Below are 57,671 nucleotides of genomic sequence, written 5' to 3'. Positions count from 1 at the left end.
GTAACGGGCATTACCTTTCTTAAACCTGTTGCTGTTGGCGATGTCGTTTGTTGCTATGCGCGTTGCTTAAAAACAGGTAACTCTTCAATTACTGTGAATATTGAAGTCTGGGTTAAGAAAGTCGCCACAGAGCCTGTTGGTCAACGTTATCGTGCAACAGAGGCAGTATTTACCTACGTTGCCGTTGATGAGAACAATTCTGCGCGTCGCTTGCCTGAAGGTAAAGCTCACTTCACGCTAACAAGTACAATGGAATAAAACACCATTACGACAATTTGATTACGACGAATAGCGTGAAAGCATTAAAAATTGAAACTAAAAAAGGCACTTTAATAAGTGCCTTTTATTTATCTGGTATCAAATTGTGATATCGCTTTGTTTAACTGCCTAATTGATAAAAATTAGCTTGCTGAGATCCCTGTCATTTTGAATTCAATCAGAACCACTTTTCCTTTATAAGGAATTTTTTCATAACGCCATTGGCGCATTGCTCTTTTTACTTCGCGCTCAAACACGTTTTTGGGATCAGCAGAAATAATTTCTACATTATCAACTCTTCCATCAGCATCAACATCAAAACGAACTTTAATTGAACCTTCCATCCCCACAGCTCGTGCGCGTGGTGGGTATATAGGTAAACCTTGGCGTACAGCATTAGGTACTTTACCTTCACCACTGCTTGCCACTGCAACCGGTTTTTCATCGCCTTTATCACTTGGCTTTGCCGTCGGGTTGAGATTTTTGAGATCATTACCTTTATTAACAACTAAAGGTTGTGGTCGCTCAACAGGTGGTTTCGGTTTGTCCACAGGTTTGGGCTTAGGTTTCGGTTTTGGTTCTGGTTTTTTCTCTATTGGTTTTTCAATAATAGGTTTTACATCAGGAATAGGTTCTGGCTCGGGTTCAGGCTCAACAACCGGCTCAGGTTCTGGAGGAGTAACTTCTTCAACCACAGGTTCTGGTTCGCCAGCAGGCTCATCTGCTGCAAATGCCAACATCTGTATAGAGATAGGCTCAGGTGTAACTGGCTTATCTTCTACAACATATAACATCGCAGCCGCAACAAGTGAGGCATGTAGACAAAGTGATATGAGTACCCAAAGCTTCCAACGCATAACTGATCTTATTTCACCTAAAGAAAAAATATGCCCCTAGTTTAAATGCAAATAGCAATCATATTCAATAACGTTTAGTAAAATGATTGATATTAGCCGCTAAAAAGTGAAATTATGAGTTCCATTCTATGTGTTGTACAAATAAAAGTGCTCTATGTTTTCTAGAAGTATCAAGTTTACGTAGTTTATAAATTCGGAAATTACGACGAGATTGCCCTTCTAACCATCGACGTCGTTTACGTATAGCTTGTCTCATCATACGCCAACGAGCTACTTCAGTCCTACTGTGTCTCATGCTATCAGCACCTATTTTTTCGAATAAGTGGACTATTATAAGACGTTCATTTTGTGATCCAAGAGGTGATTTATGATTTGCTTGAATTTCATCCATTATTTGAGCATTTCTCACAAAGAAAAAATGAATAAAGAGTTGTATCTTATTGCTTATTTAATGCTTATCTTTTAAGAAAGAGATTTGACAGAGATAATAATCCTGATTTAATAACAACATTCGGCAAATAACAAAAATAATGAACTATTTTTAGTAAATTGCCTTTAGCTTATCCATGCAATTCATTTTCAACGGAAAATAGCTCTACTATGACAACATTTTATACTGTATTAAGTTGGCTAACCTTTTTCTTCTATTGGCTATTAATTGCGGGGGTCACATTTCGTGTCTTAATGCACCGACGACCTGTTACATCAACAATGACATGGCTATTGATCATCTACATCCTGCCATTAGTCGGGGTTATTGCGTATTTTGCTTTTGGTGAATTACACCTAGGAAAGCGACGTGTTGAACATGCTAAGCAGATGTGGCCTTCTGTTGTTGCGTGGCTTGAAGACTTGAGAAAATGTAAGCATATCTTTGCGACAAGCACGAGCGATGTTGCAACGCCTCTTTTCCAATTAACGGCTAAACGTCAAGGTATTAAAGGTGTTAAAGGTAACAAGATTGAACTTTTAACCACCTGTGAAGATTCGCTCAATTCAATTACACGCGATATTAATAATGCCCGTGACAATATTGAAATGGTTTTCTATATTTGGCAATCAGGTGGTTTAGTCGATGAAGTAACCGACGCCTTAATTAGAGCCGCTAAACGTGGTGTAAAATGCCGAGTCATGGTTGACTCTGCAGGTAGTTGGAATTTCTTCCGTACTAAAGGCCCAGATGTAATGAGAGCCGCCGGTATTGAATTTGTTGAATCACTGCATGTTAATTTATTCCGTTTCTTCTTACGTCGCATGGATTTGCGCCAACATCGAAAAATCGTATTAATTGATAATTATATTTCCTACACAGGAAGTATGAATATGGTTGATCCTCGTTATTTCAAGCAAGATTCCGGTGTAGGTCAATGGATTGATATTATGGTCAGAATGGAAGGCCCTGTCTCGACCACATTAGGTATGATTTATGCCTTTGACTGGGAAATGGAAACCGGTGAACGCCATTTACCACCTCCTCCTGATGATAATATTATGCCTTGTGAACAAGAAAGCGGTCATACAACACAAGTCATCGCCTCAGGACCAGGTTTTCCTGATGAGCTAATTCAACAATCACTTATTACAGCCATTTACTCTGCAAGAAAAGAATTAGTACTGACAACACCTTATTTTGTACCTAGCGATGATCTTGCCCATGCAATCTCAACCGCTGCAATGCGAGGTGTTAATGTGAGTATTATCGTTCCTCGTAGCAATGATTCATTCCTTGTACGTTGGGCAAGCCGTGCATTTTTTACAGAAATGCTCGAAGCAGGTGTAAAAGTCTTTCAGTTTGAAGATGGTTTATTACATACCAAAAGCGTGATGGTTGATGGGCAGCTCAGCATGGTAGGTTCAGTTAACCTTGATATGCGTAGCTTATGGTTAAACTTTGAAATTACTGTTGTCATTGATGATGAAGGCTTTGGTAGTGATTTAAGCATTGTCCAATACGATTATATTGCCCGTTCGACAGAATTAACTATGGATGAATGGGAAAAACGACCATTTTTAAATCGTGTATTAGAGCGTATCTGTTATTTCTTTAGTCCTCTGCTATAACAGAAATGTTATAATCAAAAGACTACTAAAAACTAGCAACAGATAACCGTGCTAAATTAGTAAAAATGCGATACAAATAACGCGATAATTATTGGAACAATAGACAGGCATTACCATGAATGAACCGACCTTAATCAGTGAAGACGATGCTTTAGAACAAGCTTATGATCTATTTTTAGCCCAAGCAGCGGACAATTTGGATGTTGCAGACCAATTATTGTTTAACCTACAATTTGAAGAAAGAGGCGCAGCTGAAGTGGTTCCATTAGGTAATGATTGGCAATTTATTGTTGGTCTGCCTGTCACATCTGCCCGTTTTAGCGAAGTGATTATTGGCCTCGCTCCAGACGATGAATCCGATATAGATGATATTTTTGGTCGAGTCCTAATTAGTCGAGATCCGTTACAACCTATGTTCCATATTATTTGGAAATCATAATCACTTTTATCTTCACCTGCTTATATTTTAGCGGGTGATTTTTTATTTCAGAGAGAAATAAAATGAGTGAAAGTAACTTTATCATTGATGCTATCTTTACCTTAGCTTTCTTTGGTGCATTTTACTGGTATATCTGCGTAGCTATTATTATCGTAATGCTTTACGCCACAATAAAAACACAAAAAACGTTATTTCGTATCTTATTTATACTTATTGCTTTAATTTTTTCTTATTTACCCTTTATGCAATATCTTTGGTAAAAATTCAGCCTAAAAAATTAAAAGCGCTCCATCAGCGCTTTTCTCTTTATCATTATTTAATGATATATAATTTGTGTAGATAGTACTCATTACTGACGCAAACTCACAGCAATACGATTAAAGGCATTCATTAACCCAATTGCCAATGTCAGATCACTCATTTCTGTATCTGTAAAATACGCTTTAACCTGCTGATAAATATTATCATCTGTGCTTTTTGGTGAAATATTACTGACTGCCTCTGCCCATAATAATGCAGCTTGCTCTTTATCAGTAAAACGTTCACTCACTTGCCAACCATTAAGTGCATCTAACTTATTTTGAGCAACACCATGATTACGCAATGAGTTATTATGCATCTCCAAACAAAAAGCGCAGCCATTAATTTGAGACACTCTTAAATAGACAAGCTCAATCAATGTTATATCCAATGAACTATCTTCTAGCGCGGTTTTACATTGAATTAAACCAGCATAAGCTTTAGGACTGAGTTTTGGGTAAGATAAGCGGAGCTTTGACATAATTTCCTCACAATTCACAATAAAGATAAACCCACGATTAACTGTATATAAAAACAGTGATAATATATTCAATTTAAAGAGATCGGTTTATCAATTTTGTGGTATTTGCTTTTTGAGGCAATGATCTTCGGTATAAGTAACTTAATTTACTATTTATTCTTTATTAGATTATAGTCACTTATTAAGTTTAATAACTGCTACTCAAAGCATTTAGATGAATGAGCAATAGTTAAAAACATTGTGCCTTCTCTTGTGAGTGTGCTGTCTTGCTTTATGGGTGGTGATTTGACCATTCTATCTATTTCAGTTGAAGAAAATTTACCACTCGCTTCATTATAAAAACACAAACATTGATCTTTACTCACATTACTATAGACATTTAATGTATCCATACAATATTCAATAACTTTATTTTCTTGTGATTCAGAACAAGCAGGCAGTAAAGATAACGATAAAAATAAAGATAAAATAACAATTAAGTTTTTTTTCATAACCATGCCACTATTGTGTTAAATTTATTTAATTATGAAAAAATTATTTCATTAAAGCAGGGAAATTATTACGATATAAATCAAATTTAAGTGGATATTTATTATTTATATAAGATAAATAGAGAGTTTTTTTACTTTTCTCCCTATTTTGCATCTTTAATATTTCTTTATTTAGTATTTATACTTATTTTTATTTAATTTTAAATGTAGCAACGGGAAAGGATTGCCTTGCCCATCTAATTCAGAACGCCCTATTTGCTCAAACCCAATATAAAAATAAAAGCCAATTGCTTGAGGATTCTGTTCATTTACATCTAATTTATCAACATGCAGGGTATTTATCGCGAAAGTTGTCAGCAATTTACCACACCCATGCCCTCTAGAATTTGCATCTACAAAAAGCATTTCTAACTTATTTTCTGCTGTACCTAAGATCCCGTGAATAACATTATTACCGTCTATCGCAATATAGGTATTAAGCATAGGAAAATACTGTTCTACAATATCTTTTTTAAGCGACAAGATGATATCTTCAGATAGAAATGTATGTGTAGCTCTGACTGACGATTCCCAAACTGCAATCATTTCATCATAGTGCAAAGGCTCTGCTTTTATTATAGTTAGCATTCGTTCCCCTCCATAAAATATGGCATCTTAAAGATCTTTTATTGACAGTCAAGCCAGTCGAATAAAAAACACACATATTGTGTATATTAAATAAGTTTTGATAAGATCAAATCAAAAATATAGCGATAAGTATTTACATTTATATTAAATAAAAAAGGTTGGCAAATATCTCGCCAACCTTTTTAATCAATGCATCAAGCTAAATTACCACTCAAAATTGACACCAGCTCCATACATTAAATCATTTGAATTTGATGTTGATGTCGAAACACTGGCTTTAGCTGCAATATTCTCGTTAAAACGATAACCGCTACCCACCGCTATCGCATTTTCAGAATTATATCCACCAATGGCTGCACTGACGTTAAACTTTCCTACACTATAAGGTTGGAATAAGTTAGCAGTTGCCGCTGACATAGCAAATCCACGTTTCATTTTATCATCAAAATCATTCATACGGCTTTCTAATCTATCAATACGGGCACTATTATGGTTCGCTAAATTCCATGCATTATTTGCAGTTTTGTTCGCAATATTTGCCGTGTTATTCGCGATATTAGCAGTATTATTTGCAATATTAGAAGTGTAGTACGCATTATTAGCCGTAGTATTTGCTGTATTAGCAATAGATTTCGCATCAACAGCCGTTTTGTTTGCATTATCAGCACTCACTTGTGCTTTATCTGCACTTGTTTGTGCCTTATTTGCACTATCTTGAGCCTTATTAGCGGTCGTTAGTGCCGTTCCTGCCGTTGTTTTAGCCTCATTTGCATTTGTTAATGCAGTATTAGCTGTCGTTTTTGCATCTGTTGAATTGGTTAACGCTGTATCCGCCGTGATCTTTACTTCATTTACGGTTGTTTTTAATTCAGTTACTGAAGTAAGCGCCGTATTAGCGGTGGTTTTTGCATCTGTTGCCGTTGTTAATGCTGTATCCGCGGTGACTTTCACTTCATTTACGGTTGTTTTTACTTCATTCACTGAAGTGAGCGCTGTATTGGCTGTATTTTTTGCATCCGTTGCCGTTGTTAACGCCGTAGTGGCTGTGGTTTTTGCATCCGTTGCTGTTGTTAACGCTGTATTCGCTGTATTTTTAGCGTCTGTTGCTGTTGTTAACGCCGTATTCGCTGTATTTTTAGCGTCTGTTGCTGTTGTTAACGCCGTATTCGCTGTATTTTTTGCATCCGTTGCTGTTGTTAACGCTGTATTGGCGGTGTTTTTTGCATCCGTTGCCGTTGTTAGTGCTGTATTGGCGGTGGTTTTTGCATCCGTTGCTGTTGTTAATGCTGTATTGGCGGTGGTTTTTGCATCCGTTGCTGTTGTTAACGCTGTATTGGCGGTGGTTTTAGCTTCATCAGCCGTTGCTTGTGCTGTTATTGCTTTAGTTTTGGCTTCATCAGCCGTTGCCTGAGCTGTAGTTGCTGTAGTTTTAGCTTCATCTGCGGTTGCTTTTGCATCAGTTGCTGTAGTTTTAGCTTCATTTGCGGTTGCTTTCGCATCAACTGCCGTGTCATTAACTGCTTTTAACTGAGCGATATTGACTGCATCTGTATCTTCAGCACCACCGGCAACATTGGTTATACGGCGATAAGTGTCTCTTTCATCAAAATCTGAACTTGCTGCTTTTTGCCCTATTGATAGCTCACCAATATTTTGGCCTGCCCTATCGTCATCTTTCAAAAATAAAGCTTTGTTTTCAGACATTTTACCTGCAACTGAATTGGCGCCTAACGCAATCGAATCTTTAGCATCATTAACAACTCTTGCATCAGTACCAATGGCAACACTGTGGTTAATTAACCATCCACCACCGAATAGATCTTCTCCTTTACCAGCATTAGCATTACTACCAATACTTATGCCGCCATTGCTTTGTTTTGCAGCATCACCAATTGCTATACCACCTAAACCATCTGAAACTGCCTTAGATCCAAAAGCAACAGAGCCTTCACCTTTAGCTACTGCTGCATTACCAAAAGCAATTGCAGGTGCGCCTTGTTGACCATTTCCATCGCTATCAGCATAGGCACTATTGCCAATTGCAATATCAGAGTTATATTTTGCAACAGGAGGTTTAGGTCCATTTTTAGGTAAGAATTTATTGGGATTTTCGATCGGAATATCTTCATCATCCGCCGTATTACCAATAATAATTGAGTTGTTATTTACTGAAGTATCGATAAAACCAGAACCTATTTTGACGCCACCATATTGCTCAACAATAGGTGTCGATACACTTGCAGCAGACATTGGCATCTCAAGGTCATCGTTATTATCTACTGAAGCTGCTTGTGCAAAAAAAGGTGCGAGGGCTAATACGATCAATGATTTTCTAAACATAGATAGAACCTCAATAGTTTAAGCGAAGCAGTTTTGAATATAGCTCTTGTAAATAAATACTTTCGACTGAAGATAAATCACTAAAAGATAACTATTAGCTTTTTATAGTTAAAATCAGAAAAAGAATATCTATATTTTTATTCTTATTTGGAATAACAAAACAACCTGAAAGATATAAAAAATAAGTAAAGCCCACATAAACCAGATAATAAATTTAACTATAATAAAAAACAGAGTTAACGATTGCCTTGCGGATAATAAAAAATCAAAATTTAATTAAAAAAGTTTTAAAAAAATAGTATGAAGCAGATCACTAAAATGAAATTTAATATTAATGAGGTATTTTACATTATCTTCTTTAGATAAAGATTCTATCGCCTCACTTTAAAAATTTGGCTTACTGAAAAACAAAAAAGGCCACATAACGTGACCTCTTAAAAAGATTATTTATTAGCTTAATACTAGAAACGATAACCAACACCTAATACCCAAGTACCAAATTTTACATCATCTATTTTTGAATACTCATAAGATGCATCAATGGCCACATTTGGAATTGGATTGATTTGTAAACCTAATCCATAACTTATAGATACTTTGTTTTCACGATGCTCTTCGGAAATATCTTTATAATTAACATTAAAAACACTGGTGCCGATTAAACCATACGCATTAACATACTCATTAAAGCGATAACTTGGCCCACCTGAGAATAAATAATAATTTACATCACTATGCCCTGTACTTTTACCATCCTCATCATGGCAATTATATTTTTTATTATTATAAACAAATGAACCTATAATACCAAAACCATTATCTATCTTGCGATCATACTTAATATTAAACCCTTTTGGATCTTCATCTACCTTATCACCATCTATTTTTATCTGGGTTTGTGCATAGCCTATAGATAATGTATTTTTCAATGTGGCAGATGCATTAAATGTCGTTATTGATAAAGAGATTGCTGCAATTGGTAACAATAGTTTATTTTTCATTATATATCTCAATATTATCTTTAGTTAATAAAATGAGAAACAGCAAGATAAAATAGTTTAAATTGCAATTAATTCAACACTATAAAAGCACTGTTTCCACTTAGAATAATAAATCAAAGTGAAATTTAGATAAATAATTTAACTTTAATGAAAGAATAATAAAGAGAACTATTCAAATAAAGGCAAATAAATAAGATATTTATTTTAATAATAGGATAAAAACAAATTATAAAATCAAATAAAATGATTTATTTTAATATTATTTAATTTATATTTTAGAGAAAAATAAAAAAGGTCACATAACGTGACCTCTTAAAAAAATTATTTATTAGCTTAATATTAGAAACGATAACCAACACCTAATACCCAAGTGCCAAATTTTGCATTATCAAATTTTGAATATTCATAAGATGCATCAATTGCCACGTTTGGGATTGGATTAATTTGTAAACCTAATCCATAAGCCATAGACGTTTTGCTGTATTCGTCATTACCATAATAATATTTATCTTCTTGGCTAGCATGACCAAGACCAATCAAACCATACGCACTAAAATAGTCATTAAAACGATAGCTAGGCCCAGCAGTTAATGAAACATAATCAATTTCAGTTGAACCAATTTTTCCCCAACGACTATAATAATTATAAGTTAATTTTGTGTACGTCAGTGATCCAATAACACCCCAATCATTATCAAACTCATGATTATATTTAAAGTTAATCCCTTTAGGATTATCGTCGATTTTATCACCACCCACTTTAATTGAGCTTTGAGCATAACCTACTGATAAAGTATTATCTAATGCTGCTTGTGCATTAAAAGAAAGTGTAGAAATAGCTAATAGTGAAGCTGAAATAAATAAATTACGATTCATCTTTATTCTCTATATAAAAGCAAAAGGATAGACAAATGGAACTAAATTAGAATTTAGCTCTCTTGTTAAATTGAGTGCTGCACTCAATAAAATTTATTTATAAATAATACGTTACTATTAATATTTTATAAAGAAAATCTTATGATTAAAGTTATAATTAAAACACCATTTCCCTCAACAACAAACTCACCTTATTTTTTGCTATTATTAAGGAAATATTAAGGCTATAACGTTATGAAAAAAAAGACTGATCTTAATTTTTATCAATTTTAATTATATTTAAACCACTATTGTCGTTCTATTTATTCTTAATCATTAAGATAAAAAAATGCACTAAGTAAAATATACTTATCTTAGTCTATAAAATGTTAATGAATATTTAATCTAAAATTTAAAATAGTATAGAAATAAGTTATTTTATTAATTTTAATACGTATAAAAAAAACACTTATAAAGTGGTTTTCTCTTTTATCCATTATTAGCAAGTTGCATTTTTAACCAAAAACTTTGCTGACATAAATTAAAAAATTCTTTTCTACAAGGAGAGATAGCTTTGTTATTAGATTCGACAATTTCCCAAGTGATCCAATGTTCAGGACATTGAGCGTCATTATCATAGTGTTCTGTTTCTATCTCTTCTGTACATTTCAAAATGACACCATCAGGAAATAACCAAGTATGGGTTGCTCTGGTTATTTCTGTTAAGTTATCTAAAAAATTCTGGGTGCTTAAAATTTGATAGCTATCTTCTTGGTTTACAATTTGAGATATATACTTCGCTAACATCACCTTCTCTCTTGTTTTACTTCTTATTATCTAATGTACTCACCATAAATGAGCCAAGTTTTATTACTTTTGTTTTTCATCAAAAGCATCTGCCATAAGTAAAAATTTAGGCTCTGCTCTTGTATATGCATTAATCATAGGAACTAATCGCTGAAAATGTTCACTAGCACAATGCACATCAAGTGCAGCATGATCAGGCCACCGTTCAATAAAAACAAAGTGACCAGGATCTTTTTCATCAACATATAGATTGTAACTAATGCAAAGAGGCTCTTTCTTAGTCGCTTCAACAAGCTCACGATAAAGAGGTAAAACAATTTCTATCGCTTCTGTTTTAATAAAATCTTCAGCAATCACTTTTAACATCGCATTTCCCTTACCCTAATTGATCGACAAAATACTGTATAAAAACACAGATAAATATAGTCTAGTTAATTTAAGAGATCTACCGTCTTTACATAAAAAAAGCCATAATTTGCCTTTGTAATATTTTATCTTTCTATTTGAAACCCTATCATTTTTTTAATCGTGAACCAATTTTGAAAACAAAGGCAAAACAGTTCAGTAAGCTATTGAAGTGGTAAAGAAGTACTATTTTGACCAGAAAGCAGTAAGCATCAAACATTTATCTTCTATATGAGTAAAAATATGCGTTTAAATAATGTGGATTCTGTTTATATAATAGCAATTCATTAAGTAATACAGAGAAAGTAGGATTGGGGGGTTAACGTGTGGCTTGAACAATTTGGTGTACTCAATATCTGGACATACCTTGCAGGCATGTTTTTTATTATTCTTGTTCCTGGCCCCAATACACTCTATGTACTAAAAACAAGTGCATCAGGCGGTGTTCGCGATGGATATCGTGCCGCATTTGGTGTTTTCTTAGGTGATGCTATTTTAATTTTTCTCGCCTTTATTGGTGTTGCATCGGTAATAAAAGCCTCTCCTTTACTTTTTACTATTGTTCGTTTTTTAGGTGCTTTTTATCTTCTCTATTTGGGAATAAAAATTATCCATGCCACTTTTTTCTCCAAAAAAGTGCATTCAGAACAAACAACAACCGTACAGAAACACGTTTTTAGAAAAGCGCTTACATTAAGTATGACCAATCCTAAAGCGATTTTATTTTATATCTCATTTTTTGTGCAATTTATCGATTTTAATTATGCACATACGGGATTATCTTATTTAATCCTCGCTTCCATGCTTGAAGCCTTTAGTTTTATCTATCTCTCTTTTCTGATATTTGGTGGTGTAGCCCTTGCTCGCTTCTTCGGCTCACGTAAAAATATCGCTAAACTAGGTAATGGTGTTATCGGGCTTTTCTTTATGGGATTTGCGACTAAATTAGCGACATTAACATCATAAGTTTTAATAACAGATACCAATTAAAGAAATGGCAATCTAAATAAGATTGCCGTTTTTCAGCTACGCTTATTTACGTATATTTATAAAATTTTGTTCTTATCATCTTATTAAATACTATTCATTCTCATTTGATTTCAGCTTAAAAAACTATTTTTTATTTTATTGTTATTATTTAACCTTATTTATTCGATATAAATTTGATTAATATTACTAAAACAAGTTGTTCATCGATATATTATAAAGTATATACCCCTATAAATAGGTATTGAGATGAATAGCCAAATTGTTATTGACTCTAAAAAATGTATTGGCTGTAAGACATGTGAAGTTGTTTGTTCAGTCGGTCATACATCAGAAAAAGATGGGAATGATTTTCTCAATAAAAAGAATTTTCATCCAAGGATCCGCATTATTAAATTAATGCATCAATTTACAGCTTCTGTTTGCCATCAATGTGAAGATGCACCTTGTGCCCAAGCTTGCCAGACAAAAGCATTAGTGCGTGGTGAAAACTTTGTCGAAACACACCCTGAAAATTGCATTGGGTGTAGAGCTTGTCTTTTAGCTTGCCCGTTTGGAGCCATTGAGCTTGAGAAAAAAGCGCATTCAGCACCCACTTCTTGTTTAGATCTTGGCCAGCAATTTCAAATTGATATCGTTAAATGTGATTTATGCAATCATAGAGAACAAGGCCCAGCTTGTGTTGAATTTTGTCCTCAAGATGCCTTAATTTTTGTCTCCGACAATGAATTGTCACAATTAACTGCTGAACGTAGAAAAAACTCTATTCTACGTGAACTACCAACGATGCCTTATTAAGACATATACCTATTAATAATCGCTACGTGACACAAAAAATTTAATAGCCTTGTTCAATTTATATAAGGCTATTACTTCTTACTTTTTACCACCTTGAAAGCGCTTAACTGTAGTTATCTATATCGAAACCACCCTACCATCTGGTATCATTGTCGACTTATCAATTTTCTTGCCATAAATAACTTTGTTTTTCACACAACTTATCATTTGAGCCTATAAGATATTTTATATATTTATCATGTTGTTAAGGTATCAAAACAGCGAAGAACAAAGCCTTGGTTAGCAAGTTACAGAATAATCAGCAACGATATAGAACCGTAAAAAATGAGCATCCCAAAAGAGCAGTATAATTTCAACAAACTACAAAAACGCTTACGCCGTGATGTTGGGCAAGCTATCGCTGACTTTAATATGATTGAAGACGGCGACAAAATCATGGTCTGCCTTTCTGGCGGTAAAGATAGCTACACGCTACTTTCTATCTTAATGAATCTGCAAAAAAGTGCGCCAATTAACTTTTCACTTATTGCAGTCAATTTAGACCAAAAACAACCCGGATTCCCTGAGCATATTTTACCTGAGTATTTAAATGAACTTGGTGTGGAATATAAAATTGTTGAAGAGAATACCTATGGGATCGTTAAAGATATTATTCCTGAAGGTAAAACAACCTGCTCTTTATGCTCACGTTTACGTCGTGGTATTTTATATCGCACAGCAACAGAAGTTGGTGCAACTAAAATTGCTTTAGGCCACCATCGTGATGATATTTTAGAAACATTATTTTTAAATATGTTCTATGGTGGCAAGCTTAAAGGTATGCCACCTAAATTAATGAGTGACGATGGCAAACAAATTGTTATTCGTCCTCTTGCTTATGCTCGTGAAAAAGATATTGAGCGTTTCGCACAAGCTAAACAATTCCCAATTATTCCATGCAATCTTTGTGGCTCACAACCTAACCTTCAGCGCCAAGTGATTAAAGAGATGCTAAGAGATTGGGATAAACGTTATCCTGGTCGTATTGAAACTATGTTTAGAGCAACACAAAATATTGTCCCATCACATTTATGTGATACTCAATTATTTGATTTTGTGAATATCAAACATGGTGATGAAGTCATTAATGGTGGCGATTTAGCTTTTGATAAAGACGATATTCCAGCCGTTCCAGTGATGTTCCAAGAAGAAGATGATGAACGTCCTGACTTTAGCCAAAATAAACTCGATATTGTTGAAGTGAAATAATGCACTATCTCCTAAGCCTTGCATTCGGGGCTTAGGATTTTTATGACTAAATAATAGCCAATAATAAATTTAAGCAAAAAAAAACCGATGTTAAGAAACATCGGTGTAATAATGGTCAATTATTCTGTATTAAGAACTCAATATGAGAAAAACTACAATTATGGAGCACAACGTTCATCGCTCAACGTTGTATTCACCTGCGAGAGTTATAATGCCAGATGTTCTATTTTAAAAAATTGATATATCTCAAACAGGGTTAGAGAATTCTTTTTTAAATCCATTTAGTTACGATTAATTTGCTGAAAATTTACAACCATCTACTACGCTTTAACCACCAAGTAACAATCACAATCAAAACAAAGAGAGATAAACAGAAGATGGTAAAACCATAAGGAAATTCATTTCCGGGTATTCCACCTAAATTGACACCAAATAGCCCTGTTAAAAATGTTGTTGGTAAAAATAACATCGCCATTAGTGACATAGTATAAGTACGTCTATTCATCGCATCAGCCATCATTGATGTTATTTCATCAGCAATCACTGCCGTGCGAGAAATACTACTGTCCAAATCCTCTAAACGTCGAGAAAGTCTTTCTGAGATTTCCAACATCGTGACTCTATCACTATCACTCATCCACGGTAGTTTTTCGATAGAAAGTCTTGAAAATACATCTCGTTGCGGAGCCATATAGCGACGTAAAACAATCAATTGTTTTCTTAATAATGCGAGTTCACCTCTTGCGGGTATTTGTTGTTCGAGGATCATATCTTCCAATTCAATTAATTGGTCATGTAAAGTCTCAACAAATTCGCCTATTTCATCGGTCACAGCATCAGCCATAGTAATTAGCCAATCACCACTATTTTCAGGTCCATTACCCAGTTCTAAAGTATGAATAACAGAATCCACCGAATTAACTTGGCGGTGACGGCTTGAAACGATCGTTTGACTGTTAATATAAATTCTAAAAGCAACAAGCTCATCAGGTCTATCATTAGGATTATTATTAATTGTTTGCAAATTGATAATGATACCTTCACCAATACGTTGTGCTTTTGGTCTGACGTTCTCTGCAAGCAATATATCTTTAGCAATAGGTGGAAGTAATTCTGTCTCTTGTATCCATTGAGCACTTTGTGGTTTGCGATAATCTAAATGCACCCAATATGGATTTTCATTTGTTGCAACAGTCTCCGTTGTGATTTCTGTTGCTCCTCCATGCCCATCAAGTTGTGCTGTATAAATAGCATCTGCATCTTGTATAACAGAGTCATTAACTGTTTTCACTTAGCTTCCTCCATAACTTTTGCTTTAAAGGCAATACTTGAATTCAATGCTCAACTGTCAAATATGATTAGTCTACCTTCATTTTATAACGCTATATTTTGAACTGTTATTCTATACTTTTTTTCCAGTTAGCTGTATATCAACGCTACTTTTGTTTAATTCATCCCAAACTTCTATTTATCTTTATCACTTTAGGATTATTACACTAAATTGGATACTAATAGTTACGTTAGGATATTAACACCTAGAATAACAACAGGTAACTTATTTTATTTATAGGAAAAAAAGTTACCTGTTGTAATTTATAATAATTATCTGTCTGGTGTATACTAAATATTCTTTAATACATTTATTGCACCCTAAAAATAAGGTCATCAATATGAAAAAATTTATCGCTATTCCTTTATTTTTACTTTTGGCTGGATGCAATGACTCAACTTCAACTGAAAGTGCAAATACAACTCCGTCTACAGGGACAACAAAAACGCTTCTAGTGGATTCACAACTATATGATTGTGTTGGTGTCGCACCAATGAAGTGTATGAAGGTAAAAGAGTTACCTTCAGGCGAATGGTCTCTGTTCTATCAAAACATTGATGGTTTTGAATATAAAGCAGGCACTGAATACACATTGAAAGTTAATGTTACAGATATTCCTAATCCTCCAGCAGATGCACCAAGTGTGAAATATACACTAATTGAAGTTGTAGATAAGAAATAGAAAGTCACGCCAAAATCTAGCTCACAATAGGTATTAAAACTTATTGTGAGCATTTTCACCTATTACGCTCAATTTCCACTCCCTTTTATTTAAATAATGACCTCTCATTACACCATAATCTAAAATAATTAATAAAATTCATATTAATTAATTATTAGCTATTTATAATAGTTTTATTTTTATTGGGTTTAAGAATAAGCACGCGAACTTTTTTTAAGAGTAATTTCAATCAATTAATATTGAAATCAACATTTATTTTACTAAAAATAACGTTCTACACATCAACATAGAAACTCTACAATGAATAAATTAGCCCTTATTTTAATTACCTTAGCTTTATCTTATTCTTCTACATTACATGCCTATGATAAAACACACACCCTCTCTGCTGGTTATATTTACGGCAAAATAAAAGGCGACACCGCAAAAGGAGAGATAATCAGTTATCGATATGAAACAGAAAATACTTGGGGAATATTAATTTCCCTACTGCATTTAAACACAGATCGTAAAGAATATTTTATTGATCCTCGTTTTACCACACCGTCAACAATAAAATACCGAACAAAAACCACAGGTCTATTAATCGGTCCAACTTATAGAATAACACCTGAAATTTCTGTTTATGCTCAAATGGGTCCTAATAAATTAAAATATCAGGAAGATAAATATCATCCCAAAATAAATACAACAGATTCCCACATTGTAAATTCAACAAGTGTAATTGGTCAAATTGGCATCGATTATAATCCTGTTAGAGATATCTCATTTAGCTTGGGCTATCTTTACTCTGATACCACAGCAAACAAGCGGCATCTTGAATTAAGTGTTGTACAATTATCTCTAGGATTTCATTTTTAAACGGTTTTCTAATAACTACTGATAATCAATAACTTTATTTAACAATAAAGAAAAGCGAACAGATAGTTCTACGTTTAAAGCACTCAAATACCATGATAAATATATTAGTTTTTATTACAATTAAGTATTTATATCTATAAATAAAATAAGACATAATATTTAACATCAAGCACATTGCACAATTGGTCAAAACAATACCATAAAAATGTATTAACATATCACTTGCAATGTTTATTCCTTTTGAGTCTCCTTCTGTTTTTATAACAGAGGGATTTTTTTTGTTATAAATATTTTATTAATCATTGTAACAGTTAGATACAATAAAAAGCGTGCAAAGAAAGCCTTAAAAATATAATTTATATCCAGACGATAAGTCATCCTGCTTTATTTTGCTACGCCCCTTTTTTAAAGGGGTTCTTTTTTATTTATACTCTCTTCTATTTTTTAGACCTCTTTAGTTTTCTTCTTATTGATACATATCAACGTATAAATCATAATTTCTTTACATTTTCTATTTGTAACTAAAATAAAAAATGCCCCAAAGTAGATTTTAACTTTGAGGCATAATTTTAAGGTTTTAATTTAGCTTCTACCTTAATGCTTCAGAATATAAAGCGTATGGCTATATGCAACATCTTCTGGATTTTTAATTGGATAACCTTTTAGCCAAGGCTTTATTAATCGTCCATTTGTATATTGATAAATAGGTGCTATTGGTGCATCTTCAGCAATTATTTGCTCAGCACGGTTATACAAACTATTCCTCTCATTTGCATCAATAGCCATACCAGACAAGGTTAACACTTCATCATATTGCTTATTCTGATATTTAGGGATATTACCAGTATGTTTAGAACCTAATAAGCTTAAAAAAGTAGAAGGCTCATTATAGTCACCAATCCATGATGCCCTTATAACATCAAAATCCCCCGAATTTCGGCTATCAATATATGTTTTCCATTCCTGATTACGTAATTCGACTTTTACTCCTAACTTTTTCTTCCACATAGAAGCAACTGCAATAGCAATTTTCTGATGATTCTCTGAATTATTGTATAGTAATGAGAGTGTTAATGGATTATGAGGACCATATCCAGCAGCCGCTAACAAGATCTTAGCCTGACTATCTAATTCATCTTGATTGTATTCATCATAAATTGTAGGTTCTGGAGTAAAGCCTGCCGTTACATCAGGTGTAAAACGGTTTGCTGATTTCTCCCCTGTTCCTAATACTTTATCAGTGATAATTTTTCTATCTATCGCCATCGCTAACGCTTTACGTACACGAATATCTTTTGTTGGCCCTGATTGAGTATTAAAAGCATAATAATAAGTTCCTAACTGGTCAGGAATATAAACCTCATTAGGAATATCTTTCATTAATTTATGATATAAATTTTTCGGGAACGACTCTGTAATATCAATATCACCAGCTAAATAACGTTTAGTCGCATGTGATTCATGATTAATAGGCACAAAAGTAACTTTAGTCAATACTGTATTTTTATGATCCCAATAATAAGGATTTGGCGTTAATACAATCTTCTCGTTAACCACTCTGTCTTTTAAAATAAAAGCCCCATTTCCGACTAAATTACCAACTTTAACCCACTCAGCACCATATTTTTCAATACTATGATGAGGCACAGGATATAACGAAAAATTAGTCGTCAAATTTGGAAAATAAGAAACTGGGCGTTCTAACGTGACTTTTAGTGTTTTTTCATCAATCGCTTCTACACCTAATGATGTTGGTTTTAATTTTCCATCAATAATCTTTTGTGCATTTTCAATCGATGCAAGTGATGCATACCATGCAAAAGGTGAAAGATTTTTAGGATCAACTAACCTTTGCCAACTATAGACAAAATCTGTTGCTGTTACCTTTTCCCCATTGGACCATTTCGCATTATCACGTAAAGTGAAGATCCACACGCGATTATCTTCTGTGCGCCAACTTTGAGCGACTCCCGGAATGGGGCGTCCATACTCATCTTCTATCGTCAACCCTTCAAACAAATCACGTTGCACTTGAGCTTCTGTTAACCCTACTGCATTAATAGGATCGAGTGATGCAGGTTCATCTTTTAAATGTCGAACCACTTCTTGTTTTTTATCGAGTATCGTTCCTGCGGGGACTACTGCCGCATTTACCTGCGATGTGAGTAATCCTTGAACGACAAGTGCACATGAGATGACGAATATTTTGCGCATGTCTGTTTCGTCCTGTAATCTGTATGAGAATGAACTGCACAATTATAAGAGCCTGATAAAAAGGCACAATCACTGATTACAAATATTTTATAAATTTTTATGTTTTTAGTGGTGAGTATGCCAATAGTGGCAAATTTTAATAATGGTTAAGCATTAACGAGAATTATCGTTAATAATGAGTATTAATAACAGTTAGTCTAACAACTAATAAAGGAGAACAACAATGGCACATCAAGTTACTTTACAAGGAAATGCAGTGGCACTCGCGGGTAATTTCCCAGCAGTAGGTCAAAAAGCTGCAGATTTCTCTCTTGTTGGTAAAGATCTTAATGATGTTTCTTTAGCGAATTTTGCAGGTAAACGTAAAGTTCTAAATATTTTCCCAAGTGTAGATACTGGTGTTTGTGCTGCAAGTGTTCGCCAATTTAATAAAGTTGCAAATGAATTAAATAACACCGTTGTTTTATGTATTTCAGCCGATTTGCCTTTTGCTCAAGCACGTTTTTGTGGTGCGGAAGGCTTAGATAACGTAGTGACATTATCGACAATGCGTGGTGCTGAATTCAAAGAAAACTATGGTGTTTCAATTGCATCAGGTCCATTAGCTGGATTAACGAGCCGTGCAGTGATTGTTTTAGATGAAAATAACACTGTTATCTACACCCAGTTGGTTGATGAAATTACAACTGAACCAAATTATGATGATGCATTAAACGCATTGAAATAATACAGATAAAAAAATAGACGGGCATTATGTTCGTCTATTTTTATTATGCACAAAATCTTACTACTCATCTTACTACTCAATTAATCTTCAGACTTCTCACTCTTTTTATTCGTAAGATTATATTCTCTTAGCTTATTCGCAATAGCAGTATGAGAAATACCTAAGCGTTTTGCTAATTTACGTGTACTAGGATAATCACGGTATAAACGCGTCAAAATCGAAGCTTCAAAGCGTTTTGTCATTTCATCTAACGAGCCTTCTAATAAGTTCTCATCAAATAATGTTTCATCCGTATGCTCAGGTAACGTAATGTCTTGAACGCGCAATGTATTTCCGGTTAATTGAGCCATTGCTTGGTAAACAGTATTCCGTAATTGGCGAATATTACCCGGCCAAGAATATTGCATTAAATAATTTGAAAAGTCGGTAGAAATGGACGGCACCCCCATCTTTTGTTCTTGGCAGTACTGATTAATAAAATGAGTTGCCAATGGAATTATATCGTCCTTTCTTTCTCTTAATGGTGGTAATGTTAGTGTTAATACGTTCAAACGGTAATAGAGATCTTCTCTAAACAATCCCTTTTGTACTAATTCCCATAAGTTTTTTTGAGTTGCACAAATAATACGCACATCGACATTAACTTCTTCTTCTTCGCCCACTCTGCGGAACGTTCCGTCATTTAAAAAACGTAGAAGTTTGATCTGCATTTGCGGTGACATTTCACCGATTTCATCAAGTAAAACAGTGCCACCATTAGCTTGCTCAAAAAAGCCCTTTTTTCCTTCAATAGCATTAGGATAAGCGCCCGCTGCATAGCCAAATAACTCACTTTCAACAACATCATCAGGCATTGACGCGCAATTTAAACCAAGAAATGGATACCTTAAACGGTTACTTAGTAAATGGCAGGCTTTTGCTAATAAATCCTTTCCTGTACCTGTTTCGCCTACTAATAACAATGGATCATTCATTATTGCCATTTTCTTTGCACGAATAATAAGCTGCTTCATTTTAGGTGTTACGGCAATAATTTGGTCAAACCCACTTTGATCATTAGCCACTAATTTAGGATGATCATAAATAATTTCATGATATTTCAGTAAAACAAAAGCTCCAACACAGTGATTATATTGGTTATCATCTGTGAGTTTTATTGGGACTATTTCCATTTCAAAATTCTGTTTTTTCACAGTAATAGGCACCATTTGAATAAAGTGCTCTTTTTGTTCTAAAAAACGATGAATATTAAAATTAGGAATAAATTGATTAAATGTTTTCTCAGAGTGATCATCTGAAGATAAACCAAAAAGCTGTCTCGTCGCAGGGTTAAGTAACTTAACTTTACCTTTGGTATCAATAGAAAAAACAGGAACAGGGACAGATTCTAATAATGTCCAAATCGCACGATGTTCTTGCTCTGATGGCATAAATGCAACTGTACGTACATCAATAACACCATTTATTCGACGTATTTCAGCCATCAATGGTTGAAAAATATCAAAATCAATCTGTGAAAAATTCAGGTAAATAAGACCTATTGGGAATATTTCGATTCCACGTAAATCAATATTTTTTAATACCAGCAGATCTAATAATTCACGGGTTAACCCGATGCGATCTTCACAAGTGACCTCTAAACGCATTATAAACCTTCTTAATACTGAGTGACCCTGAACTAATTCTAGATATTATACATAAATATCAACGAAATAAAGAGGATTGTCAGCAAAGGTTGACACCACTAGCATTTATTTTTACACAACTAAATTAATCTCCTGATTTTTAACCAAGATTATTTATGCTTTAAAAAAGCCGAATAACGAAAATGAAGAGGGTTTTATTATTTTTTTTAGTTCAAAATCGATAAGATATTCGACATCCTTTACTAAAGGGCTTAATTCTCGACGGATCACTTTTTTGATAGTTTTACATCCATTATCAAAACAAAAAAGCAGATACTCTAATGCGTTTATTGCCTTTTCTTTCTTATCCGCCTCAGTCAGATATTCAAAAAATTGAGATGTCTCTTTTATTTGAAATGACTTAGGTTGCTTTTGGTATTGTCTCTTTTTAATCTCGCTAATCGTCTCACTAAGAATAGGGATTAAAATGCTGAGTTGGTTATCGATATTTGAGACATTAAATGCCGAACTCAAATAGAGCTGACGTCTTTGTTTAGAGAGTTTCTTTATTACTGACATTTGTATTTCTTTCATATTTTAACCTAGTTAGAAGGATTATTTATTAACCACTTTTCTATTTTTTATAAATAAAAAACCTCTCTATTTATTAAATAGCAAATCGCTTACAAATTAGACATTTGAAAATATATTGAGAAAATAGCTCTGTGGTACGTTTTCGCGGTGATATTTAACGCTATTTATCATACTAAATTCAAGACTATTTTCTTTCAAAAAAGGAATATTATGATTAAAATTACAAATATTTCACTATATGAGTAGATATTCATCTTGAAATACAATTAGTTACAAAACTCTTTTTTCACCATAAGAACTTACTCTTTTTAAAATTTTTTATCACGATAGTTTCTTATTGAAACAATAATCACATTACCAATAAAATAATAAAAACACTTTATATTATTTAATGCCTTATTTTAAAATAATATCTTATTACTTCCTTCATTATGGTTATTTTATATAAATAATACTTTTGTCAGTTTTTATACAAAAAAACCGCAGAATGTCTTCTGCGGCTTTTATTTAAAATGACTTAAAGGTAAAAATAATAATTTATTCCTTTTTCTTGCCACCAATTGTATTTTTTAATTTTCCTATTAGCTCTTTTCTAAAATCGCCTAACTTAGGTTTATTATCATCAATCCACGGTAAAGGACGGCATAATTCCATTGCTTTTATTCCTAAACGTGCCGTTAATAAACCGGCTCCAATACCTTGTGCTGCTCTTGTTGATAATCGTGCGGCAAGATCTTGTGAAAGCCAGTCCATTCCAACTTCTCTAACGAGTTCTGTCGCACCCGCAAATGCAATATTAACCAGAACAAGGCGAAAGAGTTTTAAACGACTATAGTAGCCTAATTCAATACCATAAATTTCCGCTATGCGATTAATTAAACGAATATTACGCCAACCAATAAAAGCCATATCAACCATCGCTAGCGGACTAACTGCGATCATTAAAGTTGATTCAGCAGCAGAACGGCTAATTTCAGCTCTTGCTTGTTTATCTAAAATAGGTTGAACAAGTTGGCTATAAAGTTCTAATACCTCTTTATCATTATGAGTGTCATGTAATGCACTTTGCCAACGAATTAATGCCGGATGTTGAGAGCCAATACCCGCTTGTTTAGCAAGTTTTTCGCAAAATGGTCGGCCGTTCCCCATTGCATGGCTATAAAGTAATTCTTTTGCTTTATCTCTTTCATCTGCGCGTTGACGTAAACGATAAATACGACGCCACTCTGTTATAACTGAGCCTATTCCAGCAACAACAATTAACCCTCCTGCACTGGCTGCACCCAACGCAATCCAGTCAGAATTTATCCATGAGTCATAAATCCATTGCCCAGTTTGAGCAATAACACTAATCCCTAAAATAGTACTCGCAATCGTTAATAACCGCTTCCAGACACTTTTTTTCGGTTTTAAAATTGATTGAACATCACCTTCTAATTGCCCTTCATTCTCTTCATCTAATTGTGGATCAATAGGCAAAAATTGCTCATTTTCATTAAAGCCAACACCTTTTTTCAAGATGACTTCGTCTTGAAGTATGGGCTCTTTAAAATCAATTCGTGATTTTAATGGCTCATTCATTTTAATTTATCCCCTAACAAAAATTCCATTGCACTATCCATACGAATATGAGGAACCGCACTATCTCTTGATATTTGCTGTGGTCTAAAAGATTCGAAACTAAACCCTTGTTTTTCCCAAAATGCTTTTTCAGGTAATCGCTTAGGAACTTCACCAGGGAAATACACCAACGGTTTGTTATCGCTTAAACGGAAACCTTTTAATGCTGGAATTTTTTCACCATGATGATCAACAATCCCACTTTCAGTCGCTGCAATAGAAGCAAGCCCCATGCAATCAATGCTGATCCCTTCAAAAATGGCATTTTGTTTGGCATCTTGGATAAGCTGTTGGAGCAATGACACTAAATTTTCATGTTGATCAACAGTGATATGGTCAGCTTTTGTGGCTGCAAATAGAAGTTTATCGATACAAGGTGAAAATAAACGTCTAAGTAAGGTTCTTTTTCCATAATGAAAACTGCGCATTAATTGTGTTAATGCTTGGCGCATATCATTAAAAACATCTGCACCTTGATTTAAAGGTTGTAAGCAATCAACCAAAACAATTTGTCTATCAAATCCTTGGAAATGATCACGATAAAAGCCTTTTACAACATGCTGTCCATAATATTCATAACGCTGTTTTAACATACCAATATTAGTACGCTTATCAGCGTTCTTTAATTTAGCGATATCGTATTTTTGTAAATCAGCCCAAGGGAAAAACTGCAAAACAGGGGCTCCCGCTAATTCACCCGGCAATACAAAACGTCCTGGTTGAATAAAATGAAGCCCTTCTTTTTTACATGCTAATAAATAGTCAGTGTAAGCAGAGGCAATATCGGCTAATAACGTTTCATCAGCTGGCGCAAAGGGATCACACTTTTTAAGAAGTAATTGCCAATTTTGTTCTGGTGATGTTCTTTGGCGATTAACCTTATTTATTTGCTCTGACCATTCAAAATAGTCTTGTTCGAGCATAGGTAAATCTAATAACCACTCACCGGGATAATCAACAATTTCTAAATAAAGTGAAGATGTCTCTTTTATAAAACGTGTTAAAGATTCATTAGAACGATAACGAAGCTGTAAACGAATTTCGCTAACCCCTTTTGTAGGAACAGGCCAACTAGGAGGCGTATGATAAAGAGATTCCATTCCCTCATCATAGGTAAAACGAGGAATGTTTAAATTGTGTTGAGGAATACGTTTTACACCTAGTAGTTGCTTATTTCGTGCAGCCGAAAACAGTGGTAAACGCGCACCTGTGTGCACGTTAATAAGTTGATTAACTAACGAGGTAATAAATGCTGTTTTGCCACTTCGGCTTAATCCTGTTACGGCTAAACGAAGATGTCTATCAACACCACGATTAATAAAAGCTGTAAGTTCATTTTGTAGGCGTTTCATGTTTCTCCCAAGACACTTGACGCGATAGCTTATTAAAGCCTGCTTTGATAATAGGTTCAGCTATCAATAGAACCAGCCAACGTAACGGTTTGCTACTTACTCGTTTTAATATACCGCCTGTAATTGCTGCTGGCCCAAATAAAGTGAATAACATTAACCCAAATGTTAACCCTTTTTTGGCTAATTGGGCGAGTTTATTTGTTTTTAAGGAAATAAATACTTGATTGGAATTCACAATATGCTCCTCAATCAGAAATTTTACTCTCTCACAATACAAGCGTTGAAAAGATAAACAGATTGAAAGAAAGACGCTCCTAAAATGGAGCGTCTTATCAGATTAAATGGCAAAAATATTACAAATCTCGAAAGCGTTTATTTAACTGATAAGTAGAAGAGGTAATATAACGTTCCATTTGTTGTAAACGTTTTTCACCTTGCATCAATTGATTATCTACTCCGCTTAGAATTTCTTTTAAGCTCTCTTGCTGATCTTCACCTTGCAGGTAATTAGCAGGAGCAGGCTCCATAAAGAAACTTAAGACAAGATAAGCAATAATAGTTAAACCAAAAAAGCCAGCAAACAGCGCAATCACCGCAATAACCCTGACAAGTAAAACAGGAATATTAAAATAATGGGCTAGGCCTGCGCATACGCCACGGATCACGCCCTCTTGTGGCAAGCGATACAATTGTTTGCTCTGCATCGTCATTATGATTGCCTCCAGTTAGGATGTTCTGCATCAAGTATTTGTTCTAATGTCTTAATGCGCTCCTGCATTTGCTGAGCCTTATCCACCAGCGCGCTCAGTCGCTGCATTTCTTGTTGGGTTAGCTGAACATTGCCTCCACCTTTCTGGCTGTTGTAATGCAACCACAGCCAAATAGGGAGAATAAACAAAATAAAAATGGTCAGTGGTATTCCCAGAAATATATAGCCCATTACATATCCTTTATAAGATGGTTATTACGCTTGCTGTTACTCTTTGTTGATATTGATTTTAGCTTTTAATGCCGCTAATTGCGCGCTAATTTCGTCATCCGCTTTTAATTCAGCAAACTGTTGGTCTAATGATTTCTCTTTACCTAACCCGTAACTTTGAGCTTCACCTTCCATATGATCAATACGGCGTTCAAACTGCTCAAAACGCGCCATTGCTGCATCCATTTTGCCACTGTCTAATTGACGACGAACTTGGCGAGATGAGTTTGCTGCTTGATGACGCACAACTAAAGACTGCTGTTTTGCGCGTGTTTCAGTCAGTTTGTTTTCTAACTCGCTAATTTCACCTTTTAAACGAGTTAGCGTTTCATCAATAATAATTAGTTCGTGTTTCAATGTGTCATTAACTGATGCTACACGTTGTTTTTCGATTAATGCCGCACGAGCTAAGTCTTCTTTTTCCTTAATAAGAGCCAGCTCTGCTTTATCCTGCCAATCTTTCATCTGTTTTTCAGCTTGTTCGATACGGCGTTCTAATCCTTTCTTTTCAGCTAAAGTACGTGCTGAGGTTGTACGGATCTCAACTAACATATCTTCCATTTCTTGGATCATTAAGCGGATCATTTTTTCAGGATCTTCCGCTTTATCTAATAAAGAAGCGATATTGGCATTAATAATGTCAGCAAAACGTGAAAATATACCCATGATGTTATCCTTAATAGCTATGCTAATTAGTGACGTAAAGTTATTTCAATAATGGCGTACTGTCGTAACGCCTGCATACTTTAGTTAATACAATTTGCGTGCCAACTTTTAGAATTCACTTAACCTATTAATAATTGGTGATTTATATTATTCGCCTATTTTTCGAACACCTGATAAACTGGCAAAAAATACCTCAATATGGTGAATTTAACCAATGAATGAGAATTTAGAGACAATAATCGGTATTGATAGTCAATTTATTGATGTATTAGAACAAACCTCAGCGCTTGCTCAATTAAAAAAGCCTGTATTAATTATTGGTGAAAGAGGTACAGGTAAAGAGTTGATCGCTCATCGATTACACTACCTTGCTCCTTGGTGGCAAGGGCCTTTTATTTCAATCAACTGCTCTGCACTTAATGATAATTTACTTGATTCTGAACTGTTTGGTCATGAAGCAGGTGCTTTTACGGGCGCTAAAAATCGTCATCAAGGGCGCTTTGAGCGTGCCGATGGAGGTTCTCTTTTTCTTGATGAACTGGCGACAGCACCTATGCTTGTACAAGAAAAGCTCTTGCGTGTTATTGAGTATGGCCATTTAGAGCGAGTTGGAGGCAGTCAATCTCTACATGTTGATGTGAGGCTTATATGCGCGACAAATGCCGATTTACCCGCAATGGCGGAAGAAGGTAAATTTCGTGCTGATTTACTTGATAGGTTAGCGTTTGATGTGATTAGGCTTCCCCCATTAAGAGAACGGCGTGCCGATATTATGTTGCTTGCTGAAAATTTCGCTATCTCAATGTGCCAAGAGTTAGGTTTACCCTTCTTTCCTGGCTTTAGTGATAGTGCGCGCCAAGTGCTTTTAGATTATTCGTGGCCCGGTAATATTCGTGAGCTAAAAAATGTTGTTGAGCGCTCAGTTTATCGTCATGGAACCAGTGATAGTGTACTTAATAATATTATTATTGATCCCTTTGCTGGCCTTCAAACACCCAAAACGCCCATATTAAAAAAATCATCTAAAGAAAATTTTTCAATGCCTACATTACCGTTGGATTTACGCCAATGGCAAAATGATGTAGAAAAAAAATTAGTTAATGATGCATTAAAAGAGAGTTTATATAACCAGAAAGAGGCGGCTGAAAAATTATCACTAAGCTACGATCAATTTAGAGGGCTAATTAAAAAACATCAAATAATAACTTAATATATTGATAAATTTAGTTTTTTAATCGCTAGAGAATTTTGTAAACAATAGACAAAAAAAAGCCAGCACCCGAGCTGGCTAGTAAAAAAATACTGGAAGCAATGTGAGCAATGTCGTGCCCTCTGCGGAAAACCTCTTACCGCCGAAGGACAATACGGATGATAATCTTTATCATTAGCATTTGTAAAGCATTTTATTGAGAATTTTTCTCACTTTGTTTTTTTGACTATTTGGGGATAGAAAGTTTTTTAAGTTACAATAGCAAAATCGTTTCTCTAAAAGACATTATTTATGCGCCCTATTTTATTTATTGGTACTTTGCTACTCACCTTTACAAGTGCAACTTGTATCGCGGATGTAGCACCCAAAACACAAGCGCCATCTGTAACGCTTGAGCCAACTCCAATTAATCAAAATGGCTTTGTTTATTGTGTTGATGGCAGTGTAAATACCTTTAATCCACAATTATCAAGTAGTGGATTAATTATTGATCCTCTGGCTGCACAGCTTTACGACCGTCTTTTAGATGTTGACCCTTACACTTATCGCTTGATCCCTGAAATCGCAGCTCGATGGGAAACATTAGATAATGGCGCAACCTACCGCTTTTATTTACGTAAAAATGTCTCTTTTCAACAAACATCTTGGTTTACACCCACACGAAAACTTACCGCTGATGATGTTATTTTTAGTTTTGAAAGGATGATTAATCCACAAAATCCTTTCAATCAAGTTAATGGCGGTAAATATCCCTATTTTGACAGCTTAAGTTTTGCCAATAATATCCAATCGATAAAAAGACTAGGCCAATACACAGTAGAATTTAGCTTAAAAGAGCCTGACGCCTCTTTTCTATGGCATTTAGCAACACATTACGCCCCTATTCTTTCTGCTGAATACGCACAGAATTTAGAAAAATCAGGCGATCAAACACTACTTGATTGGAAACCAGTAGGAACAGGCCCTTTCTTTCTAGATGAATATCAACCGGGACAATTTGTTCGTTTATTTAGAAATAAAGATTACTGGAAAGGCCAACCAAAGATGCAACAGGTTGTTATTGATATGGGTGCAGGTGGTACGGGTCGTATATCTAAATTACTCACTGGTGAATGCGATGTTCTAGCCTATCCGGCAGCAAGCCAATTAAAAGTCTTACGTGACGATCCGCGACTAAGGTTAACCTTGCGTTCTGGTATGAATATCGCTTATTTAGCCTTTAACACCAGTAAACCACCACTCAATGATCTTAAAGTTCGTCAAGCTATTGCTTATGCCATTAATAATGAGCGTTTAATGGAATCTATTTATTATGGTACGGCGGAAACAGCGGCATCCGTGCTTCCTCGCGCATCTTGGGCTTATGATAATCGAGCAAAAATTACAGAGTATAATCCTGAGAAATCAAAACAAATTCTTAAAGAGCTAGGGCTTGATGGACTGAAATTAAATCTCTGGGTACCTAGCGCTTCACAATCTTATAACCCAAGCCCATTAAAGATGGCTGAACTTATTCAAGCAGACTTAGCGCAAGTCGGCATTCAAATGAATATTCGACCTATTGAAGGTCGATATCAAGAAACGAGTATGATGGATCGCACCCATGATATGACCCTATCTGGTTGGTCAACTGACAGTAACGATCCCGATAGTTTTTTCCGTCCTCTTTTTAGCTGTGCGGCAATTGGCTCACAAACTAACTTGAGTCATTGGTGTTTACCTAGTTTTGATGATATTTTAAAAAAAGCGCTTTATAGTCAGCAACTTGCTTCAAGAATGGATTATTATCATGAAGCTCAGGATGTTCTTGCTCAAGAGTTACCGGTGTTACCTTTAGCTAACTCTTTACGTATGCAAGCATATCGTTATGATATTAAAGGGTTGGTATTAAGTACCTTTGGTAATGCGTCTTTTGCTGGTGTTTATCGAGAGGCAGAAGTAGACGAACAAAATCACAAGAAAGAGGCTATAAAATAATCCATGATTATTTATTCAATACGTCGATTACTTTTATTACTTGTGACACTGTTCTTCTTGTCGCTAGTGAGCTTCAGCCTAAGCTATTACACGCCCAATGCCCCATTAAGTGGCGCATCACTCACTGACGCCTACTTTTTTTATGCCCATAATATGATCCACTTTGATTTTGGTATTTCCTCTATCAATGGTGAGCCCATCAAAGCACAATTAGTGGAAGCACTTCCAGCAACCATGGAGCTTTGTACATTAGCCTTTCTTTTTGCCCTTATTGTAGGTATTCCTGCTGGTATTATTGCGGGGGTTTGGCGTAATAAATCCGCTGATATTATTATCAGTAACTTCGCGCTCTTAGGTTTTTCTGTCCCTGTATTTGGACTTGCATTGCTGTTAACTCTTTTCTTCTCATTAAAATTAGGTTGGCTGCCTGTTTCAGGTCGTATTGATTTGCTTTATAACTTGCAACCTATTACTGGTATTGCATTAGTGGATGCATGGTTATCTGATTCACCTTATCGCCAACAAATGATCATTAACGTATTACAACATCTAATTTTACCCGTAATAACTCTGGCTATTGCACCAACCACTGAAGTTATTCGATTAATGCGAAACAGTACGGAAGAAATTATGTCAGAGAACTACGTGAAGGCAGCCGCAACTCGAGGTCTCTCACGTTTTACAATTATTCGTCGCCATATTCTTCATAATGCTTTACCCCCTATCATCCCTAAATTAGGCTTACAGTTTTCCACCATGCTTACACTCACTATGGTGACAGAAATTGTATTTAACTGGCCAGGACTAGGTCGTTGGTTAGTCACAGCTATCCGCCAACAAGATTACTCTGCTATTTCAGCTGGCGTAATGTTGGTGGGTTCAATGGTCATTATCGTCAACGTCTTATCCGATATTGTGGGCGCAATGAGCAACCCAATGAAACACAAGGTGGGATATGCCTTTAGATAGCCAATTTTATAAAGAGAAAAAAACACCCACACCCGCAGCGGTGATTTGGCAATGTTTTTCTAAAGACGTTATCTCAATGGTAGGGTTTTATGGCGTTCTTTTTCTCTTAGCGCTCAGTATTATAGGCCCTTATATTGCACCTTATGCGCTCGACCAACAGTTTTTTGGTCATCAACTAACGCCACCGTCTTGGTATCAAAACGGCAATGTCTCCTATTTCTTTGGCACAGATGATTTAGGACGCGATGTATTTAGCCGAATTTTAATTGGTACAAGCATGACCTTTGGTGGTGCGTTTATTGTCACTTTTGCAGCAACACTGATGGGATTAATAATCGGCTGTTTTGCAGGCATGACGCATGGCTTAAAATCCGCCGTTCTTAATCATATATTAGACACTTTGTTATCAATTCCATCCTTGCTACTCGCTATTATTGTTGTGGCTTTTGTAGGAACAAGCCTTGGTCATGCCATGATAGCAATTTGGTTGGCGTTGTTACCTCGTTTAGTCAGGATGATTTACTCCGCTGTTAATGATGAATTAAACAAAGAGTATGTTATTGCTTCTCGACTTGATGGTGCATCGAATATTTCCATTTTATGGTACACCGTACTGCCTAATATCACGCCTGTATTGGTTTCTGAATTAACACGCGCATTCTCAATTGCTATTCTGGATATTACAGCATTAGGTTTTCTCAATTTAGGTGCTCAACTTCCTTCACCCGAATGGGGCGCGATGTTAGGTGATTCATTAGAGTTAATTTATGTTGCTCCTTGGACAGTCTTAATTCCGGGCGCCACGATTATGATAAGCGTTTTACTGGTGAACCTTTTAGGTGATGGTTTACAGCGTGCAATAAATGAGGGAGTTGAATAATGCCTTTATTAGATATACGCAATTTAACCATTGAATTTATGACACCCGATGGTCCAGTAAAAGCGGTAGATCGTGTTTCGATTACCTTAAATGAAGGTGAAGTGAGAGGTCTTGTTGGCGAATCGGGATCAGGTAAAAGCCTAATTGCAAAAGCGATTTGTGGCGTTACGAAAGATAATATCAGCGTAACAGCCGACCGCTTCCGTTTTGATGATATCGACTTACTTAAATTATCACCAAGAGCGCGACGTCGCGTCATTGGTCATAATGTCTCAATGATTTTCCAAGAGCCACAATCTTGTCTTGATCCTGCCACAAAAATTGAGCAACAACTTATACAGGCAATTCCCGGTTGGACGTTTAAAGGGCATTGGTGGCAACGCTTTCATTGGCGAAAACGCCGCGCAATTGAACTATTGCACCGTGTGGGTATTAAAGATCATAAAGACATTATGCGCAGTTACCCTTATGAATTAACGGAAGGTGAATGCCAAAAAGTGATGATTGCCATTGCTATTGCAAATCAACCTCGCTTGCTAATTGCGGATGAACCCACTAATGCAATGGAGCCAGCAACACAAACCCAAATCTTTCGTTTACTGACTCGACTCAATCAAAATAACAATATGACCATTTTATTGATTAGCCATGATTTGCAATGGATGAGTAAATTGGCGAATAAAATTACGGTTATGTATTGTGGGCAAACTGTCGAAACAGCATCCCCTGACGAGTTGTTAGTCACACCTTATCATCCTTATACTCAAGCGTTGATCCGCTCTATTCCCGATTTTACCAACTCATTGGCACATAAGAGTCGTTTAAATACATTACCCGGTGCAATTCCCTCACTTGAGCATTTACCCGTGGGTTGCCGTTTAGGGCCTCGTTGCCCTTATGCACAGCGACAATGTATTGAAGCACCTCGGTTACGTTTATTTAAAAACCATGCCGTGGCTTGTCATTTTCCATTAAATGTGGAGCCAACTGATGTTCGATAAACTGCTTGAGGTAAAAAACCTATCAAAAACATTTCGCTATCGTACTGGATTATTTCGGCGTCAACAGTTGGAAGCCGTAAAACCTGTCAGTTTTACGCTAGAACCCAAACAAACTTTAGCCATTATTGGCGCTAATGGTTCAGGAAAATCTACACTCGCGAGAATGTTGTCAGGTGTGACTGAGCCTACGGGTGGTGATATTTTTATTAATGGGCATCAACTCACTTTTGGTGATTACCCTTATCGTAGTCAGCGAATTAGAATGATATTTCAAGATCCCACTAACTCATTAAATCCGCGCCAACGTATCGGTCAAACATTAGAGATCCCTTTACGCCTAAATACAGACTTAAGTGCGATTGAGCGTGAGAAACGAATTTATCAAACATTACGCCAAGTCGGCCTCTTACCTGAACATGCAAACTATTATCCTCATATGTTTGCATCAGGTCAGCGCCAACGAATTGCGCTTGCACGAGCATTGATATTGCAACCTCAAGTTATTATTGCCGATGAGGCTATAGCTTCACTGGATATGTCTTTACGCTCTCAAATTATAAACTTGATGTTAGAACTGCAAGAGACTCATGATATTGCCTATATTTATGTGACACAAAACTTAGGCATGACAAAACATATTAGCGATAAAATTATTGTGATGGATAATGGTGAAGTCGTTGAACGTGGCAATACAGCAGAAGTTCTTGCATCGCCATTACATGAAGTCACTCGAAGATTAGTCGCAAGTCACTTTGGTGAAGCCTTAACAGCAGAAGCTTGGCGTCAAGATTTAACTTAAGTGTAAACAATATAGGCATAATGTTGATTGCACATTATTTCACCCTTTTCCCTTAACTCCTCGGAGGTGCTAGGGAAATTAAACAAATTTACAAATGTCGTGGTAGAATCAGCCACGTTTATTAACAATAAGCGTGATAACCTAACAGATAAATAAAACTGTGAATGATGTTATTATCGCGATTTACGAAAAAACAAGGATACAGCTATGGGCTTTATGACCGGCAAACGCATTCTTATTACTGGTGTTGCTAGTAAATTATCAATTGCTTATGGTATTGCCAAAGCTATGCGTGACCAAGGTGCAGAACTTGCATTTACTTACCAAAATGAAAAACTGAAACCACGCGTTGAAGAGTTTGCAGCATCATTAGACTCAAATATCGTATTAGAGTGTGATGTGTCAAAAGACGAAAGCATCGATACTATGTATGCAGAACTTGCAAAAGTTTGGCCAAAATATGATGGTTTTGTTCACTCTATCGGTTTTGCTCCTGCTGACCAATTAGATGGCGACTACGTTAATGCAGTAACTCGTGAAGGCTTTAAAATTGCTCACGACATCAGTGCATACAGCTTTGTTGCTATGGCGAAAGCAAGCCGTGCAATGCTAAATCCAAATTCAGCGCTGTTAACTCTGACTTATTTAGGTGCTGAACGAGCAATCCCTAACTATAACGTTATGGGTCTGGCAAAAGCTTCTTTAGAAGCTAACGTTCGTTATATGGCAAATGCTATGGGTCCTGAAGGTATTCGTGTTAACGGTATCTCTGCTGGTCCAATCCGTACATTAGCGGCGTCTGGTATTAAAGATTTCCGTAAAATGTTAAGTCATTGCGAGTCAGTCACTCCTCTGCGTCGCACTGTAACCACTGAAGATGTAGGTAATACAGCAGCATTCTTATGTTCTGACTTATCTGGTGGTATTACAGGTGAAATTGTTCACGTAGATGGTGGTTTCAGCATCGCTGCAATGAATGAATTAGAACTGAAATAATTCTGTTCTATAAATAATAGAAACCAGCCTCATTGTTAAGGCTGGTTTTTTTATGTTGTTTCTACTTTTTTTACTCTTAACTCCATTAATTATCGAGTTTTTATCTAATATCTCCCTTATTCCTTTCCTTTTTAATAATGCTACGCATTAGATAAATTTCACTTTTGTTTTTTAGCTTATTCCTATAATCTTTTTTCTATCTTAGCGATAAAATAATCACATATTAATAAAAGGATTTAGTGTATGAAGAAATTTAAATTTCTGTTTTATATTTTTGCGCTTATTGGTGCGATTATTTTTATTGTAGCTTTATTTGTTATTAAATCTGAATTAAATGTAGTAAGGAATGGAATAGAAACAACAGGCGTTGTTATTGACCAAAGTGTGAGTAAATCTTCTGATGGTGACTATTTTTATCACCCTATTATTCAGTTTAATACTGAAGATAATAGAGAAATAACGTTTCGTTCACCAGAAGGTGGTCGTCAGTCCCGCTTTTATCTTGGTGAAAAGATTAATGTTATTTATCTTCCAAATGATCCACAAAGAGCAACTATTAACAACTTTTTGGGCTTATATGGCGCGGGTACTATATTAAGTATTTTTGGATTAGTATTTGCATCAACTGGGCTTATCCCTTTGTATTTTATCAAAAGAAGAGCCACAAGGGATCAACGATTAAAACGTGATGGAATGCCTATTAATGTAAAGATATCTGAAATCATTATTAACAGTAATATCAGTTTTAATCATCATTCTCCCTATCAAATTATCGCTGATTATCACGATACACTAAACAATCGATTAATTCGTTATAAAAGTGGTTATATCTTCTTTGATCCCACACCTTATATTAATAGAGAGCTGGTTACAGTCTACATTGATAAAAAGAACCCAAAAATTTATTACCTTGATATTTCATTCTTACCTTCATTTGAAGAGTCATAATTAAATGCTCCTTATATATTATAAATATAAGGAGTATTTATTTCGTATATTTTCATCAATTAACAGCCTTGTTCACAGATTTACAAAAGCCTTTTTTATTCGCATCATTTGAGTTTGCTAATTTCTTAGAACCTTTTATCATCTTATATTAGTGAAGATATTCTGATATCTGTAAGTTAATTCACCACCTTATTGATAGGGAGCTATTCAACATGAAATTGTACTACACGCCAGGTAGTTGCTCGCTTTCCCCTCATATCGTTTTACGTGAAACAGGTTTAGATTTTTCAATAGAGCGCATCGATTTGCGCGCTAAAAAAACAGAATCGGGGAAAGATTTTCTAACCATCAATCCAAAAGGCCAAGTCCCTGTCCTTCAATTAGATAATGGTGATATTTTGACTGAAGGTGTTGCAATTGTTCAATACCTTGCAGACTTAAAACCGGATAGAAATTTAATTGCACCACCAAAATCACTAGAACGTTACCATCAAATTGAGTGGTTAAACTTTCTCGCGAGTGAAGTGCATAAAGGCTATGGCCCACTATTTTCACCAGATACACCTGAAAGCTATGTACCTGTCGTTAAAACTAAATTAAAAAGTAAATTTGCTTATATTAATGATGTATTGGGCAAACAAAAATGTGCATGTGGTGAGCATTTTACGGTTATTGATGCCTATTTATTTACATTAAGCCAATGGGCACCGCATGTTGGTTTAGATTTAACTGATTTAACACATCTACAAGATTACTTAAAACGTATTGCACAACGCCCTAATGTGCATAGCGCACTGCTCACTGAAGGGTTAATTAAAGAGTAATCTTTGATCCTTTTAAATTTAAATAGCTCAAGTAAAATCAATTTACTTGGGCTATTCTTTTTTAAACACACAGGCAATAAATGTGGTTATCTAAAGTAATACCCTTTCATATCTATACTTAAAAGTACTCAGGGAAATTACGTTACTAGAATAATAGGATATTGCATGATCCAAATTTCAACTTATTTAAAAATAGAAGATAATTTTATTAATATCGATAATTACAATGGTTTATTAAAAAATACTTTCTATATTGAAGGTGCCATAGAATTATCTATTTATAATATCAAAATAATCGATATAGGCATGTGGGACTGTGTTGACCAATTATGGAGCTATCTAGTTGAAGGTTTAGTTAAAATAAATGAAAACCAAGAATTTAAAACAAATTTTCCTGACCAACCTATTGAAATAAAATTTCAGCCTATCAATGACAATGTGCTTATTACTATCACTGCTAACGAACCCCAAAAAGCTTTTATTAAAAAAGATCTGCTAATAAAAACAATGGCACTGCATGCACAAGAGTTCTTTAATAAATTGGTAACGTTTAAAGGCATTGTGCTTAATGATTATGCTATTGATTTCAAAAATATAGAAAACATACTAAAAAACGGAAACTATTAAGCCTCCGTTCTTATTTGAATTAAATGTGTTTTATTGCAATTAATCTATCTGTGTTGCACAGAATCTATGCGTTGGATGCACCATTTGATCTTGAGCAGCAACGAGTTGCAATTCGTACTCATTCATCTCTTTCGTTTTTAGCATCACTTCATAAACTGCCGCAGCGACGTGTTCTAATGCGGTTTGTAATTCAACACCTTTGAGTAAATCCACCAGCATTAAACCACTTGTTAAATCACCGACACCCACAGGCTGACGCTCACCAAAATCGACTAATGGACGACTAACATGCCAGCTATGTTCTGCGGTTACTAACAGCATTTCAAAGCGGTCATGACGATATCCAGCACGTGACAAGTGTTTTACTAATACAACCTTAGGGCCTTGTTTACACAATTCACGGGCAGCATTTACACACTCATCAACGTTATGAAGAGCTTTGCCGCCACTTAATGTTTCAAGTTCTAATAAATTAGGCGCGATGATATCACTGATAGGTAATGCTTCTTCGCATAGCACACCTGAAACAGCAGGAGGAACAATACACCCTTTTTCAGGATGTCCCATTACAGGATCACAAAAATACCATGCATTAGGATTCGCTTGTTTTACTTTTTTAACGATATCAACAATACGCAAACCTTGTTCAGCCGATCCTAAATAACCACTTAGTACTGCATCACATTGTGAGAGTTTACCGATTGCGGCAATACCATCAACAATCTCAGTAATGTGCTCTGCTGACATCACACAGCCTGTCCATTTTTCTGGATATTGCGTGTGGTTTGAAAATTGCACTGTATTTAGAGGCCAAACATTCACCCCCATACGACGCATTGGAAACTCAGAGGCGCTGTTACCTGCATGACCGAAAACAACATGTGACTGAATAGAGAGTATATTTTTCATGACATAAACCGATTATTGTGAATACACACAACACCCAAGCTTTATCATCATAGGCGAGGTATATACGTTTATTTATTGTTATTAAGAAAAAGGGCAACTCACCGGCTGCCCTTTACTGTCAATTATTTCCAGATAACGAGGCAGTAATGTTTTTTACCGCGACGTAAAATGGAGTAATGACCAAATAAGAAATCTTTTTCTTCAAAGACGTATTCAGGATTATCTTGTTTTTCGCCATTAATTGAAACTGCGTTAGAGCCAATCATTGTACGAGCCTGACCACGAGAAGGAACTAATTCTGCGTTAACCAGTGCTTGTTGCAAATCACTGCCTTTTTCTAACTCAATTGTTGGCATACCGTCTTGTGCTAATTGTTCAAGGTCAGCTTGTGTTAAGTCTGCAATTGCACCAGAGAATAAGCTTTCTGTAATACGTTTAGCGGCGATTAAACCCTCTTCACCATGAACTAAACCCGTAACGAGTTCTGCTAATACACGTTGAGCACGAGGCACTTGACCGCTGTTTTTATCTTCTTCTTCAAGTGCATTAATTTCTTCAATGCTCATAAATGTGAAGAATTTCAAGAAGCGATAAACGTCAGCATCTGCCGTATTGATCCAGAACTGGTAGAATTTGTATGGGCTGGTTTTCTTAGGATCTAACCAAACCGCACCGCCTTCTGTCTTACCGAATTTAGTTCCATCAGATTTAGTAATTAATGGTACGGTCATACCAAATACTTGTTTCTGATTGAAACGACGGGTTAAATCGATACCTGAAGTGATATTACCCCACTGATCAGAGCCACCGATTTGTAATTCAACACCTAAATGTGTATTTAATGACGCAAAGTCATAAGCTTGTAATAGGTTATAGGCGAATTCAGTAAAAGAGATCCCCACATCGTCACGGTTTAAACGTTGTTTAACCGCTTCTTTGTTGATCATTTGGTTCACAGAGAAGTGTTTACCGATATCACGCAGGAATGTCAGCACATCCATTTGACCAAACCAGTCATAGTTGTTTGCTAATTCCGCACTGTTTTCACCACTGTTGAAATCTAAGAAAGGTGACACTTGTTTACGAATTTTTTCTACCCATTCGTGAACAGTATCTTGGGTATTCAGTTTGCGCTCGGTGGCTTTAAAACTAGGATCACCAATTAGACCCGTTGCACCACCCACCAACGCCACAGGCTTATGCCCGGCTAGTTGGAATCGTTTTAAACACAGCAAAGGAACCAAATGCCCCAAGTGCAGGCTATCAGCGGTAGGATCGAAGCCACAATAGAGAGCGATAGGACCTTGCTCCAAACGCTCTACTAAAGCTGCCTCATCCGTGACCTGAGCGATTAGCCCACGCTCCTGCAATTGTGTGATTAGGTTCTTGCTAGACATCAATGACTCCATCGGTTTATTGTTTTTTGTCTATTTAAAATATAAGTGAAACATAAGTGGTATAGCATAAAGCGCCACTACATTAAGTACCAGTAGAAAAAGACTTTTTGAGGCAAATTTATTAACACACTATTAAGGTGCTAATCGCTCAATGTCCCATCCTTGTGGTGATTTTTGGTAGATAAAGCGATCGTGCAGACGATTTTCTCGTCCTTGCCAAAATTCAACAGAATCAAATGTCACACGATATCCACCCCAGAAACTCGGTAATGGCACTTCTCCATTTTGGAATTTCTGTTTTAATTCCAAAAACTTACTTTCTAACACGCCTCTTGCGGAAATGCGAGAAGACTGTTGAGAAGCCCAAGCCGCAATTTGACTATCTTTAGGGCGGCTATGGAAATATTTAATCACTTCAATAGGAGAAAGTTTTTCTGCTTTCCCTAAAAAGCAAACTTGTCTTTCTAAGGGATACCAAGGAAATAATAAACTGACTCGTTGATTGTGCTCTAAATGACTCGCCTTGCGACTGCCCAAGTTGGTGTAAAAGACTAAACCATGTTCATCGAAGTGTTTTAATAACACGATACGTTGATAAGGTTGCCCATTTTCATCAACTGTTGCGACACACATTGCAGTAGGATCACTCAAACGCGCTTCACAAGCCTGTTTTAGCCACTTTTCAAACAAAACTAATGGCTGTTCAGTTAATTCATGACGTCGTAGTCCACCGTTCATATATTCACGGCGTAAATCAGCAACATCAATAAAATCAAGTTCTGTCATTTTTCACTCTCTCTTTTGAGAAACTGCGTTCAGCATATCACGCTTAACGAGGATTTGTAGGGTAAATCGCCCCTAAAACGGTTTCTCTTGATGCCCCTGTTACAGAAGGCAAATTCCCTGATTCATTTGCAATAGTACGCGCAGCTAACCAAGCAAATGCCAACGCTTCCATATCATCGCCACTTAAACCATATTTATCCGTTGTCGTGACTTCTGTACCCGGTAATAATGAAGCTAAACGATGCATAATTTGCCCATTTCGTGCCCCACCACCACAAACGAGTAAACGTTCACATCCACCGTTTAGTTGGATCTGTTGCACAATACTTATCGCGGTTAATTCAACTAGAGTTGCTTGTACATCTTCAGGAAAAACATTAGGTACTCTTGCTAAATGGTAATTTAACCATTGTGTATTGAAATATTCTCGCCCTGTGCTTTTAGGTGCTGAACGCGAAAAGTAAGTATCCGAAAGCATATCTTTCAATAGAGTTGGATTTACAGTGCCAGTAGCAGCCCATTTACCATTATCATCATAAGGTGTTTGGTTATGGATCCAATTCCAGCTATCTAATAGCATATTTCCAGGGCCTGTATCGTAGCCTTTAACTGCAACACCAGGTAATAACAATGAAATATTGGCGATACCACCAATATTTAAAATAATACGTTTTTCAACAGAATGCCCTAATACAGCAAGATGAAAAGCAGGTACTAAAGGTGCGCCTTGTCCGCCGTAAGCAATATCTCTGCGACGGAAATCACCAACCGTCGTAATTCCTGTTAAGGCAGCAACACGGTTATTGTCACCAATTTGCATAGTAAATGGCATATCACTTTCTGGCTCATGCCAAACGGTTTGTCCATGACATCCTATCGCCGTAATATCACTCGCACTAAGTTTTACTTTTGCGAGTAACTCTATAATTGCTTGCGCATAAAGTTCACCCAATTGCGCATCTAATAGGCCGATTTCATGCAAGGTAGTAGATTGCCCTTGGCAAATAGCTAAAATTCGTTGGCGTAGATTTTGTGGATAAGGCAGAAAGTGATTTTCTTGTTGTGCAACGAACTTATTATTGATTGCAGCTAATACAACATCAACACCATCTAAGCTTGTGCCAGACATCACGCCAATGTACCGCCCTGCTATCATGTTCTTTTCCTTATAATCAAGATGATGCAAATTTTTAACATATAATGTTATATTCTCTTTTTTCAGAAATCTCTTCTGTTTTTACTATCGGCCTTTACTATATAGTAAGCTATATATTATTAAAATCAGTGTCGACATACGCAAAAAACGAGCTATAACTGATACTAGATAACATTGGTATAATCTGAGCAACTCACCTCAGGTTTTCTTTAGGAGTGACTATGTTTAAGCATTTACTTATTGGTCTTTTTACAATGACTGTACTTACTGGTTGTGTGAATACAAATTCACTATCCGGTGACACTTACACCGCAAGCCAAGCAAAACAAGCTCAAAATATTACTTATGGTACAGTGGTTTCTGTACGTGCAGTGAATATTCAAGCAGGTAGCGATGAGAATATTTTAGGTGCGATTGGTGGTGCCGTTCTCGGCGGTATGTTAGGTAACACAGTAGGTGGTGGTACAGGCCGTAACCTTGCAACAGCTGCTGGTGCAATTGCTGGTGGTATGGCGGGACAACAAGCACAAGGCGCATTAAACACCACTAAGGGTGTTCAAATTGAAGTTCGTTTAGATAGTGGTAGAACTGTCGCTATCGTTCAAAAAGCAGATAATACTGTTTATAGTCAAGGTCAACGTGTTGCCGTTATCGGTAACGGAAATAACTTAACTGTTTCTCCTCGCTAATAATTAGCAATTAGCAACAAAAAACAGGCAACATTAAAGTTGCCTGTTTTATTTTATGACTCAATAATAAGTAACGTTAAGAGAGAGCAAATATATAATCTAGCTATTACAATTCAAAATATATAATGATTATGTTATATACGCGTCATATTTCAAGTTTCAGTGTTGTTGACATAGTTTACTCACACCAGTTATATGTTTTATATTTCCCAGTGACTCATTCACTTGTTATCTAGCTGAGTACTGAATTATTCAGAATATAGTTATCACCATATAATTAATATCATTTAAATAGAATATATATTAAATTTGAAATTATTAGTCATTTAGCCTATTTATATTTTTTTCTAATTTTTTGATTGTACCTATTAACCTTTCGATTTCTTCTAGTTGGATACCACCTAATATCTCTCGTCTCGTTTTTTCTATAACGGTATAAACCTCATTAATAAAAGGTTCAGATTCTTTTGTTAATTTTATACGTTTTGCTCTGCGATCATTTGCACATGTATGCCGACAAATCAGTTTTTTTTCTTCCAGTTGATCTAAGGTTCTCACTAAAGACGGTTGCTCGATTCCTATTGCTTTTGCCAATTGGATTTGTGACTGCTCTGGAGGTAATTGGCTGATATTATACAAAGTAACCCAATGGGTTTGGGTTAATTTTAATGGTTTGAGACGATGATCAATTAAAGCACGCCATAACCGAACTAAACGCGCTAAATCAGCTCCTAATGTTGATTCCACTTATCTCTCCTTAATTAGCATTTTCAGTCAACTTATTACAAAGTTTAGATATTCATTTTTAATACAATATTTACCTATTCTTTTTAATTAAAACATTACCTTTAATAACTAATATAGTTATAATCCTATTTATTAGATAAGTAATTATTTTCCAGATATAATTAAACCATTTCTTTCTAGCAACGAAAGTCCATAAAGAATAACCTTGTTATAAAAACTAATCTATATTTTTTTACATAATAATTATTATTATTTTAAACTCAACACTAAAAAACAAGAAAATAGCATTATTATCAAACAGTTAAAAATAAATAACCAGAATAACACTTTAAAGTTATAACTTTATATTAATAAAGAAAAAATAATAAACCACATAACTACAATAAATAACAATAATGAATTAAAAAGATAGTTAATTATTATTTTAATATTAAAAAATAATTGGAATATTTAAAATAAATTGAGTTGATCATTCTCTTTTTCAATTGCGGAACCCATTTTTTTTAATGATCTTAAATAACGTTGCTGACAAAGTCGCAATATATTTCTTTTCTCATGTTGATTCATTGTTGACCAATTAAACCGCTCTTGACGGCTGCGATAGCACCCCACGCAATATCCTTGCGCATTCATTTCGCAACGTCCAATACAAGGACTAGGAATATCAAAAAATTCTAATTGTTCTTGCATTTGATTTTCCCTCCCTATTGTTTGTTACAATAGAGTATAGTTAATAGAGATATTATCTGCACAACATGATTTATTGAACTGTTAAAGGCGTAGTAAAATTGAACTTTAGGGCTTTAACGCGTTATAGTACTCCGCCATCAGTTTATCTGTAGGGTTTAATCATTAAAAAAACACAAGAGGTTTATATGCGAGTACTTCATACCATGATCCGAGTGGGCGATTTACAACGTTCTATCGACTTTTATACCAAGGTTTTAGGTATGCAACTTCTACGCACTAGCGAGAATGAGGAATATAAATACTCGTTAGCTTTTGTTGGTTATGGTGATGAAAGCACAGGTGCGGTTATTGAGTTAACCTATAACTGGGGTGTAAATAGCTACGAAATGGGAACTGCTTTTGGGCATGTAGCATTAGGTGTTGATGATGTTGCTGCAACCTGTGAAGCCATTCGTCAAGCTGGCGGTAATGTTACCCGTGATGCTGGCCCAGTAAAAGGTGGCTCAACAATTATTGCTTTTGTTGAAGATCCTGATGGATACAAAATCGAGCTCATCGAAAACAAAAGTGCAAGTCACGCTCTAGGTAACTAATTTTTATTAAAACCAGAAAGATAACATGTTTATCTTTCTGGCCTTACTGATTATCAATTTCCGATATTCTATTTTTGTCGGATAAGTACAACTTAATGCCTGATATAAATAATCCCAATAAGCTTTGTAACCGTTTTCGGGGTTACTACCCTGTTGTCATTGATGTTGAAACAGGTGGATTTAATGCGAAAACAGACGGTTTACTTGAAATCGCCGCTATTACATTAAAAATGGATGAACAAGGTTGGCTAAAACCGGACAACACATTACATTTTCATGTCGAACCCTTTGAAGGGGCTAATCTAGAGCCGGCAGCCTTAGAATTTACAGGTATTGATCCAACCAATCCTTTACGTGGTGCAGTCAGTGAATATGAAGCCTTTCATGCCATTTTTAAAATGGTACGTAAAGGAATGAAAGATGCAGACTGTAATCGCGCCATTATTGTGGCGCATAATGCAAATTTTGATCACAGCTTTGTAATGGCTGCGGCTGAGCGTGCCGGATTAAAACGTAACCCTTTTCACCCTTTTGCCACCTTTGATACAGCGGCTTTAAGTGGATTAGTATTAGGGCAGACAATTTTGGCTAAAGCCTGTATCACTGCTGGCATTCCCTTTGATAGCAAATTAGCGCATGGCGCGTTATACGATACAAATCGTACATCATTACTTTTTTGTGAATTAGTTAACCGCTGGAAAAAGCTTGGTGGATGGCCATTACCTACACCTTAAAGTCATGGTGTCTCAGGTACATTTATGAATAACAGAAAAAAGCCAGTTCAACGAATTGAACTGGCTTTTTTATTGAAGATCACACTATTTTCATACGTTCCAATACTGAAACGATAAAATTTAATTACTGTGCTTCTTCTTCACCACGATACTTATCAGCAGTCTCTTTTAATAACTTCTGTAATTCACCGCGCTGATACATTTCTAAAATGATGTCACATCCACCGACTAATTCACCATCTACCCATAATTGTGGGAAAGTTGGCCAGTGTGCATATTTTGGTAATTCTGCACGAATATCTGGGTTTTGCAGGATATCAACATACGCAAAACGCTCACCACAAGCAGAGATAGCTTGAACTGCCTGAGCAGAAAAACCACAACTTGGTAATTTTGGAGAACCTTTCATGTATAAAATAATTGGGTTTTCATTGATCTGGCGTTCAATTTTTTCAATAGTCGTCATTTGTAAGTCCTTACAGCCTTTTATATTCGATATGCTTTATAGGGGAAAACATGAAAGAAGAATACCACTTTATATTAGAAACCTCTATATAAGTTTAGTTATCGATATAAAACAATAGGTTGGTACTAAACCACAGTATTATTGATGAGAAAATATACAATAAAACATAAAAAATAAATCAATACGTTACAGATGTTTATGAGTATGTTTTATCTTATTATTTTATCTCTTACTACCGACACAATCACTGACTAAAACGTTAAGAAGAATAAAAAGCCTCAATTAAGAGGCTGAGAGCATTTCAATTAAGAAAATCGTCAATGCTCGAATCGATTGGTTCAATTTAAGTAACTTATTACTGTATGGTTCCGTTTTCTAAAAGGATCAAACAACCCAATGCATCAGTAATATCGCTTATCTCACCTTTTATTTTTGCAGTTTGTCCTTTCTTAATTTTAAGAACATTATCTTCTTCACTTGGTTTTAAAGTATATGAAGCACTGGCTTTATTATTAAATGAAATAGCAACAACTTTCGGTGGTGTTGGTTTATAGAGGTCGTATCTGACTACTTCTTCCAAACTTGCGATAGTGGTCACTCTTCCCTCTAAAATAACCCACTTTCCTCTCCATTTTTTCTTCGCAGCAATCTCATTATCACTAAAGTCCTTACATATTCCTGCATAAGTCGCTTCAGTGACTGGAGATTCCATCGATGGAACTATTTGGTTTACAGCACTATTAACAGAACGTATTGCCTCGTTTATTTTACACCCTGATAATAATGTGATTATAGATAGTAATAACACCGTCTTCTTCATACAAATTCCTTTATAAAGTCAAAAAAAGATAGATAAAATATAAATCCAATAAGATAAAAATCTATTTTAATTAAATAAAACAACGCCCTCGCCAACATTATGGATAAATGTATGACTCTTTCTAAATTGCTTAATATTTTGATCTGACAGTATAGATCATGAAAAATAGTACTATAACTTTTCGTTATCTTATTTTAAATAAGAAAAATCTTGCCACCCTAGGCTTCCATAAATAAATAAATAAAAACAAGCTAGTCATATTCCGATTTATTCTCCCTATAAAATTAATATAATTATTTTTAGCTTATAGTTTAAAAGTAGAATTTATTATAAAAGCCAATATTAAATATTTAATTTATTTCTTTATTTGAATTATATTTAGCTATATATTCTTTAGTATTAAAAAAGTAGCAAGAAAAGAAATAACAATTTTCATATCAAAATCAATACATTAAATTTCATAATCTATACATTAAGATAAAACGCTACCTTCTTAAAAGGATATAATGTATAAAAATGAGTTTGTTATAAACCCTGATGAGAATTAACCATGGACATGATTTTGCTGTTTCTTTTAGTGGGATGTATCACCGGCTTTTTTGCTGGGCTACTTGGCATAGGAGGCGGTGCAATCATTGTTCCGGTGGTGATGTATGTAGTCAGTCAACAAGCTATTCCAACAGATATGGTGATGAAAATTGCCTTATCTACCTCATTCTCTGTCATTATATTTTCCACAGCATCTTCAGCGTATTCCCATAACAAACATAAAGCCATTTTATGGCAGCAATTTCCTTTATTATCTATTGGCACCATCATTGGTATGCTTGTGGGGACATTTCTGGTACAAAAAATGTCAAATACGATATTGCAAATCGTGTTCTGTATTTTCATGGTATATACCATCTATGGATTATTAACTAAAAAGAAAGAAGCAGAACGCATTGAAAATGTGAAAGATCCTATTGTTTCAAAAACAGCGTTAACAAGTGGCGGCTCTTTAATTGGTTTTATATCCAGCTTTATCGGTATTGCTGGCGGTACTATCACGATTCCTCTTTTAAGCCATTGGGGATTTAATACACGTAAATGTATTGCAACCTCTTCAATGATTGGTGTCATCATTGCTTCCATAGGCACAATCATGGGGATTATCTATGGCTGGAATCAAACGAATATTAATGACTATTACTTCGGCTTTATCTATTTACCTGCCTTTATTGGAATAAGCATTACTAGCGTACTCTTCGCACCTGTCGGTGTAAAAGTTGCTTATCGCCTACCGATCCCTAGAGTTCGCCAAATATTTGCATTATTTCTATTCTTAGTTGTAGTGAAAATGATGTATACGCTTATTACAGGGTAAGCAAGTGATCTGAAAATCATATTCCGTTAAATTATTCTATACAAACAATACTAAAATCTAATATTTATAATAGTATTAGATTTTAGTAAGTTAGAGTATTTATAGATAAGATAAAATGGACGAGTCTTATTAGGTAATCTTCACCTAATTAAAATAAATATATTTAAGTATCACGGATAGCTTTATTCTTTTCTCACTTTAACTTGTAAAGCAAAAACAGGGTCCGTTGTACCACACATAGTACGCCCTACTGTGGCTTTTATTTTTATCCGTACATTGCCACTTTTAGGTGCTGTTCCCTGTAAACGAGCAAAAATGATAGGACGCTCTTCTTGGCGTATGACATGCTTTTGCCAATCTTCATGTGTAATAAGAGAAAGCCACTCCCCATCTTTATTTTTCACCATTAATGTCACAGTAACCCATTCTGGGTTTTCCACAATATAATATGGGGCTAAACCAGAAAATACGCCAATTTCAACCTGTTGATCATAATTTTGATTAACAATAGCTTCCGGCATATAGATTTTTTCTTGCGATTCTGACGGTGTCAATAAAATACTGGTACTACATGCAATGCCATAGAACATGCCACAACCATTTAGCACACTACAAAAAATAAGTAGAAATAGACTCTGGACTAATCGTTTCATAGAAAAATACTTGAAAATAATACTTCCGTGCATGCTTTTATCACTCCCTTGAAAAAACTTAAACTATTGTCGGCAAATTTAAGTCAACCCTTATATCATCTCAAATATCATTTTTATTGTTTAGCATTAAATACCGTTCCTTGCTGCCAATCAAGGACTGAGATCCCCATTTTATTTGCTAATTCAATAACAACTGGAAGAGCTTCATCTACTTTAGAGTAAACAAAACCAATAACTGGGATTTTGGTCATAAAGTTATTAATTAAAGGCCCATCACACCACACACTATCATCTATTTCATCATCGGGTAATTCGCAAAGGCATGGATATAGATGAGAAATTTCTTGATAAAAATGCAACATTGATGGGCTTAATTCCTGAATATCTTCATCTTCATATTTTTCAAAGTATTCACACGCTTTTTCAAAATCATTCGGAATAGGAAAATCAAATAGTGCAATATTATAACTCATTTTAACTCCTACACTCTATTTACGTAAATTCAATCTAAAATATCGCTACTACGATAAATATATAAATAATAAGGCTTATGTGAATACATTATTTCTATGTTCCCTTCTTTAGCCTCAATATTCTCTATTTCAGAAAATACAAATGTTTTATTCTCACTTAATGACTCATATTCGATTATCTCTAATTCCTTGCAGTTATTTACCGAAGCTAACAATGCTTTTTTATCCTTAACTAAAGGATAAATATTTTTCATTTTCTGAGCTAAAATATCACAAACAGAGTCGATGTCATTGCCACCAAAATAGGATAGATTTACGCCGATTAACTTACCCTTATAAAATTTTAATGCATTTCTATCAGAGTCTTTATCAAACGGAGGCTCATTATTAAAAAAACAAGTGATAATATCTTCCTTTGTTTCACACTCGCCATTTTTTATAAAAGGAATATCATCAATTGATCTTCCAAAATCTAATTTCAAAGGTTCATTACTTTTAAATCCAAACCCAGATAAAAATATTATCATGCCAATAGCTATAAATATTTTTTTCATATTTGTACATTCCTTTGAGAATAAATTTGTTACGATGTATCAATTGTAGTCTCTTACCCCAATCCATCCAAACTAGGTGACGCTATTAAATCATATTAATAGAATAAAATTTACTCTCTCCTTTTTTGCTTCTCTCATTACAAATGCACTTTTGCTACTTTACGTACAGGCAAGAGGGATATACTCTTATGAGTATAATTAATCTATATGGCTTATAACTATAGATAAAAGATATTTAGCTGTTATTTCAGCGGATTTTTGTTAAAATAATTAGCAAAATAGTAACAACTTAGTGATTCATTTGCCTCATTCTATCAATTCAAATGATTTTGATTGAATGATTTCAGGCACAAAACCCGAAATAGATAGTTTAAAGGAGTACGCAATGTCTTTCGAATTACCAAAATTACCTTATGCGTTAGATGCTCTTGAGCCACACATCTCTAAAGAAACTTTAGAATATCACTACGGCAAACACCACCAAACCTATGTAACCAATTTAAATAATCTGGTTAAAGGCACTGATTTAGAAAGCAAATCTTTAGAAGAAATCATCAAATCTACTGATGGTGGTATCTTTAATAATGCTGCTCAAGTATGGAACCACACTTTCTACTGGAACTGCTTAGCACCCAATGCAGGTGGCGCACCAACAGGTAAAGTTGCTGATGCTATCAACAAAGCATTTGGCTCTTTTGAAGAGTTCAAAAAGCAATTTAATGATGCAGCAGCTAAAAACTTCGGTTCAGGTTGGACTTGGTTAGTGAAAAAAGCTGACGGTTCAGTTGCAATTGTTAACACCTCTAATGCTGCAACTCCAGTTTCAGGTGCAGACAAACCACTGTTAACAGTAGACGTATGGGAACATGCTTACTACATCGACTACCGTAATGCGCGCGTTAAATATTTAGAAGAGTTCTGGGCACTGGTTAACTGGTCATTTGTTGAAGCTAACCTTGCTTAATTGAGCTTGATAATCAAAGGTGAGTGATTGAGATTCATTTTTGGTGACAAAATAACAAAGGGCCTTGAGCCCTTTGTTATATTCAGATATTCGATAATCTATTATTTAAATTGATCGGATATTCTATAAAGCAGTGATTAGAACATCATAGTAGAAAATAAAACGATCATAACAAGCGCTGCTACTGCTGTACTCAAACCAAATTTCAGATCCGTATCCATCTATTTCTCCCTCAAAATGATTATAATACACATTTTTAACCATAACCTTGTCATGGTTAATTATTATCACATATCAAAATTTGCTAAAATAGCGACCAGTGCACAATTTATAACATTGATTAATACTTTCACTTTTGAGCTAGATCATACAAAATTCACAGCTAATCGCTAAATTATTGCCAGTGTTTGCCCTATGTATGACTATACTGGCAGTTAAACCATAAAATTAGATAAAAGAGACCAATGAAGGTCAGGAGTTTTCCACACCATGGCAACAATAAAAGACGTGGCAAAACGCGCAGGCGTATCAACCACGACTGTTTCTCATGTGATCAACAAAACACGTTTTGTTGCTGAGAACACACGGGCAGCAGTTTGGGCCGCTATAAAAGAATTAAATTATTCGCCTAGTGCCGTTGCGCGTAGTTTAAAAGTCAATCACACCAAATCTATTGGCCTGTTAGCCACGTCCAGTGAAGCTCCTTACTTTGCTGAAGTGATTGAAGCTGTTGAAAATAGTTGTTACAGCAAAGGCTACACACTGATTTTATGTAATTCACATAATAACCTCGATAAACAAAAAGCCTATTTAGCGATGCTGGCACAAAAACGTGTTGATGGATTATTAGTCATGTGTTCTGAATATCCCGATCACCTTCTTACTCTTTTAGAGGGCTATCGTAATATTCCAATGGTTGTCATGGATTGGGGTAAGGCACGTGGCGACTTTACAGATACCATTATCGATAACGCATTCCATGGTGGTTATATTGCAGGTCGTTACCTTATTGAACGCGGTCATCGTGATATTGGTATTATCCCTGGTCCATTAGAACGTAATACAGGTGGTGGTCGCTTACAAGGTTTCTTAAAAGCCATGGAAGAAGCAAAAATCACAGTCAAAGACGAATGGATTGTACAAGGCGACTTCGAGCCAGAATCTGGTTATAAAGCTATGTACCAAATGCTAAACCAAAAACATCGCCCTACTGCTGTTTTTTGTGGAGGTGATGTTATGGCGATGGGCGCAATTTGTGCCGCAGATGAACTTGGTCTGCGTGTTCCTTTTGATATTTCTATTGTTGGCTATGACAATATTCGTAATGCACGTTATTTTACGCCTGCACTAACAACCGTCCACCAGCCAAAAGAACGTCTAGGTCAAATGGCATTATCGATGCTCCTTGATCGTATCGTCAATAAACGCGAAGACGCCCAAACAATCGAAGTTCATCCACGATTAGTTGAGCGCCGTTCAGTTGCTGACGGTCCTTTTATCGACTACCGTCGCTAATTCATATTTATTTAACTATCTGATTTCTAGCGAAGCCATTCCTCATTTAAGGTTTGGCTATCTCCAAGATAATCTAACAACCATGTCAAAGCGGGCGATTCACTTTTATCGACCCACGTCAGGCAGCATGGGCTGTCTGGCAATGGTTGTGCCAGTTGTAAAGTCACCAGCTTACCTTGTTCAATTAAAGGTTCAGCACGGTGCCAAGGCACCATTCCAACGCATAATCCCGCTAACAAACATTCAAGCCCCATATCCCATGTCGGAACAACCATTCTGCGCTGATTATTTAGCGCCCAAGTGTCACGCTTTGGTAAACTGCGTGAGGTATCCTCTAAACATAAACTTGGATAAGGCCGCATTTCATCATCCGTTAATGGATGTTGTGCTTTCGCTAAAGGGTGATCAACATGGCAAACACAGCGCCAAGGCATAAATCCCATATCTCTAAAGCTATAACGTTCACCGATTGGTGAGGCTCTTGTTGCACCAATGGCTAAATCAACACGACCATTAACTAAGGAGTCCCATACGCCATTAAACACTTCAGGGTAGACATACAGTTCTATATCCGGAAAATGGCGGTAGAAATCGAGAATAAGTTGTTGTGTTCTTTCAGGTTTAACAATGCCATCAACTGCTATACTAAATTGACCGCGCCATCCATTAGAAACTTGTTGACAAAGATGTCGAGTGTCATTCATTTTTTTGATAACAGATCGTGCTTCTTTGATGAAAATTTTACCTGCGTCGGTTAATTCTACATCACGATGACGACGCTCAAACAAAGGAACGGCAAGCCATTCCTCTAATTGCCGAACTGTGTAACTAACGGCGGATGGCACTCTGTGCAATTCTTGAGCAGCCGAGCTAAAACTTCCTGTTCTTGCGACTGCATCAACAACTTCTAAAGAGTATTCTGACCACATAGAGTTTATTCCTTTGAAAATTTTTCACAGCATTAACCAAATATTCCCGTTTCACAAGTAAAATAGGTCTTAGTTACAATACATAAAATGTTCTACATCACATAGCATAGAAAATAAAATGAATTCTAAAACATCCACACAATCAAAAACACCTATGAGCTTTATGGTGTACCTAGCTGGTTTGAGTATGCTAGGTTACTTAGCTATTGATATGTACTTACCTGCATTTGGTATGATGCAGCGTGAACTCTCTATCAGCGAAGGTGCTATTAGTAATAGCTTAAGTATCTTTTTATTTGGTTTTGCTGTTGCTCAGTTACTTTGGGGACCACTTTCTGACAAAGTAGGTCGTAAACCTATTCTTCTTATTGGTTTAAGCCTTTTCTCTTTAGGCTGCCTTGGTATGCTGTGGGTTGAAAGTGCAACTGGCTTACTTGCTATGCGCTTCCTACAAGCTTTCGGCGTCTGCTCTGCTGCTGTTATTTGGCAAGCTCTTGTCATCGACCGTTTTGATGAATCTCGCGCTCAGCACGTTTTTGCTTTAATTATGCCACTAGTTGCATTATCACCAGCACTTGCGCCTTTAATCGGCGCATCGTTATTAGATCACGGTGGCTGGCGTATGATTTTTATGCTGTTAATGGCAGTAACATTAGTTCTAATGTTACCGACACTAATGCTAAAAAACATTAAACAAAAATCAGTTACAGATGCAAACCAATCTTCAGCATCATTTATGACTTTACTAAAATCCCCTCTCTACACAGGTAACGTATTAGTTTACGCTTCTTGTAGTGCAGGTTTTTTTGCTTGGTTAGCTGGCTCACCAATCATTCTTGAAAAGATGGGCTACTCTCCTCAGGATATCGGTTTAAGTTATATTCCACAAACTATTGCATTTATGGTGGGTGGTTATGGTTGTCGTATTTTACTGTCAAAAATGACAGGTAAAACACTGCTGCCACTGTTATTAATTGGTTATGCTGTCAGTATGACTGCGTTATACCTTGTTGCTAAATTTACTGAACCAACATTAACAACTATTTTAATTCCGTTCTGTATTATGGCTGCAATGAATGGTGCTTCTTATCCAATCGCAGTATCTAATGCTTTATCCGCTTATCCTGAAATCAGTGGTAAAGCTGCTGCGTTACAAAATGCGCTTCAACTAGGTCTTTGCAGCTTAGCGAGTTTTATTGTCTCTGCATTTATCAGCCAACAACCTTTGATTAACACCACGGCAATTATGGCGTTAACAGCAATCCCAATGGCAGTTGGTTACTTTATTCAGCGCAATAAATCTGTTACCAAACACACAGTTCAAACCGCAGAATAATCGCGCTCCTTCTTTTAAGAATCATCTTAAAAAGGCCATTTTATAAAAAATGGCCTTTTTCTTTTCTAGAGAAAAATATTCTACATCTCTATACTTACCTATACGCTATAATAGCGTTTTATTTATTTTTCTTTCGGATTTTGAGACATTAAACAGATTATTCGCTGATTATGTCAGATTAGTTGTCTTATTAATTCTATTCGTTCAATTCAGACTGAACACAATACCATTTTAATACTGTCAATCTGCACACATCCTTTCTTAGCTTTATGTCTCAAAACCCGCTTAGTTTACGCGGAGAGTATATGAGTACATCTTGTGTAGAAGAAGGCCGAAAGACCTCCAACGATCCTTATAAAAAGATCGCAATAGAACTGTTAGCTCATGCTGATATTCGAGTTAATGGCTCAGAACCTTATGATATTCAGGTTCATAATCAAAATTTTTATAAAAGAGTATTACAGCAAGGCTCATTAGGTCTCGGCGAAAGTTATATGGATGGTTGGTGGGATTGTGAACGATTAGATATATTCTTTCATAAAGTTTTACGTGCTGGTCTTGAAAATAAGCTCCCGCAAAACCTACGCGATATTTTCAAGATTGCGACAGCCCGCCTTTTTAATCTGCAAACACAAAAACGTGCTTGGATGGTAGGTAAAGAGCATTACGACCTTGGTAATGATCTATTTACTGCCATGCTTGATCCTAATATGCAATATTCCTGTGGTTACTGGAAAAATGCAGATAATTTAACTCAGGCTCAAGAACATAAATTAGATTTAATTTGCCGAAAATTAGATTTAAAACCGGGAATGACCTTGTTAGACATCGGCTGTGGTTGGGGTGGACTTGCAGGCTATGCAGCCAAACATTTTGGCGTTTCTGTAACGGGAGTCACTATTTCTGTTGAACAGCAAAAACTTGCACAAGCCCGATGCCAAGGACTTGATGTTAATATTATTTTAGAAGACTATCGTGATTTACATGAAAAGTTTGATCGCATAGTTTCAGTAGGTATGTTTGAGCATGTAGGACCTAAAAATTATGCCACTTATTTTGATGTGGTTCGTCGTAATTTAAAGGAAGATGGTCTGTTTTTATTGCACACCATAGGTTCTAACCGCGACAAAGTAAATGTAGATAGCTGGATAAGCAAATATATCTTTCCTAATGGATGTTTACCGTCTATTCAAAAAATTGCTCATGCAATGGACAGTAAATTTGTAATGGAAGATTGGCATAACTTTGGCGCTGATTACGATAAAACACTAATGGCATGGTATCAGCGTTTTTTAGCCTATTGGCCAGATATTGAATCTAATTACACGCCACGCTTTAAACGTATGTTTAGTTATTATCTTAATGCCTGTGCGGGTGCATTTCGTGCCAGAGATATTCAGTTATGGCAAATTGTCCTAAGCCCTAAAGGTCATATTGGCGGTTTACAAATCCCTCGCTAATTATTCTTTTTATAAAAAGAGAAAAGCCAGTTTGATTGATAAACTGGCTTTTTCTTTGATTATCTTTTAAGAGCAACAACATTAATTATTAATTATGTGAAGCTTGTTCTTCATTTTCATTTTGTTGTGCTGCTAATAAAGCTTGTTGCTGTGCTTGTTGCGCCATAACGCGCTCTACTGTATCGACAATCGCTTGAGTTTGAGGATCAAGTTCAATATTGACTTTATCACCAAGGCGTTTGCGACCTAATGTCGTTCTATCGCGCGTTTCAGGAATTAAATGGACACAAAAACGGTTATTAACCACATCGCCCACAGTTAGGCTTATTCCATCAATACCAATAAAACCTTTGTGTAAAATGTACTTCATTAATGCTTTATCAAAGATACGAAACCAAATTTGTAAATTATTTTCTGATGTTATAATTTTGGCAACTTCGGCAGTTGTGACAATATGACCAGACATCACATGCCCGCCTATTTCATCACCGTATTTAGCCGCACGTTCAATATTTACTTCAGAACCGACTTTTAATTCACCAAGGTTAGTTAAACGTAATGTCTCTTTCACTAGATCAAAGCTAATATGTGTACCTTCAATTTTAGTGACCGTTAAACAGCAACCATTATTTGCAACAGAAGCACCTGTTTCTAAATTGCCGACTAACTCTTTGGGTAATTCAATGATATGGGTACGAAAATCGCCTTTATCTTCGATAGCAATAACCCGCCCTTTTCCCTGAACAATACCTGTAAACATCTTACATCTCCTTGGATCGATAAACTGGTAAACTCAATTTAGGCTTATGCTATTAAGGATAACATAGCTCGTATTAATACAAAGGAACAATTATCGTATTTATTCCTTGTCGAGGATTACCGTTAAATATAACGTAAAAACACCTAATAAATTATCAAAATCCTGTGCTTGAGAAGCTAAACTTATTTCGTTGCTAATTAAACTTTTATCATTAGAATAAGCGGTCTTGAGGATCTCTTTACGTCATTTTAACAATACGACGTTTGTTCTCTTCCTTTCCTTTCGTTTTCTTATAATAAATAAAGGTGTATGCGTGCAGAAGTACATAAGAGAAGCGCGTAGCTTACTTGCTCTCGGTATCCCCGTTATCATCGCGCAATTTTCCCAGACAGCAATGGGTGTCGTTGATACTGTCATGGCGGGTGCTGTAAATGCCACAGAAATGTCGGCGGTGGCAGTAGGTACGTCTATTTGGTTACCAACGATTTTATTAGGCCAAGGTATATTAATGGCATTAACCCCAATCGTTGCTCAATTAAATGGTTCCGGACAACGAAAACACATTGCTAATCGTACACAGCAAGGTTTTTGGCTCGCCACTTTCTTATCAATCATGGTAATTGCTATTCTTTATAACAGCCGTTTTATTATTGAAGCGCAACATGATATAGAACCCGAATTAGCCGAAAAGGCCATTGGATTTATTCATGCCATTATGTGGGGTGCACCTGGTTGCCTTTACTATCAGGTACTGAGAAGTCAATGTGAGGGATTATCTAAAACAAAACCTGGCATGATAATTGGTTTTGTTGGCCTATTAATTAATATCCCTGTTAACTACGCCTTTATTTACGGTAAATTTGGCGCCCCACAATTAGGGGGGATTGGTTGTGGTGTTGCAACGGCCTCTGTTTTCTGGGCGATGTTCTTAATGATGCGTTATTACGTGCGTCGAGCACCGACACAGCGTGATGTTATGCCAAAGAAACGTTTAGTCAGTCCTGATTTCCACACGATAAAACGTATTACGTTTTTAGGATTACCCGTTGGCTTAGCCTTATTCTTTGAGGTAACACTATTTGCCGTTGTTGCATTATTAGTTTCACCTTTAGGCGTTACTGCGGTTGCCAGTCATCAGATAGCACTTAACTTTAGTTCACTAATGTTTATGTTCCCTCTTTCATTGGGAATAGCAGCAACAATCCGTGTTGGTCATAACTTAGGGCAACGTTCCACAGAACAAGCACGTATTTCAGCCATTACAGCGCTTGCTGTTGGACTAATGTTGGCAAGTTGTACCGCGATTTTCTCTATTATCTTCAGAGAAAAAATCGCGTTAATGTATAACGATAATATTGAAGTGGTGACGTTAGCTTCCCATCTTATGTTATTCGCTGCGCTTTATCAGTTATCAGATTCTGTGCAAGTTATTGGCTCAGGTGTATTACGAGGTTATAAAGATACTCGTTCTATCTTCTTTATTACTTTTATTGCCTACTGGGTAATTGGACTACCTTCTGGTTATATATTAGGGCGTACTAATTACTTTGTTGAAGCGATGGGACCTGCTGGTTTCTGGATTGGCTTTATTTTAGGTTTAACTGCCTCAGCAATTATGATGGGTTCCCGCATTTGGTGGATCCAACGTCAATCTGATGAAGTGGTACTATTACGCTCAGAGCGTTAAACAGAAACGGTTATTTAGGCAAAGGAATGACACAAATATCAACAAATAGCTTTAAATACGAGCAGTTGAATATAAATTTGTGTTTTTCCTCTTGCCAGAATCGAATCATCTCGTTAATATTCGTCCCCGTTGTCACCTAATAGATAATGCG

At 35.7% G+C, this 57,671-nt stretch carries 63 protein-coding genes (1 of these 63 running past the window's edge); 29 read left to right on the top strand and 34 right to left on the bottom strand.

Going from position 1 to position 57,671, the window contains the following annotated elements; translation table 11 throughout:
• A protein-coding gene (gene yciA / locus ABN236_RS03615) for an acyl-CoA thioester hydrolase YciA (RefSeq protein ID WP_006536988.1) crosses the window boundary here: on the top strand, nt 1-258 show its 3' portion. Its footprint begins 174 nt before the window's first position; only the last 258 of its 432 coding nucleotides appear in the window; its start codon lies off the left edge, out of view; the stop codon is at nt 256-258.
• Nucleotides 259-401: 143 nt separating this feature from the next.
• On the opposite strand, the gene tonB is transcribed toward yciA, so the two are convergent.
• Together tonB and ABN236_RS03605 are read right to left on the bottom strand one after the other, a co-directional pair.
• Nucleotides 402-1,115 (bottom strand): TonB system transport protein TonB, encoded by a 714-nt coding sequence (tonB, locus tag ABN236_RS03610; protein WP_349473388.1) that lies wholly within the window; start codon nt 1,113-1,115, stop codon nt 402-404.
• Nucleotides 1,116-1,227: 112 nt separating this feature from the next.
• Entirely contained in the window at nt 1,228-1,410 is a 183-nt protein-coding gene (locus ABN236_RS03605) for a YciY family protein (RefSeq protein ID WP_036913581.1), read from the bottom strand.
• 305 nt (nt 1,411-1,715) lie between these two features.
• On the opposite strand from ABN236_RS03605, the gene cls reads away from it, so the two are divergent.
• From cls to ABN236_RS03590, 3 genes are all read left to right on the top strand, one after another.
• A complete protein-coding gene (gene cls, locus ABN236_RS03600; protein ID WP_349473387.1) occupies nt 1,716-3,176 on the top strand; it encodes a cardiolipin synthase in 1,461 nt (486 codons plus the stop codon).
• Nucleotides 3,177-3,285: 109 nt separating this feature from the next.
• Nucleotides 3,286-3,615 carry an HI1450 family dsDNA-mimic protein gene (locus tag ABN236_RS03595; protein WP_370992865.1) on the top strand — a complete coding sequence of 110 codons (330 nt, stop codon included), beginning with the start codon at nt 3,286-3,288 and terminating at the stop codon, nt 3,613-3,615.
• A gap of 62 nt (nt 3,616-3,677) precedes the next feature.
• Complete coding sequence (locus ABN236_RS03590) at nt 3,678-3,875, top strand: hypothetical protein (RefSeq protein ID WP_088495717.1); 198 nt, start codon at nt 3,678-3,680, stop codon at nt 3,873-3,875.
• Between the two features lie 89 nt (nt 3,876-3,964).
• On the opposite strand, the gene ABN236_RS03585 is transcribed toward ABN236_RS03590, so the two are convergent.
• The 8 genes from ABN236_RS03585 to ABN236_RS03550 form a co-directional block, all read right to left on the bottom strand.
• Nucleotides 3,965-4,396 carry a carboxymuconolactone decarboxylase family protein gene (locus ABN236_RS03585; protein WP_349473386.1) on the bottom strand — a complete coding sequence of 144 codons (432 nt, stop codon included), beginning with the start codon at nt 4,394-4,396 and terminating at the stop codon, nt 3,965-3,967.
• Nucleotides 4,397-4,593: 197 nt separating this feature from the next.
• Nucleotides 4,594-4,887, bottom strand: a complete 294-nt coding sequence (locus ABN236_RS03580) for a hypothetical protein (RefSeq protein WP_270753076.1) — start codon at nt 4,885-4,887, stop codon at nt 4,594-4,596.
• 171 nt (nt 4,888-5,058) lie between these two features.
• Nucleotides 5,059-5,514 carry a GNAT family N-acetyltransferase gene (locus ABN236_RS03575; RefSeq protein WP_349473385.1) on the bottom strand — a complete coding sequence of 152 codons (456 nt, stop codon included), beginning with the start codon at nt 5,512-5,514 and terminating at the stop codon, nt 5,059-5,061.
• Nucleotides 5,515-5,718: 204 nt separating this feature from the next.
• Nucleotides 5,719-7,854, bottom strand: a complete 2,136-nt coding sequence (locus ABN236_RS03570) for an alanine-zipper protein (RefSeq protein WP_349473384.1) — start codon at nt 7,852-7,854, stop codon at nt 5,719-5,721.
• Nucleotides 7,855-8,315: 461 nt separating this feature from the next.
• Nucleotides 8,316-8,855 carry an Ail/Lom family outer membrane beta-barrel protein gene (locus tag ABN236_RS03565; RefSeq protein WP_349473383.1) on the bottom strand — a complete coding sequence of 180 codons (540 nt, stop codon included), beginning with the start codon at nt 8,853-8,855 and terminating at the stop codon, nt 8,316-8,318.
• A gap of 339 nt (nt 8,856-9,194) precedes the next feature.
• Nucleotides 9,195-9,731 (bottom strand): Ail/Lom family outer membrane beta-barrel protein, encoded by a 537-nt coding sequence (locus tag ABN236_RS03560; protein ID WP_349473382.1) that lies wholly within the window; start codon nt 9,729-9,731, stop codon nt 9,195-9,197.
• A gap of 468 nt (nt 9,732-10,199) precedes the next feature.
• Nucleotides 10,200-10,517: a hypothetical protein gene (locus ABN236_RS03555; protein WP_349473381.1), complete on the bottom strand. Its 318-nt coding sequence runs from the start codon at nt 10,515-10,517 to the stop codon at nt 10,200-10,202.
• Nucleotides 10,518-10,580: 63 nt separating this feature from the next.
• Nucleotides 10,581-10,883, bottom strand: coding sequence for a putative quinol monooxygenase (locus tag ABN236_RS03550; RefSeq protein ID WP_349473380.1), 303 nt, complete (start codon nt 10,881-10,883; stop codon nt 10,581-10,583).
• 363 nt (nt 10,884-11,246) lie between these two features.
• Here ABN236_RS03550 and leuE point away from each other — a divergent pair, with 363 nt between their 5' ends.
• From leuE to ttcA, 3 genes are all read left to right on the top strand, one after another.
• A complete protein-coding gene (gene leuE / locus ABN236_RS03545; RefSeq protein ID WP_083629078.1) occupies nt 11,247-11,888 on the top strand; it encodes a leucine efflux protein LeuE in 642 nt (213 codons plus the stop codon).
• A 270-nt stretch (nt 11,889-12,158) separates the two neighbouring features.
• The gene (locus ABN236_RS03540; RefSeq protein ID WP_194952390.1) at nt 12,159-12,707 is read left to right on the top strand and encodes a 4Fe-4S dicluster domain-containing protein; all 549 of its coding nucleotides are present in this window, start codon (nt 12,159-12,161) and stop codon (nt 12,705-12,707) included.
• Nucleotides 12,708-13,031: 324 nt separating this feature from the next.
• Entirely contained in the window at nt 13,032-13,955 is a 924-nt protein-coding gene (gene ttcA, locus ABN236_RS03535) for a tRNA 2-thiocytidine(32) synthetase TtcA (RefSeq protein WP_088495725.1), read from the top strand.
• Nucleotides 13,956-14,262: 307 nt separating this feature from the next.
• Here ttcA and zntB read toward each other — a convergent pair whose 3' ends face one another.
• On the bottom strand, nt 14,263-15,246 hold the full coding sequence (zntB, locus tag ABN236_RS03530; protein WP_194952387.1) for a zinc transporter ZntB: 984 nt from the start codon (nt 15,244-15,246) through the stop codon (nt 14,263-14,265).
• 379 nt (nt 15,247-15,625) lie between these two features.
• Here zntB and ABN236_RS03525 point away from each other — a divergent pair, with 379 nt between their 5' ends.
• Together ABN236_RS03525 and ABN236_RS03520 are read left to right on the top strand one after the other, a co-directional pair.
• Nucleotides 15,626-15,967: a DUF4377 domain-containing protein gene (locus ABN236_RS03525; RefSeq protein ID WP_349473379.1), complete on the top strand. Its 342-nt coding sequence runs from the start codon at nt 15,626-15,628 to the stop codon at nt 15,965-15,967.
• Nucleotides 15,968-16,267: 300 nt separating this feature from the next.
• Complete coding sequence (locus ABN236_RS03520) at nt 16,268-16,828, top strand: Ail/Lom family outer membrane beta-barrel protein (protein ID WP_088495728.1); 561 nt, start codon at nt 16,268-16,270, stop codon at nt 16,826-16,828.
• Between the two features lie 594 nt (nt 16,829-17,422).
• Here the strand turns inward: ABN236_RS03520 and ABN236_RS03515 are convergent.
• A complete protein-coding gene (locus tag ABN236_RS03515; RefSeq protein ID WP_349473378.1) occupies nt 17,423-19,042 on the bottom strand; it encodes a peptide ABC transporter substrate-binding protein in 1,620 nt (539 codons plus the stop codon).
• Between the two features lie 223 nt (nt 19,043-19,265).
• Between ABN236_RS03515 and tpx the strand changes: the two genes are divergently transcribed.
• The gene (gene tpx, locus ABN236_RS03510; protein ID WP_088495730.1) at nt 19,266-19,769 is read left to right on the top strand and encodes a thiol peroxidase; all 504 of its coding nucleotides are present in this window, start codon (nt 19,266-19,268) and stop codon (nt 19,767-19,769) included.
• An 80-nt stretch (nt 19,770-19,849) separates the two neighbouring features.
• Here the strand turns inward: tpx and tyrR are convergent, their stop codons facing one another.
• From tyrR to pspA, 8 genes are all read right to left on the bottom strand, one after another.
• Nucleotides 19,850-21,415 carry a transcriptional regulator TyrR gene (gene tyrR / locus ABN236_RS03505; RefSeq protein WP_349473377.1) on the bottom strand — a complete coding sequence of 522 codons (1,566 nt, stop codon included), beginning with the start codon at nt 21,413-21,415 and terminating at the stop codon, nt 19,850-19,852.
• Nucleotides 21,416-21,568: 153 nt separating this feature from the next.
• The gene (locus ABN236_RS03500; protein ID WP_227719016.1) at nt 21,569-21,988 is read right to left on the bottom strand and encodes a hypothetical protein; all 420 of its coding nucleotides are present in this window, start codon (nt 21,986-21,988) and stop codon (nt 21,569-21,571) included.
• Between the two features lie 537 nt (nt 21,989-22,525).
• Nucleotides 22,526-23,569 carry a YcjF family protein gene (locus ABN236_RS03495; RefSeq protein ID WP_349473376.1) on the bottom strand — a complete coding sequence of 348 codons (1,044 nt, stop codon included), beginning with the start codon at nt 23,567-23,569 and terminating at the stop codon, nt 22,526-22,528.
• Nucleotides 23,566-24,960 carry a YcjX family GTP-binding protein gene (locus tag ABN236_RS03490; protein ID WP_088495733.1) on the bottom strand — a complete coding sequence of 465 codons (1,395 nt, stop codon included), beginning with the start codon at nt 24,958-24,960 and terminating at the stop codon, nt 23,566-23,568. The genes ABN236_RS03495 and ABN236_RS03490 overlap by 4 nt, the downstream gene beginning before the upstream one ends.
• Nucleotides 24,941-25,195: a phage shock protein PspD gene (locus ABN236_RS03485; protein WP_227719017.1), complete on the bottom strand. Its 255-nt coding sequence runs from the start codon at nt 25,193-25,195 to the stop codon at nt 24,941-24,943. The genes ABN236_RS03490 and ABN236_RS03485 overlap by 20 nt, the downstream gene beginning before the upstream one ends.
• A 118-nt stretch (nt 25,196-25,313) precedes the next feature.
• The gene (gene pspC, locus ABN236_RS03480; RefSeq protein WP_088495734.1) at nt 25,314-25,670 is read right to left on the bottom strand and encodes an envelope stress response membrane protein PspC; all 357 of its coding nucleotides are present in this window, start codon (nt 25,668-25,670) and stop codon (nt 25,314-25,316) included.
• A complete protein-coding gene (gene pspB, locus ABN236_RS03475; RefSeq protein WP_069369279.1) occupies nt 25,670-25,900 on the bottom strand; it encodes an envelope stress response membrane protein PspB in 231 nt (76 codons plus the stop codon). Before pspB ends, pspC begins: the two co-directional genes overlap by 1 nt.
• Before the next feature lie 36 nt (nt 25,901-25,936).
• Nucleotides 25,937-26,605 carry a phage shock protein PspA gene (gene pspA, locus ABN236_RS03470; RefSeq protein ID WP_072062534.1) on the bottom strand — a complete coding sequence of 223 codons (669 nt, stop codon included), beginning with the start codon at nt 26,603-26,605 and terminating at the stop codon, nt 25,937-25,939.
• A 214-nt stretch (nt 26,606-26,819) separates the two neighbouring features.
• Here pspA and pspF point away from each other — a divergent pair, with 214 nt between their 5' ends.
• From pspF to ABN236_RS03420, 10 genes are all read left to right on the top strand, one after another.
• Entirely contained in the window at nt 26,820-27,815 is a 996-nt protein-coding gene (gene pspF, locus ABN236_RS03465; RefSeq protein WP_088495735.1) for a phage shock protein operon transcriptional activator, read from the top strand.
• 291 nt (nt 27,816-28,106) lie between these two features.
• Entirely contained in the window at nt 28,107-29,792 is a 1,686-nt protein-coding gene (gene sapA / locus ABN236_RS03460; RefSeq protein ID WP_270753066.1) for an ABC transporter substrate-binding protein SapA, read from the top strand.
• A 3-nt stretch (nt 29,793-29,795) separates the two neighbouring features.
• Nucleotides 29,796-30,761, top strand: coding sequence for a putrescine export ABC transporter permease SapB (gene sapB / locus ABN236_RS03455; protein ID WP_088496042.1), 966 nt, complete (start codon nt 29,796-29,798; stop codon nt 30,759-30,761).
• Nucleotides 30,748-31,641 (top strand): putrescine export ABC transporter permease SapC, encoded by an 894-nt coding sequence (gene sapC, locus ABN236_RS03450; protein ID WP_088495737.1) that lies wholly within the window; start codon nt 30,748-30,750, stop codon nt 31,639-31,641. Before sapB ends, sapC begins: the two co-directional genes overlap by 14 nt.
• Nucleotides 31,641-32,642 (top strand): putrescine export ABC transporter ATP-binding protein SapD, encoded by a 1,002-nt coding sequence (gene sapD / locus ABN236_RS03445; protein WP_088495738.1) that lies wholly within the window; start codon nt 31,641-31,643, stop codon nt 32,640-32,642. Before sapC ends, sapD begins: the two co-directional genes overlap by 1 nt.
• Nucleotides 32,632-33,441, top strand: coding sequence for a putrescine export ABC transporter ATP-binding protein SapF (sapF, locus tag ABN236_RS03440; RefSeq protein WP_023582326.1), 810 nt, complete (start codon nt 32,632-32,634; stop codon nt 33,439-33,441). Before sapD ends, sapF begins: the two co-directional genes overlap by 11 nt.
• Nucleotides 33,442-33,648: 207 nt before the next feature.
• The gene (gene fabI, locus ABN236_RS03435) at nt 33,649-34,437 is read left to right on the top strand and encodes an enoyl-ACP reductase FabI (RefSeq protein ID WP_088495739.1); all 789 of its coding nucleotides are present in this window, start codon (nt 33,649-33,651) and stop codon (nt 34,435-34,437) included.
• A gap of 243 nt (nt 34,438-34,680) precedes the next feature.
• A complete protein-coding gene (locus ABN236_RS03430; protein ID WP_349473375.1) occupies nt 34,681-35,385 on the top strand; it encodes a DUF3592 domain-containing protein in 705 nt (234 codons plus the stop codon).
• A gap of 212 nt (nt 35,386-35,597) precedes the next feature.
• Nucleotides 35,598-36,209 carry a glutathione transferase GstA gene (gene gstA / locus ABN236_RS03425; protein WP_349473374.1) on the top strand — a complete coding sequence of 204 codons (612 nt, stop codon included), beginning with the start codon at nt 35,598-35,600 and terminating at the stop codon, nt 36,207-36,209.
• A 165-nt stretch (nt 36,210-36,374) separates the two neighbouring features.
• Nucleotides 36,375-36,836 (top strand): hypothetical protein, encoded by a 462-nt coding sequence (locus ABN236_RS03420; RefSeq protein WP_270753064.1) that lies wholly within the window; start codon nt 36,375-36,377, stop codon nt 36,834-36,836.
• 39 nt (nt 36,837-36,875) lie between these two features.
• On the opposite strand, the gene pdxY is transcribed toward ABN236_RS03420, so the two are convergent.
• From pdxY to anmK, 4 genes are all read right to left on the bottom strand, one after another.
• On the bottom strand, nt 36,876-37,745 hold the full coding sequence (pdxY, locus tag ABN236_RS03415; RefSeq protein WP_088495743.1) for a pyridoxal kinase PdxY: 870 nt from the start codon (nt 37,743-37,745) through the stop codon (nt 36,876-36,878).
• A gap of 122 nt (nt 37,746-37,867) precedes the next feature.
• Entirely contained in the window at nt 37,868-39,142 is a 1,275-nt protein-coding gene (gene tyrS, locus ABN236_RS03410; RefSeq protein WP_349473373.1) for a tyrosine--tRNA ligase, read from the bottom strand.
• Between the two features lie 132 nt (nt 39,143-39,274).
• On the bottom strand, nt 39,275-39,928 hold the full coding sequence (pdxH, locus tag ABN236_RS03405) for a pyridoxamine 5'-phosphate oxidase (protein ID WP_069369294.1): 654 nt from the start codon (nt 39,926-39,928) through the stop codon (nt 39,275-39,277).
• A 43-nt stretch (nt 39,929-39,971) separates the two neighbouring features.
• Nucleotides 39,972-41,084 (bottom strand): anhydro-N-acetylmuramic acid kinase, encoded by a 1,113-nt coding sequence (anmK, locus tag ABN236_RS03400; RefSeq protein WP_349473372.1) that lies wholly within the window; start codon nt 41,082-41,084, stop codon nt 39,972-39,974.
• 221 nt (nt 41,085-41,305) lie between these two features.
• Here anmK and ABN236_RS03395 point away from each other — a divergent pair, with 221 nt between their 5' ends.
• A complete protein-coding gene (locus ABN236_RS03395) occupies nt 41,306-41,773 on the top strand; it encodes an outer membrane lipoprotein (protein ID WP_075672187.1) in 468 nt (155 codons plus the stop codon).
• Between the two features lie 318 nt (nt 41,774-42,091).
• Here the strand turns inward: ABN236_RS03395 and slyA are convergent, their stop codons facing one another.
• Nucleotides 42,092-42,520 carry a transcriptional regulator SlyA gene (gene slyA / locus ABN236_RS03390; protein ID WP_075674400.1) on the bottom strand — a complete coding sequence of 143 codons (429 nt, stop codon included), beginning with the start codon at nt 42,518-42,520 and terminating at the stop codon, nt 42,092-42,094.
• 450 nt (nt 42,521-42,970) lie between these two features.
• Complete coding sequence (locus ABN236_RS03385; RefSeq protein WP_102949513.1) at nt 42,971-43,210, bottom strand: DUF1289 domain-containing protein; 240 nt, start codon at nt 43,208-43,210, stop codon at nt 42,971-42,973.
• Between the two features lie 185 nt (nt 43,211-43,395).
• Here ABN236_RS03385 and gloA point away from each other — a divergent pair, with 185 nt between their 5' ends.
• Together gloA and rnt are read left to right on the top strand one after the other, a co-directional pair.
• Complete coding sequence (gene gloA / locus ABN236_RS03380) at nt 43,396-43,803, top strand: lactoylglutathione lyase (RefSeq protein WP_036937247.1); 408 nt, start codon at nt 43,396-43,398, stop codon at nt 43,801-43,803.
• Between the two features lie 95 nt (nt 43,804-43,898).
• Nucleotides 43,899-44,537: a ribonuclease T gene (rnt, locus tag ABN236_RS03375; protein WP_075673239.1), complete on the top strand. Its 639-nt coding sequence runs from the start codon at nt 43,899-43,901 to the stop codon at nt 44,535-44,537.
• Nucleotides 44,538-44,661: 124 nt separating this feature from the next.
• Here rnt and ABN236_RS03370 read toward each other — a convergent pair whose 3' ends face one another.
• Nucleotides 44,662-45,003, bottom strand: coding sequence for a Grx4 family monothiol glutaredoxin (locus ABN236_RS03370; protein WP_006537039.1), 342 nt, complete (start codon nt 45,001-45,003; stop codon nt 44,662-44,664).
• 355 nt (nt 45,004-45,358) lie between these two features.
• A complete protein-coding gene (locus ABN236_RS03365) occupies nt 45,359-45,823 on the bottom strand; it encodes an OB-fold protein (RefSeq protein WP_088495746.1) in 465 nt (154 codons plus the stop codon).
• 550 nt (nt 45,824-46,373) lie between these two features.
• Between ABN236_RS03365 and ABN236_RS03360 the strand changes: the two genes are divergently transcribed.
• Nucleotides 46,374-47,189 carry a sulfite exporter TauE/SafE family protein gene (locus ABN236_RS03360; protein WP_270753060.1) on the top strand — a complete coding sequence of 272 codons (816 nt, stop codon included), beginning with the start codon at nt 46,374-46,376 and terminating at the stop codon, nt 47,187-47,189.
• Nucleotides 47,190-47,371: 182 nt separating this feature from the next.
• On the opposite strand, the gene ABN236_RS03355 is transcribed toward ABN236_RS03360, so the two are convergent.
• From ABN236_RS03355 to ABN236_RS03345, 3 genes are all read right to left on the bottom strand, one after another.
• The gene (locus ABN236_RS03355) at nt 47,372-47,842 is read right to left on the bottom strand and encodes a hypothetical protein (RefSeq protein ID WP_198624105.1); all 471 of its coding nucleotides are present in this window, start codon (nt 47,840-47,842) and stop codon (nt 47,372-47,374) included.
• Nucleotides 47,843-47,955: 113 nt separating this feature from the next.
• A complete protein-coding gene (locus ABN236_RS03350; RefSeq protein ID WP_349473371.1) occupies nt 47,956-48,315 on the bottom strand; it encodes a hypothetical protein in 360 nt (119 codons plus the stop codon).
• A 29-nt stretch (nt 48,316-48,344) separates the two neighbouring features.
• Nucleotides 48,345-48,869 (bottom strand): hypothetical protein, encoded by a 525-nt coding sequence (locus ABN236_RS03345; RefSeq protein WP_349473370.1) that lies wholly within the window; start codon nt 48,867-48,869, stop codon nt 48,345-48,347.
• Between the two features lie 385 nt (nt 48,870-49,254).
• On the opposite strand from ABN236_RS03345, the gene sodB reads away from it, so the two are divergent.
• The gene (gene sodB, locus ABN236_RS03340; protein ID WP_109372414.1) at nt 49,255-49,833 is read left to right on the top strand and encodes a superoxide dismutase [Fe]; all 579 of its coding nucleotides are present in this window, start codon (nt 49,255-49,257) and stop codon (nt 49,831-49,833) included.
• A gap of 137 nt (nt 49,834-49,970) precedes the next feature.
• On the opposite strand, the gene cydH is transcribed toward sodB, so the two are convergent.
• The gene (gene cydH / locus ABN236_RS19325; RefSeq protein WP_102949514.1) at nt 49,971-50,054 is read right to left on the bottom strand and encodes a cytochrome bd-I oxidase subunit CydH; all 84 of its coding nucleotides are present in this window, start codon (nt 50,052-50,054) and stop codon (nt 49,971-49,973) included.
• A 268-nt stretch (nt 50,055-50,322) separates the two neighbouring features.
• Here cydH and purR point away from each other — a divergent pair, with 268 nt between their 5' ends.
• Nucleotides 50,323-51,348, top strand: a complete 1,026-nt coding sequence (gene purR, locus ABN236_RS03335) for an HTH-type transcriptional repressor PurR (protein ID WP_023582340.1) — start codon at nt 50,323-50,325, stop codon at nt 51,346-51,348.
• Between the two features lie 26 nt (nt 51,349-51,374).
• On the opposite strand, the gene punR is transcribed toward purR, so the two are convergent.
• On the bottom strand, nt 51,375-52,277 hold the full coding sequence (punR, locus tag ABN236_RS03330; RefSeq protein ID WP_088495752.1) for a DNA-binding transcriptional activator PunR: 903 nt from the start codon (nt 52,275-52,277) through the stop codon (nt 51,375-51,377).
• Nucleotides 52,278-52,395: 118 nt separating this feature from the next.
• Between punR and punC the strand changes: the two genes are divergently transcribed.
• Both punC and cfa read left to right on the top strand, forming a co-directional pair.
• Nucleotides 52,396-53,613 carry a purine nucleoside transporter PunC gene (punC, locus tag ABN236_RS03325; protein WP_088495753.1) on the top strand — a complete coding sequence of 406 codons (1,218 nt, stop codon included), beginning with the start codon at nt 52,396-52,398 and terminating at the stop codon, nt 53,611-53,613.
• 305 nt (nt 53,614-53,918) lie between these two features.
• The gene (gene cfa, locus ABN236_RS03320; RefSeq protein ID WP_088495754.1) at nt 53,919-55,073 is read left to right on the top strand and encodes a cyclopropane fatty acyl phospholipid synthase; all 1,155 of its coding nucleotides are present in this window, start codon (nt 53,919-53,921) and stop codon (nt 55,071-55,073) included.
• 88 nt (nt 55,074-55,161) lie between these two features.
• On the opposite strand, the gene ABN236_RS03315 is transcribed toward cfa, so the two are convergent.
• On the bottom strand, nt 55,162-55,833 hold the full coding sequence (locus ABN236_RS03315) for a riboflavin synthase subunit alpha (protein ID WP_194952370.1): 672 nt from the start codon (nt 55,831-55,833) through the stop codon (nt 55,162-55,164).
• Nucleotides 55,834-56,146: 313 nt separating this feature from the next.
• Here ABN236_RS03315 and ABN236_RS03310 point away from each other — a divergent pair, with 313 nt between their 5' ends.
• On the top strand, nt 56,147-57,520 hold the full coding sequence (locus ABN236_RS03310) for an MATE family efflux transporter (protein ID WP_102949515.1): 1,374 nt from the start codon (nt 56,147-56,149) through the stop codon (nt 57,518-57,520).
• The last annotated feature ends 151 nt before the right edge of the window (nt 57,521-57,671 follow it).

Source organism: Proteus sp. fly-1013 (assembly GCF_040140245.1).
GTDB classification, from domain to species: domain Bacteria; phylum Pseudomonadota; class Gammaproteobacteria; order Enterobacterales; family Enterobacteriaceae; genus Proteus; species Proteus mirabilis_B.
This window is presented reverse-complemented; position numbering and strand designations above follow the sequence as displayed.

Bases quoted from the DNA above. Each gene is read 5' to 3' on its own strand.
- pspF (WP_088495735.1), top strand. From the start codon at position 26,820: ATGAATGAGAATTTAGAGACAATAATCGGTATTGATAGTCAATTTATT.
- ABN236_RS03565 (WP_349473383.1), bottom strand. From the start codon at position 8,855: ATGAAAAATAAACTATTGTTACCAATTGCAGCAATCTCTTTATCAATA.
- sapA (WP_270753066.1), top strand. From the start codon at position 28,107: ATGCGCCCTATTTTATTTATTGGTACTTTGCTACTCACCTTTACAAGT.
- ABN236_RS03500 (WP_227719016.1), bottom strand. From the start codon at position 21,988: ATGAAAGAAATACAAATGTCAGTAATAAAGAAACTCTCTAAACAAAGA.
- punC (WP_088495753.1), top strand. From the start codon at position 52,396: ATGAATTCTAAAACATCCACACAATCAAAAACACCTATGAGCTTTATG.
- ABN236_RS03560 (WP_349473382.1), bottom strand. From the start codon at position 9,731: ATGAATCGTAATTTATTTATTTCAGCTTCACTATTAGCTATTTCTACA.
- ABN236_RS03430 (WP_349473375.1), top strand. From the start codon at position 34,681: ATGAAGAAATTTAAATTTCTGTTTTATATTTTTGCGCTTATTGGTGCG.
- ABN236_RS03585 (WP_349473386.1), bottom strand. From the start codon at position 4,396: ATGTCAAAGCTCCGCTTATCTTACCCAAAACTCAGTCCTAAAGCTTAT.
- ABN236_RS03605 (WP_036913581.1), bottom strand. From the start codon at position 1,410: ATGAGACACAGTAGGACTGAAGTAGCTCGTTGGCGTATGATGAGACAA.
- ABN236_RS03550 (WP_349473380.1), bottom strand. From the start codon at position 10,883: ATGTTAAAAGTGATTGCTGAAGATTTTATTAAAACAGAAGCGATAGAA.
- sodB (WP_109372414.1), top strand. From the start codon at position 49,255: ATGTCTTTCGAATTACCAAAATTACCTTATGCGTTAGATGCTCTTGAG.
- ABN236_RS03570 (WP_349473384.1), bottom strand. From the start codon at position 7,854: ATGTTTAGAAAATCATTGATCGTATTAGCCCTCGCACCTTTTTTTGCA.
- tyrS (WP_349473373.1), bottom strand. From the start codon at position 39,142: ATGTCTAGCAAGAACCTAATCACACAATTGCAGGAGCGTGGGCTAATC.
- sapC (WP_088495737.1), top strand. From the start codon at position 30,748: ATGCCTTTAGATAGCCAATTTTATAAAGAGAAAAAAACACCCACACCC.
- tonB (WP_349473388.1), bottom strand. From the start codon at position 1,115: ATGCGTTGGAAGCTTTGGGTACTCATATCACTTTGTCTACATGCCTCA.
- tyrR (WP_349473377.1), bottom strand. From the start codon at position 21,415: ATGCGTTTAGAGGTCACTTGTGAAGATCGCATCGGGTTAACCCGTGAA.
- ABN236_RS03490 (WP_088495733.1), bottom strand. From the start codon at position 24,960: ATGAAACGCCTACAAAATGAACTTACAGCTTTTATTAATCGTGGTGTT.
- ABN236_RS03575 (WP_349473385.1), bottom strand. From the start codon at position 5,514: ATGCTAACTATAATAAAAGCAGAGCCTTTGCACTATGATGAAATGATT.
- ABN236_RS03350 (WP_349473371.1), bottom strand. From the start codon at position 48,315: ATGAGTTATAATATTGCACTATTTGATTTTCCTATTCCGAATGATTTT.
- cydH (WP_102949514.1), bottom strand. From the start codon at position 50,054: ATGGATACGGATCTGAAATTTGGTTTGAGTACAGCAGTAGCAGCGCTT.
- rnt (WP_075673239.1), top strand. From the start codon at position 43,899: ATGCCTGATATAAATAATCCCAATAAGCTTTGTAACCGTTTTCGGGGT.
- ABN236_RS03555 (WP_349473381.1), bottom strand. From the start codon at position 10,517: ATGTTAGCGAAGTATATATCTCAAATTGTAAACCAAGAAGATAGCTAT.
- ABN236_RS03580 (WP_270753076.1), bottom strand. From the start codon at position 4,887: ATGAAAAAAAACTTAATTGTTATTTTATCTTTATTTTTATCGTTATCT.
- gstA (WP_349473374.1), top strand. From the start codon at position 35,598: ATGAAATTGTACTACACGCCAGGTAGTTGCTCGCTTTCCCCTCATATC.
- pdxY (WP_088495743.1), bottom strand. From the start codon at position 37,745: ATGAAAAATATACTCTCTATTCAGTCACATGTTGTTTTCGGTCATGCA.
- cls (WP_349473387.1), top strand. From the start codon at position 1,716: ATGACAACATTTTATACTGTATTAAGTTGGCTAACCTTTTTCTTCTAT.
- ABN236_RS03515 (WP_349473378.1), bottom strand. From the start codon at position 19,042: ATGCGCAAAATATTCGTCATCTCATGTGCACTTGTCGTTCAAGGATTA.
- ABN236_RS03370 (WP_006537039.1), bottom strand. From the start codon at position 45,003: ATGACGACTATTGAAAAAATTGAACGCCAGATCAATGAAAACCCAATT.
- sapF (WP_023582326.1), top strand. From the start codon at position 32,632: ATGTTCGATAAACTGCTTGAGGTAAAAAACCTATCAAAAACATTTCGC.
- anmK (WP_349473372.1), bottom strand. From the start codon at position 41,084: ATGATAGCAGGGCGGTACATTGGCGTGATGTCTGGCACAAGCTTAGAT.
- ABN236_RS03360 (WP_270753060.1), top strand. From the start codon at position 46,374: ATGGACATGATTTTGCTGTTTCTTTTAGTGGGATGTATCACCGGCTTT.
- fabI (WP_088495739.1), top strand. From the start codon at position 33,649: ATGGGCTTTATGACCGGCAAACGCATTCTTATTACTGGTGTTGCTAGT.
- purR (WP_023582340.1), top strand. From the start codon at position 50,323: ATGGCAACAATAAAAGACGTGGCAAAACGCGCAGGCGTATCAACCACG.
- pspA (WP_072062534.1), bottom strand. From the start codon at position 26,605: ATGGGTATATTTTCACGTTTTGCTGACATTATTAATGCCAATATCGCT.
- ABN236_RS03315 (WP_194952370.1), bottom strand. From the start codon at position 55,833: ATGTTTACAGGTATTGTTCAGGGAAAAGGGCGGGTTATTGCTATCGAA.
- ABN236_RS03395 (WP_075672187.1), top strand. From the start codon at position 41,306: ATGTTTAAGCATTTACTTATTGGTCTTTTTACAATGACTGTACTTACT.
- ABN236_RS03355 (WP_198624105.1), bottom strand. From the start codon at position 47,842: ATGAAACGATTAGTCCAGAGTCTATTTCTACTTATTTTTTGTAGTGTG.
- ttcA (WP_088495725.1), top strand. From the start codon at position 13,032: ATGAGCATCCCAAAAGAGCAGTATAATTTCAACAAACTACAAAAACGC.
- ABN236_RS03385 (WP_102949513.1), bottom strand. From the start codon at position 43,210: ATGCAAGAACAATTAGAATTTTTTGATATTCCTAGTCCTTGTATTGGA.
- ABN236_RS03345 (WP_349473370.1), bottom strand. From the start codon at position 48,869: ATGAAAAAAATATTTATAGCTATTGGCATGATAATATTTTTATCTGGG.
- ABN236_RS03520 (WP_088495728.1), top strand. From the start codon at position 16,268: ATGAATAAATTAGCCCTTATTTTAATTACCTTAGCTTTATCTTATTCT.
- gloA (WP_036937247.1), top strand. From the start codon at position 43,396: ATGCGAGTACTTCATACCATGATCCGAGTGGGCGATTTACAACGTTCT.
- ABN236_RS03590 (WP_088495717.1), top strand. From the start codon at position 3,678: ATGAGTGAAAGTAACTTTATCATTGATGCTATCTTTACCTTAGCTTTC.
- ABN236_RS03365 (WP_088495746.1), bottom strand. From the start codon at position 45,823: ATGAAGAAGACGGTGTTATTACTATCTATAATCACATTATTATCAGGG.
- ABN236_RS03495 (WP_349473376.1), bottom strand. From the start codon at position 23,569: ATGAATGAGCCATTAAAATCACGAATTGATTTTAAAGAGCCCATACTT.
- sapD (WP_088495738.1), top strand. From the start codon at position 31,641: ATGCCTTTATTAGATATACGCAATTTAACCATTGAATTTATGACACCC.
- tpx (WP_088495730.1), top strand. From the start codon at position 19,266: ATGGCACATCAAGTTACTTTACAAGGAAATGCAGTGGCACTCGCGGGT.
- punR (WP_088495752.1), bottom strand. From the start codon at position 52,277: ATGTGGTCAGAATACTCTTTAGAAGTTGTTGATGCAGTCGCAAGAACA.
- cfa (WP_088495754.1), top strand. From the start codon at position 53,919: ATGAGTACATCTTGTGTAGAAGAAGGCCGAAAGACCTCCAACGATCCT.
- ABN236_RS03540 (WP_194952390.1), top strand. From the start codon at position 12,159: ATGAATAGCCAAATTGTTATTGACTCTAAAAAATGTATTGGCTGTAAG.
- ABN236_RS03420 (WP_270753064.1), top strand. From the start codon at position 36,375: ATGATCCAAATTTCAACTTATTTAAAAATAGAAGATAATTTTATTAAT.
- pspC (WP_088495734.1), bottom strand. From the start codon at position 25,670: ATGACGATGCAGAGCAAACAATTGTATCGCTTGCCACAAGAGGGCGTG.
- sapB (WP_088496042.1), top strand. From the start codon at position 29,796: ATGATTATTTATTCAATACGTCGATTACTTTTATTACTTGTGACACTG.
- ABN236_RS03525 (WP_349473379.1), top strand. From the start codon at position 15,626: ATGAAAAAATTTATCGCTATTCCTTTATTTTTACTTTTGGCTGGATGC.
- pspB (WP_069369279.1), bottom strand. From the start codon at position 25,900: ATGGGCTATATATTTCTGGGAATACCACTGACCATTTTTATTTTGTTT.
- pdxH (WP_069369294.1), bottom strand. From the start codon at position 39,928: ATGACAGAACTTGATTTTATTGATGTTGCTGATTTACGCCGTGAATAT.